General features: G+C 62.3%; 54 protein-coding genes and 1 riboswitch (1 of these 55 cut by a window edge). Of the genes, 25 read left to right on the top strand and 29 right to left on the bottom strand.

Annotated features, from left to right (window positions below; translation table 11 throughout):
* Positions 1-307: 307 nt before the first annotated feature.
* From C816_RS24670 to glmM, 3 genes are read right to left on the bottom strand one after another with little or no spacing between them, the layout of a single operon-like run.
* Entirely contained in the window at positions 308-697 is a 390-nt protein-coding gene (locus C816_RS24670; protein ID WP_016320606.1) for a hypothetical protein, read from the bottom strand.
* The gene (locus tag C816_RS24675; protein WP_016320607.1) at positions 694-969 is read right to left on the bottom strand and encodes an ankyrin repeat domain-containing protein; all 276 of its coding nucleotides are present in this window, start codon (positions 967-969) and stop codon (positions 694-696) included. The genes C816_RS24670 and C816_RS24675 overlap by 4 nt, the downstream gene beginning before the upstream one ends.
* A 51-nt stretch (positions 970-1020) precedes the next feature.
* The gene (gene glmM, locus C816_RS01380; protein WP_016320608.1) at positions 1021-2391 is read right to left on the bottom strand and encodes a phosphoglucosamine mutase; all 1371 of its coding nucleotides are present in this window, start codon (positions 2389-2391) and stop codon (positions 1021-1023) included.
* 292 nt (positions 2392-2683) lie between these two features.
* Positions 2684-2779, top strand: a riboswitch (purine riboswitch).
* A gap of 169 nt (positions 2780-2948) precedes the next feature.
* Between glmM and C816_RS01385 the strand changes: the two genes are divergently transcribed.
* Entirely contained in the window at positions 2949-4304 is a 1356-nt protein-coding gene (locus tag C816_RS01385) for an 8-oxoguanine deaminase (RefSeq protein ID WP_016320609.1), read from the top strand.
* Between the two features lie 59 nt (positions 4305-4363).
* Positions 4364-5737 carry a uracil-xanthine permease family protein gene (locus tag C816_RS01390; RefSeq protein WP_016320610.1) on the top strand — a complete coding sequence of 458 codons (1374 nt, stop codon included), beginning with the start codon at positions 4364-4366 and terminating at the stop codon, positions 5735-5737.
* 223 nt (positions 5738-5960) lie between these two features.
* On the opposite strand, the gene C816_RS01395 is transcribed toward C816_RS01390, so the two are convergent.
* Positions 5961-7382 (bottom strand): NCS2 family permease, encoded by a 1422-nt coding sequence (locus tag C816_RS01395; protein WP_016320611.1) that lies wholly within the window; start codon positions 7380-7382, stop codon positions 5961-5963.
* Positions 7383-8127: 745 nt separating this feature from the next.
* Here C816_RS01395 and C816_RS01400 point away from each other — a divergent pair.
* A complete protein-coding gene (locus C816_RS01400) occupies positions 8128-8409 on the top strand; it encodes a hypothetical protein (RefSeq protein ID WP_207636875.1) in 282 nt (93 codons plus the stop codon).
* A gap of 163 nt (positions 8410-8572) precedes the next feature.
* Here C816_RS01400 and C816_RS01405 read toward each other — a convergent pair whose 3' ends face one another.
* From C816_RS01405 to C816_RS01420, 4 genes are read right to left on the bottom strand one after another with little or no spacing between them, the layout of a single operon-like run.
* On the bottom strand, positions 8573-9679 hold the full coding sequence (locus C816_RS01405) for an AAA family ATPase (protein ID WP_371254342.1): 1107 nt from the start codon (positions 9677-9679) through the stop codon (positions 8573-8575).
* A 5-nt stretch (positions 9680-9684) separates the two neighbouring features.
* Positions 9685-10200, bottom strand: coding sequence for a Gx transporter family protein (locus C816_RS01410; RefSeq protein WP_016320614.1), 516 nt, complete (start codon positions 10198-10200; stop codon positions 9685-9687).
* Between the two features lie 10 nt (positions 10201-10210).
* The gene (locus tag C816_RS01415) at positions 10211-10669 is read right to left on the bottom strand and encodes a NusG domain II-containing protein (RefSeq protein ID WP_016320615.1); all 459 of its coding nucleotides are present in this window, start codon (positions 10667-10669) and stop codon (positions 10211-10213) included.
* Positions 10644-11735, bottom strand: coding sequence for an FAD:protein FMN transferase (locus tag C816_RS01420; RefSeq protein ID WP_016320616.1), 1092 nt, complete (start codon positions 11733-11735; stop codon positions 10644-10646). The genes C816_RS01415 and C816_RS01420 overlap by 26 nt, the downstream gene beginning before the upstream one ends.
* 249 nt (positions 11736-11984) lie before the next feature.
* Here C816_RS01420 and C816_RS01425 point away from each other — a divergent pair, with 249 nt between their 5' ends.
* On the top strand, positions 11985-12752 hold the full coding sequence (locus tag C816_RS01425; protein ID WP_016320617.1) for a hypothetical protein: 768 nt from the start codon (positions 11985-11987) through the stop codon (positions 12750-12752).
* 57 nt (positions 12753-12809) lie between these two features.
* Here the strand turns inward: C816_RS01425 and C816_RS01430 are convergent, their stop codons facing one another.
* Positions 12810-13484 (bottom strand): YczE/YyaS/YitT family protein, encoded by a 675-nt coding sequence (locus C816_RS01430; protein ID WP_016320618.1) that lies wholly within the window; start codon positions 13482-13484, stop codon positions 12810-12812.
* A gap of 69 nt (positions 13485-13553) precedes the next feature.
* Positions 13554-14246 (bottom strand): helix-turn-helix transcriptional regulator, encoded by a 693-nt coding sequence (locus C816_RS01435; RefSeq protein ID WP_040654734.1) that lies wholly within the window; start codon positions 14244-14246, stop codon positions 13554-13556.
* 282 nt (positions 14247-14528) lie between these two features.
* Here C816_RS01435 and C816_RS01440 point away from each other — a divergent pair, with 282 nt between their 5' ends.
* The 3 genes from C816_RS01440 to C816_RS01450 all read left to right on the top strand — a co-directional run bounded on the left by C816_RS01440 (position 14529) and on the right by C816_RS01450 (position 18545).
* Positions 14529-14906, top strand: a complete 378-nt coding sequence (locus tag C816_RS01440; RefSeq protein WP_016320620.1) for a RidA family protein — start codon at positions 14529-14531, stop codon at positions 14904-14906.
* Positions 14907-15263: 357 nt separating this feature from the next.
* A complete protein-coding gene (locus C816_RS01445; RefSeq protein WP_016320621.1) occupies positions 15264-16919 on the top strand; it encodes a tryptophanase in 1656 nt (551 codons plus the stop codon).
* A gap of 225 nt (positions 16920-17144) precedes the next feature.
* A complete protein-coding gene (locus tag C816_RS01450; RefSeq protein WP_016320622.1) occupies positions 17145-18545 on the top strand; it encodes a sodium-dependent transporter in 1401 nt (466 codons plus the stop codon).
* 111 nt (positions 18546-18656) lie between these two features.
* Here C816_RS01450 and C816_RS01455 read toward each other — a convergent pair whose 3' ends face one another.
* From C816_RS01455 to C816_RS01495, 9 genes are all read right to left on the bottom strand, one after another.
* Complete coding sequence (locus C816_RS01455) at positions 18657-21113, bottom strand: cation-translocating P-type ATPase (RefSeq protein WP_016320623.1); 2457 nt, start codon at positions 21111-21113, stop codon at positions 18657-18659.
* 128 nt (positions 21114-21241) lie between these two features.
* Positions 21242-21559 (bottom strand): cupin domain-containing protein, encoded by a 318-nt coding sequence (locus tag C816_RS01460; protein ID WP_016320624.1) that lies wholly within the window; start codon positions 21557-21559, stop codon positions 21242-21244.
* Position 21560: 1 nt separating this feature from the next.
* Complete coding sequence (locus C816_RS01465) at positions 21561-22937, bottom strand: TrpB-like pyridoxal phosphate-dependent enzyme (protein ID WP_016320625.1); 1377 nt, start codon at positions 22935-22937, stop codon at positions 21561-21563.
* Between the two features lie 619 nt (positions 22938-23556).
* A complete protein-coding gene (locus tag C816_RS01470) occupies positions 23557-24258 on the bottom strand; it encodes an ABC transporter ATP-binding protein (RefSeq protein ID WP_040654741.1) in 702 nt (233 codons plus the stop codon).
* 10 nt (positions 24259-24268) lie between these two features.
* Positions 24269-25066, bottom strand: a complete 798-nt coding sequence (locus C816_RS01475) for an ABC transporter ATP-binding protein (RefSeq protein ID WP_242832126.1) — start codon at positions 25064-25066, stop codon at positions 24269-24271.
* 37 nt (positions 25067-25103) lie between these two features.
* A complete protein-coding gene (locus tag C816_RS01480; RefSeq protein ID WP_016320628.1) occupies positions 25104-26177 on the bottom strand; it encodes a branched-chain amino acid ABC transporter permease in 1074 nt (357 codons plus the stop codon).
* Positions 26178-26186: 9 nt separating this feature from the next.
* Positions 26187-27065, bottom strand: coding sequence for a branched-chain amino acid ABC transporter permease (locus C816_RS01485; RefSeq protein ID WP_016320629.1), 879 nt, complete (start codon positions 27063-27065; stop codon positions 26187-26189).
* Positions 27066-27223: 158 nt separating this feature from the next.
* On the bottom strand, positions 27224-28441 hold the full coding sequence (locus C816_RS01490) for an ABC transporter substrate-binding protein (protein ID WP_040654520.1): 1218 nt from the start codon (positions 28439-28441) through the stop codon (positions 27224-27226).
* A 102-nt stretch (positions 28442-28543) separates the two neighbouring features.
* Complete coding sequence (locus C816_RS01495; RefSeq protein WP_207636876.1) at positions 28544-28843, bottom strand: hypothetical protein; 300 nt, start codon at positions 28841-28843, stop codon at positions 28544-28546.
* A 356-nt stretch (positions 28844-29199) separates the two neighbouring features.
* Between C816_RS01495 and C816_RS01500 the strand changes: the two genes are divergently transcribed.
* Positions 29200-30372, top strand: a complete 1173-nt coding sequence (locus tag C816_RS01500) for a DUF2974 domain-containing protein (RefSeq protein WP_016320632.1) — start codon at positions 29200-29202, stop codon at positions 30370-30372.
* 45 nt (positions 30373-30417) lie between these two features.
* Here C816_RS01500 and C816_RS01505 read toward each other — a convergent pair whose 3' ends face one another.
* The 4 genes from C816_RS01505 to C816_RS01520 all read right to left on the bottom strand — a co-directional run bounded on the left by C816_RS01505 (position 30418) and on the right by C816_RS01520 (position 33844).
* On the bottom strand, positions 30418-31554 hold the full coding sequence (locus C816_RS01505; protein ID WP_016320633.1) for a DUF4179 domain-containing protein: 1137 nt from the start codon (positions 31552-31554) through the stop codon (positions 30418-30420).
* Between the two features lie 3 nt (positions 31555-31557).
* Complete coding sequence (locus C816_RS01510) at positions 31558-32028, bottom strand: RNA polymerase sigma factor (RefSeq protein ID WP_242832087.1); 471 nt, start codon at positions 32026-32028, stop codon at positions 31558-31560.
* A gap of 141 nt (positions 32029-32169) precedes the next feature.
* Positions 32170-33288 (bottom strand): DUF362 domain-containing protein, encoded by a 1119-nt coding sequence (locus tag C816_RS01515; protein ID WP_016320635.1) that lies wholly within the window; start codon positions 33286-33288, stop codon positions 32170-32172.
* 142 nt (positions 33289-33430) lie between these two features.
* Positions 33431-33844, bottom strand: a complete 414-nt coding sequence (locus C816_RS01520; protein ID WP_016320636.1) for a hypothetical protein — start codon at positions 33842-33844, stop codon at positions 33431-33433.
* Positions 33845-34050: 206 nt separating this feature from the next.
* On the opposite strand from C816_RS01520, the gene murI reads away from it, so the two are divergent.
* The 8 genes from murI (at position 34051) to C816_RS01560 (ending at position 41574) form a co-directional block, all read left to right on the top strand.
* The gene (gene murI, locus C816_RS01525; RefSeq protein ID WP_016320637.1) at positions 34051-34866 is read left to right on the top strand and encodes a glutamate racemase; all 816 of its coding nucleotides are present in this window, start codon (positions 34051-34053) and stop codon (positions 34864-34866) included.
* Complete coding sequence (locus C816_RS01530) at positions 34853-35293, top strand: YwiB family protein (protein WP_016320638.1); 441 nt, start codon at positions 34853-34855, stop codon at positions 35291-35293. Before murI ends, C816_RS01530 begins: the two co-directional genes overlap by 14 nt.
* Before the next feature lie 1007 nt (positions 35294-36300).
* Complete coding sequence (argS, locus tag C816_RS01535; RefSeq protein WP_016320639.1) at positions 36301-38046, top strand: arginine--tRNA ligase; 1746 nt, start codon at positions 36301-36303, stop codon at positions 38044-38046.
* A 505-nt stretch (positions 38047-38551) separates the two neighbouring features.
* A complete protein-coding gene (locus C816_RS01540; protein ID WP_016320640.1) occupies positions 38552-39247 on the top strand; it encodes an AzlC family ABC transporter permease in 696 nt (231 codons plus the stop codon).
* A complete protein-coding gene (locus C816_RS01545) occupies positions 39238-39570 on the top strand; it encodes a branched-chain amino acid transporter permease (RefSeq protein WP_016320641.1) in 333 nt (110 codons plus the stop codon). The genes C816_RS01540 and C816_RS01545 overlap by 10 nt, the downstream gene beginning before the upstream one ends.
* Positions 39571-39767: 197 nt before the next feature.
* A complete protein-coding gene (locus tag C816_RS01550) occupies positions 39768-40103 on the top strand; it encodes a PadR family transcriptional regulator (protein WP_016320642.1) in 336 nt (111 codons plus the stop codon).
* An 8-nt stretch (positions 40104-40111) separates the two neighbouring features.
* Entirely contained in the window at positions 40112-40846 is a 735-nt protein-coding gene (locus tag C816_RS01555) for a hypothetical protein (RefSeq protein WP_016320643.1), read from the top strand.
* A complete protein-coding gene (locus tag C816_RS01560; protein WP_016320644.1) occupies positions 40843-41574 on the top strand; it encodes a hypothetical protein in 732 nt (243 codons plus the stop codon). Before C816_RS01555 ends, C816_RS01560 begins: the two co-directional genes overlap by 4 nt.
* 139 nt (positions 41575-41713) lie before the next feature.
* Here C816_RS01560 and C816_RS01565 read toward each other — a convergent pair whose 3' ends face one another.
* Genes C816_RS01565 through C816_RS01580 form a run of 4 tightly spaced genes read right to left on the bottom strand, consistent with a single transcriptional unit; the run spans position 41714 to position 45110 of the window.
* On the bottom strand, positions 41714-43177 hold the full coding sequence (locus C816_RS01565; protein WP_016320645.1) for a pyruvate carboxylase subunit B: 1464 nt from the start codon (positions 43175-43177) through the stop codon (positions 41714-41716).
* Positions 43178-43196: 19 nt separating this feature from the next.
* Positions 43197-44459 (bottom strand): sodium ion-translocating decarboxylase subunit beta, encoded by a 1263-nt coding sequence (locus C816_RS01570; RefSeq protein WP_016320646.1) that lies wholly within the window; start codon positions 44457-44459, stop codon positions 43197-43199.
* An 18-nt stretch (positions 44460-44477) separates the two neighbouring features.
* Positions 44478-44822: a biotin/lipoyl-containing protein gene (locus tag C816_RS01575; protein ID WP_016320647.1), complete on the bottom strand. Its 345-nt coding sequence runs from the start codon at positions 44820-44822 to the stop codon at positions 44478-44480.
* Between the two features lie 21 nt (positions 44823-44843).
* The gene (locus tag C816_RS01580) at positions 44844-45110 is read right to left on the bottom strand and encodes an OadG family protein (protein WP_016320648.1); all 267 of its coding nucleotides are present in this window, start codon (positions 45108-45110) and stop codon (positions 44844-44846) included.
* Between the two features lie 214 nt (positions 45111-45324).
* Between C816_RS01580 and sfsA the strand changes: the two genes are divergently transcribed.
* From sfsA to C816_RS01595, 3 genes are all read left to right on the top strand, one after another.
* Positions 45325-46005: a DNA/RNA nuclease SfsA gene (gene sfsA / locus C816_RS01585; protein WP_016320649.1), complete on the top strand. Its 681-nt coding sequence runs from the start codon at positions 45325-45327 to the stop codon at positions 46003-46005.
* Positions 46006-46194: 189 nt separating this feature from the next.
* Complete coding sequence (locus C816_RS01590; RefSeq protein WP_371254343.1) at positions 46195-46773, top strand: manganese efflux pump MntP; 579 nt, start codon at positions 46195-46197, stop codon at positions 46771-46773.
* A 17-nt stretch (positions 46774-46790) separates the two neighbouring features.
* Positions 46791-47012: a hypothetical protein gene (locus C816_RS01595; RefSeq protein WP_016320651.1), complete on the top strand. Its 222-nt coding sequence runs from the start codon at positions 46791-46793 to the stop codon at positions 47010-47012.
* A 16-nt stretch (positions 47013-47028) separates the two neighbouring features.
* On the opposite strand, the gene C816_RS01600 is transcribed toward C816_RS01595, so the two are convergent.
* Positions 47029-47478: a DUF6194 family protein gene (locus C816_RS01600; protein ID WP_016320652.1), complete on the bottom strand. Its 450-nt coding sequence runs from the start codon at positions 47476-47478 to the stop codon at positions 47029-47031.
* Positions 47479-47679: 201 nt separating this feature from the next.
* Between C816_RS01600 and C816_RS01605 the strand changes: the two genes are divergently transcribed.
* Positions 47680-48183, top strand: coding sequence for a GreA/GreB family elongation factor (locus C816_RS01605; protein ID WP_016320653.1), 504 nt, complete (start codon positions 47680-47682; stop codon positions 48181-48183).
* Between the two features lie 17 nt (positions 48184-48200).
* A complete protein-coding gene (locus tag C816_RS01610; RefSeq protein ID WP_016320654.1) occupies positions 48201-49565 on the top strand; it encodes an esterase/lipase family protein in 1365 nt (454 codons plus the stop codon).
* A gap of 400 nt (positions 49566-49965) precedes the next feature.
* Here C816_RS01610 and C816_RS01620 read toward each other — a convergent pair whose 3' ends face one another.
* Entirely contained in the window at positions 49966-50508 is a 543-nt protein-coding gene (locus tag C816_RS01620) for a T6SS immunity protein Tdi1 domain-containing protein (protein WP_016320655.1), read from the bottom strand.
* A 204-nt stretch (positions 50509-50712) separates the two neighbouring features.
* Here C816_RS01620 and C816_RS01625 point away from each other — a divergent pair, with 204 nt between their 5' ends.
* The 4 genes from C816_RS01625 to C816_RS01640 all read left to right on the top strand — a co-directional run.
* Positions 50713-52413, top strand: a complete 1701-nt coding sequence (locus tag C816_RS01625; RefSeq protein WP_016320656.1) for an ABC transporter ATP-binding protein — start codon at positions 50713-50715, stop codon at positions 52411-52413.
* Positions 52410-54182: an ABC transporter ATP-binding protein gene (locus C816_RS01630; protein ID WP_016320657.1), complete on the top strand. Its 1773-nt coding sequence runs from the start codon at positions 52410-52412 to the stop codon at positions 54180-54182. The genes C816_RS01625 and C816_RS01630 overlap by 4 nt, the downstream gene beginning before the upstream one ends.
* Before the next feature lie 380 nt (positions 54183-54562).
* The gene (locus tag C816_RS01635; protein ID WP_016320658.1) at positions 54563-56389 is read left to right on the top strand and encodes an ABC transporter permease; all 1827 of its coding nucleotides are present in this window, start codon (positions 54563-54565) and stop codon (positions 56387-56389) included.
* A 39-nt stretch (positions 56390-56428) separates the two neighbouring features.
* Positions 56429-56568, top strand: the 5' end (the start) of a protein-coding gene (locus tag C816_RS01640; protein WP_016320659.1) for an ABC transporter ATP-binding protein. The gene runs 982 nt beyond the window's last position; 140 of the gene's 1122 nt are visible here — the first part of the coding sequence; the start codon lies at positions 56429-56431; the stop codon falls past the right edge of the window.

A 56568-nucleotide genomic window follows, 5' to 3' on the forward strand; every position in this document is an offset into this window, starting at 1 on the left:
GTTTTCAATCCGAGGCCGGACAGGGTTCCCGCGAATGGCCGAAGGCCGTTCGTGGGATGCCGGGGAGCGAGTTCGAGCCTCGCTGCCCGCTCCAGGAATAAAGAGACACACCGATTGGTGCGTCTCTTTTTCCTGGAACTATCCGATTTTGCCCATGGGGCAAAATCGGCCGCCTGCGGGCGGGTTGATTAAAATTGTGCAGGAAAAACCCGCAGAGGTTTTTCCCGCACACACCCTTTTCCTTGCGAAACCCTTTGCCACGTACTTCTTTTGGCCGGATTTGCTTTGCTCCCTGGGATATGGGCGTTTAGTCAAAAACCAGAAACTGCGCGACGGGCTCGTTTTTGTAGAGGCCGCGCACTGTTACGGATTCTCCGGGCTTTATATAATCGGTCTCCATTCCGCGGTCATAGAGCAAGGTGAATATCCGCGTCAGGTCCTCGCGCAGCTCGGGGGTCAGGATGCGGTCTGTTCCCAATGTGCGGGTGGTGCGATTGTATGCGGGCAGGATCTGTCTCGCCTGCAGGCAGACCCGCCATACACAGGAGTTTCCATAGGAGTCCACCCCGCGGATGTCCGCTCCCAGGTCCAGCATCCGCTTTAAGATGAGATAGGCCCGGTCCGCCTCCTCGCGGGTGTGGAAGACCTTGATCCCGCCGTACATGGCCTGAGAGTTTACGCTCCACCGGCTGTTCATGACGGCGGCGTTGAAGCGTCGTGGAGGACGGGGGCCCGCCAGCCGCTGGCGCAGTCCTCCGCCTCCATGAAATTCACATCCGCCCCCAGGTCCAGCAGATATTCCGCAATCTCCAGGCGATTCGTTTTCAGCGCCACCTGCAGGGGGGACTGTCCGTCGTCCTTTTTGGGCGGCTGCTTTGCGGTGCAGGAGATCAGCTCCGGTTTTTTCTCCAGCAGCTCCCGGACTGCGGCGGTGTTGCCCTGCCGGATCGCCTGAAAGAGTTTTTTCATATCCGTCGTCTCCTCAAAGTGCCTTCGGCGGCGCGTTCAGGCCGTGGAGGATCAGCCCTCCGCCCCGTGGCCCTGGGCCCGGATGACGCTTACCACCCGATCTGCCAGCTCCTGGCACTGGTCATGGGTCTTTGCCTCCACCATCACCCGCACCAGGGGCTCCGTGCCGGACTCCCGCACCAGGATGCGGCCCGTATCGCCCAGCTCCGCCGCCGCGGCCTGAACCGCGGCCTTCACCGCCGGGTCCTCCTGGGCGGCGGTTTTGTCCTTTACCCGGACATTGATGAGCACCTGGGGATAGATGGTCACCGGCTCCGCCAGGCGGCTCAGGGACATCTTCTTGGACAGCATGGCCTCCATCAGCTTCAAAGAGGTGAGAATGCCGTCCCCGGTGCGGGCGTACTTGGAGAAGATAATGTGCCCGGACTGTTCGCCGCCGATGCGGTTGCCGTTCTGGACCATATGCTCGTAGACGTATTTGTCCCCCACGGCGGTTTTGGCGTAGCCGATTCCCGCCTCCTCCAGGGCCTTGTACAGCCCGAAGTTGCTCATGACCGTGGTCACCACTGTGTTAGTCACCAGCTTCCCCCGCTCCTTCATGTAGCGGGCGTAGATATACATGATCTTGTCCCCGTCCACCAGGGCGCCGGTCTCGTCCACGGCGAGACACCGGTCCGCGTCGCCGTCGTAGGCGAAGCCCGCGTCCATACCGTGCTCTGTCACGTACCGCTGCAGCCCCTCAATGTGGGTGGAACCGGCGTCCCGGTTGATGTTCAGCCCGTCGGGGCGGTCGTTGAGGACGTACACGTCCGCACCCAGTGCCCGGAACACGCTGGGGGCAATGGCCCAGGCGCTGCCGTTGGCGCAGTCCAGGGCGATTTTTTTGCCCTTGAAGGAGTACACCGCCAGGGAGATCAGATACCCGATATACCGGTTGCGTCCGGCGCTGTGGTCCACCACGGAGCCAATGCCGTCCCCGGTGGCATGGGGCAGCTCTTTCAGGGGGTGGCCGTCCGCCTCCAGGCAGCCGTCCAAGTATGCCTCCGCCAGGTCCAGGACCGCCTCGTCCATCTTCTCGCCGTCCCGGTTCAGCAGCTTGATGCCGTTGTCGTAGAAGGGATTGTGGCTGGCAGAGATCATCACGCCGCAGTCGAACCCCTCTGTCCGGGCCACATAGGATACGGAGGGCGTGGTGGTGACGTGGAGCAGGTACGCGTCCGCCCCGGAGGCGGTGAGGCCGGCGCTGAGGGCGTACTCCAGCATATAGCTGGAGCGGCGGGTATCCTTGCCCACCACCACCCGGGCGCGGTCCTCCCGGCTGTAGTACCAGCCCAAAAAGCGCCCGATCTCGTAGGCGTGATGGGCGGTGAGCCCTTCTCCCGCCTTGCCGCGGAAACCGTCTGTCCCAAAGTACTTACCCATGAAAATTCTCCTTTAGATCAGTTGTTGTTATCATGATATTACGCCGCCGTGTCCGCTGTTATGGAAATGGCGGTATTTTCCGGCTTTGGGATCAGTTTACCATAAAAACGGGGATATGGGAAGGGAAAACGGCAAAAAGCAGTCCCTTATCGTGTCATTTTGCCGCTGTCCGGCGGCGGCTGAGAGTTTTGAGGCTGAAAATTGTGGATTCTTTACAATTTTAGGGCCTGAAATATGCTGTTTTGTGGAATTTTGACGCGGCGCCTTGACAAGGTCGACCTTTTTGCGTATGCTGTTAGCGTACATACTGGCTTGTATAAGTTCATGATTGGATGAGCGTTTCTACCAACTGCCGTAACAGTTGACTACAAGTTTTTGGGCTTGGCCCTGAAACTTGTGGTCTTTTTGTTTCGGCGGTTTTGTTTTCCACCCTGCCGGCGAAGGAAGACTGCGGCTCTCCAATATCAGCGGACACCCTGTGCGCACAGGGCGGCTGCTCATGCACCTGTACCGCCCGTATGATCTCACGCGGAAACCGCGTCATTGGGAGGTAACGCATGAGCAGCCTTTTGATTCAAAACGCCTGGGCCGTCGTCACCTGCGACGATCGGGACAGCCTGCTGGAAAACGCCAACATCCTGATCCGGGACGGCGTCGTCGCCTATATGGGCCCCGAGCCCCAGGAGGCGGACGAGGTGCTGGATGCCAGCCGGTGCATCGTCTACCCCGGCTTAATCAACACCCACCACCACCTCTACCAGACCTTCAGCCGCAACCTGCCCCAGGTGCAGAACCTGGAGCTTTTCGACTGGCTCACCGCCCTCTACGAGATCTGGAAGAACCTGGACGGCGAGGCCGTCTACCACAGTTCCATTGTGGGCATGGGGGAGCTGCTGAAAACCGGCTGCACCACCGTTTTCGACCACCACTACGTCTTCCCCGGCGGCAGCTCCGGCGCCCTGCTCGACGCCCAGTTCGCCGCCGCCAGGGACCTGGGCGTCCGGATGTACGCCTCCCGGGGGAGCATGGACCTGAGCCGCAAGGATGGCGGCCTGCCGCCGGACAGTGTGGTCCAGACGGTGGACGAGATCCTGCGGGACTGCCGGCGGGCGGTGGAGAAGTACCACGACCCCTCGTTTAACTCCATGGGAATGGTGGCTCTGGCCCCCTGTTCCCCATTCAGCGTCTCGGCGGAGCTGCTGCGGCAGTCCGCCCTGCTGGCCCGGAGCCTGGGCGTGCGGCTCCACACCCATCTCTGCGAGACAAAGGACGAGGAGAACTATGTCCTGGAGAAGTACGGCAAACGCCCCCTGGCCTATATGGAGGACCTGGGCTGGGTGGGCCCGGACGTCTGGTACGCCCACGGAATCCACTTCAACGATGAGGAGCTGAAGCTGCTGGTGGACACCGGAACCGGCGTGGCCCACTGCCCCATCTCCAACATGAAGCTCTCCTCCGGCGTGTGCCGCATCCCGGAGATGCTGTCCCTGGGGGTACCTGTGGGCCTGGCGGTGGACGGCAGCGCCAGCAACGACGGCTCCAATCTCCTGGAGGAGCTGCGGGCGGCTTACCTGCTCCACCGGCTCCGCTCCAGCGAAAGGGCCCCCAGCGGGTACGACCTGCTGAAAATCGCCACCCGAGGCAGCGCCCGGGTGCTGGGCCGGGAGGACATCGGGTGTCTGGAACCCGGCAGGGCCGGAGACCTCTTCCTGATCCGCCGGGACCGGCTGGAGCTGGTGGGGGCGGACCTGGACGTGCGGTCCATGCTGGGCACCGTGGGCTTCAAGGGGCCGGTGGACTATACCGTGGTCAACGGCAGAGTCGTGGTGAGAGAAGGACGTCTCACCGGCATCGACGAGGAGCGGGCAGTCCGGGAGGCCCGGAGCTGCGCCGAGGCATATCTGAACCGCTGAGCGAATCAAAAACTCGCTCCGCGGGGAAGCCTTCCGCGGAGCTACGGGAGGAAAACAGTATGAACACTGATCGGAAAACCACGCGCGAGCAGGACCGGAAAATGGTCTATGAGCTGGACGGCCGTCCCAGCCTCCCCACCGCCGTCCCCCTGGGACTCCAGCATGTTTTGGCTATGTTCACGTCAAACCTGGCTCCCATCCTCATTGTGGCCTCGGTCTGCGGCCTCTCCGGTGCGGATACGGTGACCATGGTCCAGTGCGCCATGTTTGTCTCCGGCCTCACCACCTTCATTCAGCTCTATCCCCTGCGGCTGGGAAGCCGCTATCAGGTGGGGGCCCGGCTTCCCATCGTCATGGGAACCTCCTTCACCTTTGTGCCCACCGCCTCCGCCGTGGGCGCGGCGGGCGGCATTGGGGCCGTGCTGGGCGGATGTCTGGCGGGGAGCCTGGTGGAGGTCTTCATGGGCTTTTTCTACAAGTACATCCGCCGCTTCTTCCCGCCGCTGGTGGTGGGCTGCACCCTGGTGACCATCGGCGTGAACCTGCTGGGCATCGGCGTGGACTACTTCGCCGGCGGATCCGGCGCGGCGGACTACGGCTCCCTGAAAAATCTGGCCGTGGCCTCCTTCGTGCTGGTGATCGTCATTCTGCTCCAGCGCTTCGGGAAGGGCCTTGCCAAAAACGCCGCCATTTTGATCGGTCTGGCGGCGGGCTACATTCTGGCTGCGGTTCTGGGTATGGTGGACACCGCCCCCATGGCGGAGGCCGCCTGGTTCGGACTGCCCCTGCCCCTCCAGTTCCACATGGAGTTCCAGCCTGCCGCTATTATGAGCTTCGCGGCGCTGTTCATCACCTCGGGCCTGGAGACCATCGGCAACACCTCCGGCATCACCATGGCGGGCTTTGACCGGGAGGCCACGGAGCGGGAAACCTCCGGCGCCATCCTGGCGGACGCCCTGGGCTCTACCACCGCCGCGGTTTTCAACGCCCTGCCCAACACGGCCTTCGGCCAGAACGCGGGCATTGTGGCCATGACGAGAGTGGTGAACCGCTGGTGCATCGCCACCGGGGCCTTCATTCTGATGGTCTCCGGCTTCTTCCCCAAGCTGGGAGCCATTTTCTCCGCCATCCCCAACGCCGTCCTGGGCGGCGCCATTATCACCGTCTTCGGCATGATTTTAATCAACGGCATCAAGATGATCGCCAAGGCGGGTTTCAGTGAGCGGAATATCCTGGTGATGGGACTGACCTTCGTCTTCGGCATCGGCGTCCCCGCCCACCCGGAGGCCGTGGCCCAGCTCCCCGGCTTTATCCGCTTTATCTTCAACGACGCCGTCACCGCCACCTGTATTGTGGCCATTATCGCCAATGTCCTGTTCCCCATGCGGGATCAGGAGGACATTGAAAAGGCGAAAGAGGCTATGATGGGCTGAGCAGACAGATGAGGAGGGCCTCCGCAAAGTGGAGGCCCTCACACTGTCAAAAAATGCTGGAGGTTTCGTCAACGGAAAGGAAGGGTGTGTGCGGGAAACCCAAGAGGGGTTTCCTGCGCTATTGAAATCTACAGCAGCTTGTCGAAATTACTTTTTCGACAAGCTGAGGGCCTCCGCTTTGCGGAGGCCCTCCTTTGGTATTCTGATAAAATCCGGTTTTCCGTCAGACGATCAGGAAGAACTTCACCAGGAACAGGGCGGAGATGACATAGGTGAGGGCGGATACGTCCTTGGCCTTGCCGCTGAACACCTTGATGACGGTGAAGGAGATAAGCCCCAGACCGATAGCGTGGCCGATGGAGCCGGAGACGGGCATGCCGATGAGCATCAGCGCCACGGGGACCATCTGGTCCATGTCGTCAAAGTCCACGTTCTTGAGGCCCATGAGCATCAGCACGCCCACGTAGATCAGCGCGGCGGAGGTGGCGGCGGCGGGGATCACGGCGGCGATGGGGGCGATGAACATGCAGGCCAGGAACAGCACGCCGGTGGTGAGGGCGGTGAGGCCCGTGCGGCCGCCAGCCTCTACACCGGAGGCGGACTCCACGAAGGTGGTGACGGTGGAGGTGCCGCAGCAGGCGCCGGCCACGGTGCCCACGGCGTCGGAGAGCAGCGCCTCCTTCATGTTGGGCATATTGCCCTCCCTGTCCACCATGCCGGCCCGGGAGGCGGTGCCCACCAGGGTGCCGATGGTGTCAAACATGTCGATCATGCAGAAGGTGATGACCAACGTGATGGCGGTGAACCAGCCGATGTCCAAAAAGCCCTGGAAGTTGAACTTGAACAGGGTGGTGGAGGCCATGTCGGCAAAGGGGGGCACGAAGGACGCCGTGGACAGTGAGGCGAAGGGATTGGTCCCCAGGAAGACGGCGGAGCCGGCCCAGTAGATGACGGAGGCCGCCAGCATGCCCAGCAGCACTGCCGCCTTGATGCCCTTCTTGGCCAGGATGACGATGACGAAGAGGCCGATGAACATGGTGACCACGGAGAGGATCATGGCGCTGTACCCCGAGCCCATGGAGGTCTGGGCCACGCTGGGGGTCAGGGCGCCGAAGAAGTCCCGCATGACAAAGAAGGGGCCGCCGGTCTCGGAGTAGACGCCGGCGTTGGACCCGAGGCCGATGTTCATCAGCATGATGCCGATGGCGGGGGCGATGCCCAGGCGCACGCCCAGGGGGATGGCCTCCATGATCTTCTCCCGGATGTTCAGGATGGAGAGGACGATGAAGACGATGCCCTCGATGAGGATGATGACCAGGGCGGCCTGGAAGCTCTCCACATAGCTCATGCCGGTGAGGCCGGCGATGTTGGCGGCCACCACGGCGAAGAAGCTGTTGAGGCCCATGCCGGGGGCCAGGGCAAAGGGCTTGTTGGCCAGGAAGGCCATGCAGAACATACCGATGGCGGAGGCGATGCAGGTGGCCAGGAACACGCCGTTCCACAGGGAGGACCCCGCGTCAAAGTTTGTCAGCAGATTGGGGTTCAGTGCGATGATGTACGCCATGGTCATAAAGGTCGTCAATCCGGCCAGGATTTCCGTGCGTACAGTGGTGCCGTTTTCTCTCAGCTTGAAAAAGTTTTCCATAACGCTCCCTCTCTTTCATTTCTCACGGTGCCGGTTGGTATAACTACACAAGTTTTCCTGAAATCATCATACCACACATTGGCAGATAATACAAGAACTTTCTGCGGCGCTGGAAAATCTGCCCTTTTTATGGTTTGCCTTGCGATCTGGACGCCGGCGGCTGTATGAGAATCGCAGCTTGAAGCCGAGAGCCGGCCGTGGTATCATTCAGGGCGGCAAATCGGAAGTTGAAACAGAGCTCTATCAAAGAAGGTCGTTTTACCATGGACTATTTTCAAACAAGGCCTAGGCCCTGTTTGAAAATAGTCAAAACGCCCAAACGGTGGATCTTTATCCGCCGCTCTGCGTTAAATGTTCTTGCCGGGCGTCAGCCCGCCTGCAAAAATCTGCCTTGATTGGCGAAAACATCTCTCGCCGTTGGGCATTCCGCCTTTTTTCAAACAAGGTCTAAGCGTATTCTGCGGCGGAAGGCGGGTGTTCATCCCCACCAGATCATTTTTGAGCAAGAGAACGCCGTAAATACCTGCATCACTTGGGAGGACAAAATGAAGCCCCGCATTGACCTGGATGACGGCATCACCCGGGAGGAGTACCGGGCCTTGGCCTCCTGCTGGGATGAGATGCTGTCTCTGGCTGAGGAGATCATCTGGCGGAACTACCTGAACCCCAAAAGTGACGACCTCATGTCCGAGGTGGATTCTTTCCCCGACATCCGATTTTCACCGGGAATTACTATGTGGGGGACGTGTCCTACGGTTATGCCTATCGGGATAAACAGTACCGGGTATATCACATCAAGGAGGGCCGGCTGCGGCATAAGCACCACAACGGCAGGGAGTGGGTATCGGAATGGCTCCCCCTGGACAGCCCGGAGATCACCCGATATTACCGGATCATCCTCCATCTCCGCCTCACCGGTGACGAGGATGGAGAGGAGCGGGATTATATGGGTCTGGACTTGATAGCGGAATTTATGGAGCTGGGTGATCCCCTGGAATTTGAAATACTTTCCCACGATGTGATTTGACGAATTTCAGTTGATTAGGCTATTCACGATACATCACTGCCTGTTCAGCCGTTTGGGTGAAGGGGACATGCGTCGGCGTTGAAGCACGAACGGTAAAAGGGAGAAAAAGTTCCTGCCGCCGGAAAAAACAGGGCCGTGCGCTTTGCGCACGGCCCTGTTTCGCTCATTCCGCCGGGGATTCGCAGGCGGGGGCGGCGGCCTCCGTTCCCCGGGCCGCCTGCACGTCCGCGGGGGTAATGGACATCAGGTCCTCCCTCGTCACCTGCTCCATGGCCGCCAGGCGGTTGGCCTGGTTCACCAGAATCTGCTCGAAGATATTCCGCACGCCCCGGGCGTTGCCGAAGGAGACGGGGTCGCCGCTCTCCTCCGCGATAAAGTCCCGCACCAGTCCCGCCGCCTCTGCCTCCAGAGTGTAGCAGCCCTTTTTGCACTGCATCTCAAAAATCTTCATCATCTCGTCCGGGGTGTAGTCCGCGAAGTGGAGGAAGCGGTTAAACCGGGACTCCAGGCCGGGGTTGGAGTGGATGAACCGCTCCATCAGGTCATCGTATCCGGCGGCAATGACCACCAAATCGTCCCGGTGGTCCTCCATGGCCTTGAGGATGGTGTCGATGGCCTCCTGCCCGAAGTCGTTCTCCGCCCCGCCGTTGAGGGCGTAGGCCTCGTCGATGAACAGCACGCCGCCCAGGGCGGAGTCGATCACCTTTTTGGCCTTCAGGGCCGTCTGGCCCACGTAGCCCGCCACCAGGCCGCTGCGGTCCACCTCCACCAGCTGACCCTTGGACAGAATGCCCAGGCTGTGGTAGATCCGGGCCATGATCCGGGCGACGGTGGTTTTGCCGGTGCCGGGATTGCCGGAGAACACCATGTGGAGGGACAGCTCCGCCGCGGGCAGGCCCTGTTCCCTCCGCATCTTGTGGACCGTCACCATGTTGATGAGGTTTTTCACCTCTTTTTTCACCGAGGCAAGGCCGATGTAGCCCTCCAGCTCCGCCTGGAGATCCTCGATCTTCTCCGGGGGAGGAGACGTTTCCGCCTCCGGGGGCTTTGCGGCGTCGTTCCCGGTGGAGGATGCTGTGTTCCCGGGCCGGTCCGCTTTGGGCTGGTCCGCCTGGGGCTTCTCCGGGGCCTCTTTGGGCGCGGCGGGAGTACCCCAGAAATCCGTGCCCATGCGGTTGAGGCTGTTTTCCGTCATGGTGCGGATCACCTCCAGCTGCTGGAGGATGATCTCATCCTTTTTGCTCGCCTGTTTCCGGTCCAACGATGTCACTCCTTCTATGAGATTCGTAAATTTGTGTGATCCAGCGCCTGAAAGAGGCACGCGGCCGCCAGTCCTGTCAGCGCCCCCGCCGCCAGGGACACCGCCAAAAGAACGGGCAGATAGTACAGCGGCGCGGTGCTGCCCAGGGTCAGAACCGCCGCGGCGATCTGGCCGCAGTTGTGGGCCGCCGCCCCGCCGATGGACACGCCGTAGACGGAGCACCTTCCCAGCCGGACGAGGCCGATCATTGCCAGCATGGCGGCGGCGCCTCCCAGCAGGGAGAACAGCAGTGCGTTCATATTCCCGGCAAACATGCCCCCCAGCAGGCACCGGGCGAAGAGAATCATCAGCGCCTGGAACGCCCCCAGGGCGTACAGGGCGAACACCGTCACGATGTTGGCAAGGCCCAGCTTTACCCCGGGGATGGGAATGGCCAGAGCCAGGGGGAAGAGGTTCTCCAGATAGCTCAGGGCCAGGGCCAGGGCCGTCAATACGGCGCACAGCGTCAATTGCTTTGTGGTCAGTCTCACGGCCCGCCTCCTATCCCACAACGGCGTCCACGATGCCGCCGTCCGGCGCTCCGCCCTCCAGGCGGATGATGATCCGTCCCGGCAGGCACACGATGCTCTGCCCGCTCCGTGTAATGAGTCCGGTGCGCACGCAGTCCTGGGTAGGGCAGTCCGCCCAGGCCACCCGGACACCGGCCTCGCCGGAGGGCGGCTCATGGTCCAAAGGTGCGCTCTCCGCGCCCCGGAGACCGTACGCCGCCTCCAGAGTATAGCTGCCGTTGGAGTAGGTCCTGGGGCCTTCCAGCAGGTCGGCGGGGGAGAAGCGGTCCGCCTCTTTGCCGTCGATGATGACCACCGCCGTCAGGGCCTCCCCGCTCTCTCCGCCCCCGCCCCAGACCGCCAGGGCGCTGCCCAGGGCCAGGGCGATCACCGCCAGGACCACCAGAGCGTCCCAGCCATTGGGCTTACTTGACCAGGACCGGGTACGCATAGCCGCTCTCCTCGTCAAAGACGAAATCCTCTGCGATGCCGCCGGTGACATAGATTTCGCCGTCCTTCGTCACCAGTACCAGATCGAAGGCGTTCTTCCGGGAGGTCCAGAAGTTCAGCGCCTGCTCCCTGCCCATGACGAACAGGGCCGTGGACAGCGCGTCGCACATGGTTCCGGGGCCGTACAGCTGCTCCGCGTCCGGCGGCAAAACCTCTGCCACCACGGTGACCGAGGTCAGATCGCTGTCCGCCGGATACCCCGTGGCGGGATCGATGATGTGGTGGTAAGTCCTGCCGTCCTCCTCAAAATACCGCTGGTAACCCCCGGAGGTGACGGCGAAGGAATTTTTCAGGTTCAGGATGCCCACAAAGCCGTTTTGTTCATCGGGCCGGGCCGGGTCCTGGACGCCCACCCGCCAGGCCGTGCCGTCGGGCCGGTCTCCCCAGGCCAGCACATTGCCCCCTAGAGTGGCTATGGCCCGGGGAATCTCGTATTCCCGGAAGAGATCCGCCAGTTTGTCTGCGGCGTAGCCCTTGGCGATGCCTCCCAGGTCCGCGGACTGGCCCGGCGCCAGGGCGGCGGTGCAGCCGCCGGCGGTCCGCTCCACCCGGACGGCGGAGCCGTCCACCTTTTCCAGCAGCGTCTCCAGCTCCGCCTGGGCGGGAACGCGGAAGCTGTCCTCCGTAAAGCCCCAGGCGGAGACCACCGGGGCCACGGTGATGTCAAAGGCTCCGCCCGTGTCCGCCCGGTACTCCTCCGCCGCGGTGAGGAGGGCCGCCAGATCCGGACCCACCTCTGTGGGCCGGCCGTCTGCGGCGTTGAGGCGGGAGACCTCGCTGTCCTCCTCCGTCCGGGAGAGCTGGGCCTCCAGATCCCGGATCAGGTCCTCCGAGGCGTAGGCTGCGGCAGTGCTCCGCTTTCCGTAGGTGGAGATGAGCATGGCCGTATCCATGGCGATGACCTGGATGCTCTCCTGGACCGTGTCCGGGTCCACCGGCGGACCGAAGCAGGCCGTCAGGCTTAAAAGCAGGTTCAGGGCCAGTGTGATGCTGATGAAACGTCTCATATCATCCCTCAATTTTTCTTTATCATGATAAGCGAAATAATTGGCATACTATAAAATATTGATCTATTATAGCATGTCCGCCGCCGTTTCTCAACTGCGGATTTCCGGGGGGCGGCAAAAATCTGGCACAGCTTTCACTTTTGCCCTTGCAAATCGCAAAAAAAACTGTTATACTATTCGGGTATGTTGGCGGGAGAGCCCTCCCGCGGGCACGATCAGAAAGAAAAAACTCCCTGGAGGTCCTTATAAATGCCTAAGAATCCCAATCAGCGTTCCAAGCCGGTAAAGCGGGACGAGCCCATGACCGGCGCTATGAAGTTTTTCCTGGCCGGCTGCGTGGCCGAGCTGTATCTCCTGATTATCCGCCGCGTTTACGTCAATGGAAACGCCCAGCAGCAGATCGACTGGTACGATAAATACTTCTGGCTCCTGGCGGGCCTGGGCGCGGTTGTTCTCATTCTCGGCGTTGTTCTCAGCGTGATGTGGAAGGCGGATAAGAAGAAGCGGACTGCCGGCTGGTACGCCGCCGGCGGCGGCGCTTTTCTGGCGGTCTCCGCCCTGCTGATCCGGGCCCTGAACGCCCCGATGGTGACGCTGCTGTCCGTGGTGGTTCCGGTGGCGATGCTGCTGGTGATTCTCTGGGGTCTTTATGACCGGGAGTGCGCCGTGGCCCTGACTGTTCTGGGCGTGTCCTTGATTTTTCTGTGGGTCTGCCGCCGGATGCTCTCCAACATGTACTATGGCACGCTGATCCGTGTGGTGGCCGTGCTCTTTCTGGCGCTGCTGGCCGTGGCGGTCTTCCTGTCCCGCAAGGCCGGCCAGAACGGCGGAAGGCTGGGCAAGCTCCGCCTCCTGCCCGCTGACGCCGACCTGCTGCCCATCTACACCGCCTGCGGCCTCTCCGCTGTGGCTGTGGTTGCGGCGCTGATCAGCGTAAACATCGCCTATTACGCCATGTGGGCGCTGGCTGTGGTGGTCTTTGCCCTGGCGGTGTATTACACCGTAAAGCAGCTGTGATTAAAAGACGAAGCCCCTCCGGAAAGCCGAAAGGCTTTCCGGAGGGGCTTTTTCATCTCAGGAGCGGGGTTCCTCCGGGGCGGTCTCCGCGCCCTGGAAACGGCGCAGGGTCTCCGACAGGTTTTCCTGGTGGACCTCCGCCGCCGGAAAGCGGAGCAGGGCGAAGTTCAGGTTGAACAAAGAGCCCAGACCCAGGGCGGCGATCACGGTGCCCGCGCCCACTTGGCCGCCCATGCGCCAGCCGAAGAGGATGATCGCCAGCTCCACCACGGCCCGGCAGACGCCCACGGAGCGGCCGGTGCGCCGTGCCAGAACCACCATCAGCGCGTCCCGGGGACCGGCGCCCAGGGCGCTTTTCATGTACAGCCAGGTGCCCAGGGCCAGAAGCTCCAGCCCGCCCAGCAGCATCAGCGTGCCGGGCCAGAACCGCTCCATGGCGGGAATCCACCCCAGGTACAGCAGCAGGTCGATCAGGGGGCCGCAGATGAAGATGTTTCCCAGGGTTCCGATGCCGAAGCTCTCCCCGCAGGCCACGGCGATAGCGATGACCACCGCCCCCACGATGACGGCGGCGGTGCCGTAGGTCATGCCGAAGGTCTGAGCCATGCCCTGCTGGAGGACGCTCCAGGGCTCCAGGCCGACGTTGGCCTGGAGCATCATGGTGATGCCCACGGAGCTCACGGCCAGCCCACCCAGAAGCAGCAGCAGGCGGCGGGTGTATTCCCGAATCATAAGAGAGTCCCTCCACTCATGTGTATTCAATGTGGCGGCGCCGGGAGTTCCGGCGCCGCCCGTTTTCCCTTATTTCTTGATCTGCGCCAGGTAGCGGTACACGCTGGCCTGGGAGCAGTGCAGTCCGGCGGCCACGTCCTTTACGGAGCCCTTGAGCAGAAAAATGCCGCTCTCTTCCAGTGCGGTGATGATCTGGAGCCGCTCGTCGGAGGTCAGCCGCTCCGCCGACACGCCCAGCCGCTCCAGCTCGTGGTGGATGGCGTCCAGGGCCACGGCCTCGGTGGAGTTGCGGAAGGTCTCCGGCCGGTGGGGGGGAGACTGGGACGGCGCGCCGCTGTCCTCCTCGGGCCGTATAAGCCGCTGGGCAAAGAGATCCGGGTGGCACAGCTGCAGAATCTGATTGCTGATGGCCAGGTAGCGGCTGTCGTCGAAGTTGATGCAGAGCATACCGATCAGCCGCCCGTTCTGCTTGATGAACATGGTGCAGGAGCGCAGCTTTTTTCCGCCTGCGGAGACGCCGGAGTAGTGCAGGCGGTAGTCCTGGGTCTCGTAGCTCTTGTCCATCAGAATGCTCAGGGCGACGTTGGTCAGCGGTGCGCCGATCTCCCGCCCGCTGATGTGGCCGTTGGCGATGGCGATGATGGAGCGGTTCTTGTCTGTCAGGTCGTGGAGGGCCACCTCGTAGTCCGGCCCCAGGGCCACGCCCAGAAATTCGGTCAGTTTCACATACTGCTGCAGCAGCGCGTTGGGAATGTTGGGCATACGCCTCTCCCTTCCGCCCGCATTCTGGCGGGCAATCCCGCGGGGCATCCCTCTCTCCGGCTGTTTTCCTGGGTAAGTGATACTATTATATTACCCAAGCTCCAGCCTGTCAAAAGAAATTTTTCTCGGGTTGAAAATTTCTCATTTCGCAGATTTTTATATATCATTTCCATAAAAAGTCTGTTTCTAAAATGGTTATTCGTACAAATCTGATAATTCTCGTTGACAAATTTTTTTAATTCTGATAAAATCGTTTCATGCTAAAAGAGGAGGCTCACTTTTATGAAAGCAATTGTCAGCACGGACAAGGCCCCGGCGGCCATCGGCCCCTATGCCCAGGCCGTCAAGACCAGCGGTCTTGTCATCACCTCCGGCCAGCTGCCCATCGACCCCGCCACCGGCGCGTTCCCCGAGGGCATCCAGGCCCAGACCAAGCAGTCCCTGACCAACGTCAAGGCCATTTTGGAGGAGGCCGGCCTCACCATGGACGCCGTCTTGAAGACCACGGTGTTCCTCAGCGACATGAACAACTTCGGCGCCATGAACGAGGTGTATGCCTCCTTCTTCACCGAGGGCAGCTTCCCCGCCCGCTCTGCCGTGGAAGTGGCACGTCTGCCCAAGGACGCTCTGGTTGAGATCGAGGTCATCGCGGCCCTGTAATCCCCGCATCAAGTCCGCCCCCGGGAGGTCCCGGAGGACTTGTACATTCAAAAGCACACTGTCCGCCTGCCGCGGAGCCCTTTCCGGCTCCCGGCGACCGGGGTGTTTTTTTGCGGGGGTTCTATGAGCGATGCGCTCTGCCTGCCCGGGGATCTGACAGAGATCGCGGCCAGCGGGCATCGCCGCTCTGTGACCAAGTGAATCGGCTCCCCTCCCAGGAGCTTTTGCAGATTCCCAGTCCCTTTAACCAGGTACTGTCCGCTAGGCGCGGCCCGGATATGGGAAAACCGGACCGCGACGACCGGGGTACCTCCTGAACAACTGGCGACAAGCCAAAATTTATGGAGGTAATTCAAAATGGACAAGAACATGACCAACTATCCCCTGGACGTCCCCGCTCCCCATCACTTCACTTTCGCGGTGCGCGATCTGCCCAAGGTCACCATCGAGCAGCGTGAGCGCGCTCTGAAAGCCACCCACTACAACGAGTTTGCTTTCCCCTCCGGCATGCTGACCATCGACATGCTGTCCGACTCCGGCACTACCGCCATGACCAACCACCAGTGGGCCAGCCTCTTCCTGGGCGACGAGGCCTACGGCCGCAACACCGGCTACTATGTCCTTCTCGACACCTTCCGCGACATCTTCGAGCGCGGCGGCGAGAAGAACTGGAAGAAGATCATTGACCTGGTCCGCACCGACTGCCGTGACGTGGAGAAGATGATGGACGAGGTGTACCTCTGCGAGTACGAGGGCGGACTGTTCAACGGCGGCGCCGCGCAGATGGAGCGCCCCAATGCCTTTATCATCCAGCAGGGCCGCGCGGCTGAGTCCGTGCTGATGGAGCTGGTCAAGAAGGTTCTGGCCCAGCGCCACCCCGGCAAGGTCTTTACCATCCCCTCCAACGGCCACTTTGACACCACCGAGGGCAACATCAAGCAGATGGGCTCCATCCCCCGCAACCTGTACAACAAGGAGCTCCTCTATGAGGTTCCCGAGGGCGGCAGCTATCCCAAGAACCCCTTCAAGGGCAACATGGACATCGAGAAGCTGGAGCAGCTGATTCAGGGCGTCGGCCCCGAGAACGTGCCCCTGGTCTTCATGTGCATCACCAATAACCCTGTCTGCGGCCAGGCGGTCGCTCTGGCCAACATCAAGGCCACCTCCGAGGTCGCCCACAAGTACGGCATCCCCTTTGTGCTGGACGCCGCCCGCTGGGCCGAGAACGCCTACTTCATCAAGATGAACGAGCCCGGCTATGAAAACAAGTCCATCGCCGAGATCGCCACCGAGATGTTCTCCTACTGCGACGCCTTCACCATGTCTGCCAAGAAGGACGGCCATGCCAACATGGGCGGCATGCTGGCCTTCCGTGACAAGGGCCTGTTCTGGAAGAACTTCTCCGACTTCAACGAGGACGGCACCATCAAGACCGACATCGGCGTTCTGCTGAAGGTCAAGCAGATCTCCTGCTATGGCAACGACTCCTACGGCGGCATGAGCGGCCGCGACATTATGGCGCTGGCCGTGGGTCTCTACGAGAGCTGCGACTTCAACTACATGGACGAGCGCGTGAAGCAGTGCGAGTACCTGGCCCAGGGCTTCTACAAGGCCGGCGTCAAGGGCGTGGTTCTGCCCGCCGGCGGCCATGCGGTGTATATCAACATGACCGAGTTCTTCGACGGCAAGCGCGGCCACGAGACCTTCGCCGGCCAGGGCTTCTCCATCGAGCTCATCCGCCGCTACGGCATCCGCACCTCCGAGCTGGGAGATTACTCCATGGAGTACGACCTGAAAACCCCTGAGCAGCAGGCCGAGGTGGCCAACGTGGTCCGCTTCGCCATTGACCGCAGCCGCCTGACCCAGGAGCACCTGGACTATGTCATCGCCGCCGTCAAGGCCCTGTATGAGGACCGGGAGAACATCCCCAACATCCGCATCGTCTGGGGTCACAACCTGCCCATGCGCCACTTCCACGCCTTCCTGGAGCCCTATCCCAACGAGGAGAAGTAATCCCACCCTATAATTCAGCGTAACTGCGCCGCGTGGAGAGTGCGCAGATCTCCTTTGAACTGACAGGCGGCGTCCGCGAAAACTGAAATGTTCCAGCGGACGCCGCCTGTGGTTTTTTACCGACATCCATTTTCTGGAAGAGAAGCCCATGGGCTTCTCCCTGCCGTATTCCATACGGCAGGGAGATGTGTGTAGAACGCAATTGAGAAAGAGGAGGAACTTGTCATGAGCAATGAGACCTTGCAGAATCGCGACGGGTTTAAGAGCCAGTGGGGCTTTATCCTGGCCTGCATCGGCTCCGCCGTCGGCATGGGCAACATCTGGCGCTTTCCCATCATGGTGGCCCGCTGGGGCGGCCTGACCTTCCTGATCCCCTATTTCATCATCGTCCTTTTGGTGGGCAACTCCGGCGTCATGGAGGAGTTCGCCCTGGGCCGCCGGGCCCAGGCCGGTCCCATCGACGCCTTCGGCCACGCCACTGAGGCCAGAAACGGCAATAAGAAGCTGGGCCAGGTCATCGGCCTCATTCCCATCATCGGCTCCATGATGCTGGCCATCGGCTACACTGTGGTCATGAGCTGGATCTTCAAGTATGCCTTCATGTCCATCACCGGCGGCCTGTATAACCTTGGCACCGACATGGGCGCCATCGGCGGCACCTTCGGCGGCGCAGCCCCGGAGGCCGAGACCCTGGGCGAGGCCCTGAGCATGATGTTCAGCAACGGCATCTTCGGCATCGGCAACGGCGTGTGGCTGATTATCGGCCTGGTGGTGGCCATGATTATCATGGCCATGGGCGTGGCCAACGGCATCGAGGCCGCCAACAAGATCATGATGCCCCTGCTGTTCGGCCTGTTTGTGATCCTGGCCGTGTACATCGGCTTCCAGCCCGGCGCCTCCGAGGGCTATAAGTTCCTGTTCACCCTGGACCCTGCCGGCCTTGTGAATCCCCAGGTGTGGATCTACGCCTTCGGCCAGGCCTTCTTCTCCCTGTCCGTGGCGGGCAACGGCTCCGTGATCTACGGCTCCTACCTGCCCAAGGACGAGAGCATTCCCTCCTCCGCCCGGCGCGTGGCCCTGTTTGACACCGTCGCCGCCCTGCTGGCCGCCTTCGTCATCATCCCCGCCATCGGCGCCTCCGGCTTTGCCATGGGCGACGTCACCCCCGGCCCCGGCCTGATGTTCGTGTATCTGGTCAACATCCTCAACGGGATGCCCGGCGGACGGATCATCGGCGTCATCTTCTACGTGGCCGTTCTCTTCGCCGGCCTGAGCTCCATCGTCAACCTGTATGAGGCCCCCGTGGCCACCATGCAGGAGCAGTTCAAGCTCAAGAGAGGTCCCGCCGTGGCCGTGATCGGCATTGTCGGCGTGGTTGTGGCCCTGCTGATTCAGCCCTGGACCTCCCAGTGGATGGACGTGGTCTCCATCTACATCTGCCCCCTGGGCGCCGGTCTCGCCGCCATTATGTTCTTCCTGGTCCTGCCCCGCAAGGAGGCCCTGGAGGAGGTCAACCGCGGCGCCAAGAAGCCCGTGGGCAAGTGGTTCGAGTACCTGGGGTATCTCTTCATCGCCATGTGCTTCATTGCCCTGGTGGCCGGAGCCTGGCTGGGCGGCATTGGCTGATTCCCTGTTCATTTCACCATCACACTTTCTCCCTATATGGAACGCCCGCCGTCCTTCTGGACGGCGGGCGTTCCCCCTTGTGAGAAGAAGCGCCTTTTGGAAAGCGGCGGCCTATCTCCTGCGGGAAGATGCCCGGCGGGAATCCCGCCGCCTGTTTTTCCGCTCCGCCCGGCGGGAAAGGACCGCGCTGCACTTGTCAAACAGCCGCTCCAGCAGCATCTGGGTGGGCACTACCAGCAGCGCCATGGCCGCCAGCACCAGCCACCCGGCAAAGGACAGCCCGGAGAGGGACAGGGAGAACACGTCCCCGAAGAACACCACTGCGATCAGCATCGCCGCGCTCATGGACACCAGCAGAATTGTCCGCTTCAAATCCAGAGGCCGGGCGGCGTAGTAGATCACCGTCAGGCAGTTGACGGCCATAATCACCACGCAGATGGTAGACAGCTCCTGAAGCTCCAGCCCCAGAGCGTAGACGAAGAGCTCCGCGAACAGCACCACAAAGATGGCCGTCAAACCGCCGGGGAAGGATTTGCGGAACACGTTGTGGAGAAATTTTCCCTGGACCAGGTCGTGGTTGGGCTCCAGGGCCAGAAAGAAGGAGGGGATACCGATGGTGAGGGCGGAGATCAGTGTCAGCTGGATGGGGATGAAGGGATAGGGGAAGTCGGCGAACAGGGTGATGATGGCCAGGAAGAAGGAGAGAATGTTCTTCACCAGATACAGCGCCGAGGCCCGCTGGATGTTGTTGATGACCCGGCGGCCCTCCGCCACCACCTTCGGCATGGCGGAAAAGTCGCTGTCCAGCAGCACCAGCTGGGCCACCTGGCAGGCGGCGTCCGCGCCGGAGGCCATGGCGACGCCGCAGTCCGCGTCTTTCAGCGCCAGCACATCGTTGACGCCGTCGCCGGTCATGGCCACGGTGCGGCCCTGGCTCTGGAGGGCCCGGACGATCTTCCGTTTCTGGTTGGGCACCACCCGGCCGAACACCGTGTACTGCCGCACCGCCTGGGCGATGTCTCCGTCGGTTTTCAGCTCCCGGGCGTCCACCCAGCGGTCCGCGTTTTGGATGCCCGCCTGCGCTGCGATGGCGGAGACTGTCACCGGCTCGTCGCCGGAGATGACCTTCACGTCCACCCCCTGGCCGTGGAAATAGGCGAAGGTTTTGGCCGCCCCGGGCCGCAGGGGATTCTCCAGCACCAGCAGGGCCATGGGCAGCACCAGGCCGTGGAGACGGCCCTCCTCCGCCCCGTCGCACTGGGCCAGCAGCAGCACCCGGCAGCCCTGCTCCGTGTAGGGACGGATCTGCGGCTTCAGCGGCTCCAGCTCGCCGCCCAGCACGTACTCCGGCGCGCCGATCACATAGGCCCCCCGGCCCGCAAAGTTGACGGCGCTCCACTTGGTGGCGGAGGAGAAGGGCACGGTCTCCCGGCTGGGCCAGGCGGGGCCGTAGGAGAACTTCTCCGCGATGGCCCGGGCGGTGTCGTTGTCCGGCTCCATACAGCGGTAGAAGGCCCCCAGGGTGTCGGCGATGTCCGCCTCGCTCCAGGCGTCCGGGTCCAGGAGCGCCACCTCCCGCACCTGCATCTGGGGGCAGGTGACGGTGCCGGTCTTGTCCACACACAGCACGTCCACCCGGGCCAGGGTCTCGATGGCGCTCATCTCGTGGATCAGGGTCCTGTTCTGGGCCAGCCGCACCACGCTGACGGCCAGGGCCACGCTGGTCAGCAGGAAAAGCCCCTCGGGGATCATGCCGATAAGAGCCGCCACGGTGGACACCACCGACTGCCGCAGTCCCAGGTCCTGGGTGATGAACTGGGTGTAGAACAGCGCTCCGCCAATGGGGATCAGCGCCACGCCGATGAAACGGATCAGGCGGTCCAACGAGCGCATCATCTCGCTCTTGCCGGGGCCGGCGTCCTTTTTGGCGGCCAGGGTCAGCTTGGCGGCGTAGGAGTCCGCCCCCACCTGATCCAGCCTCGCCCGGCATTTGCCGGAGAGAATAAAGCTGCCGGAGCGGAGGCTGTCTCCCGGCCCCTTGGGGATGGCGTCCGCCTCGCCGGTAATGAGGGCCTCGTTCACCTGCGCCTGCCCGGTGAGCACCGGCCCGTCGGCGGGAATCTGGCACCCGGCGGTGAGCTCAATCACGTCCCCCCGCACCAGCTGGTCCACCGGAAGCTCCGTGACTTTGCCGTCCCGCACGACCCGGACTTTGGACGCTGACAGCAGCGACAGTTTCTCGATGGTCCGTTTGGATCGGACCTGCTGGACGATGCCGATGACGGCGTTGGCCGCCACGATGAAGAGGAAGGTCATGTCCTTCCAGTCTCCCACCAGCAGCAGGCACACCGCCAGCACAACGAAGATCAGGTTAAAGTAGGTCAGCAGGTTCTCCCGTATGATCTGCTGGTCGGACTTGGTGGGGGACTCCACCGGGCGGTTGTCCCAGCCCGCCTCCGCCAGCTCCCGGGCCTGGGCGGAGGTGAGCCCTCTGTCCGGCGCGGGATCGAGGCGGGGCATCTCCCGGCGGGCAGGCTCTGTCCGCTCCGGGATTGATCTCTTTTTCATGGAACGCCCCCTCTGTCGAATTTCCAGGATTTTGGTCCATTATAACAATTTTGACCCAATTTGTACAGAGTATCCCCCAAAATCCGGATTCAAAAACGGAGAGGGACCTTTGTCCCCCTCTGTCTTTTCTATTCCGCCGCCAGGGTGACGCCCACCACCACGGCGGGACCGTCCCCGGCGTTCCAGACCTCATGGATCTGGCCGCCGGGCACCAGCAGCGCCTCATTCGGCCCGAAACGGCGAACGCCCTCCGGTGTTCGGGCCTCCATAACGCCCTGGGTGACAATGAAGAGGTGATCCCGGCCCGGATGGCTGTGGGCGGGAGCGGGTCCGCCGCCCTGGGGCTCCAGATGGGCGATGGACACATCCAGAACGCGCCCCGCCTCCCCAAAGACCCGCTTTGCCAGAAACCCCGTATGGCAGAGGACTGGTGTGAAGCCGTCCACCTCAGTTCACCTGGGGCAGCTGGTCAAAGCTGGCCTGGAGCTCTTCGTCGGTGGGGATATAATCCGTCATCTCGCCGTTGTGGAACTTTTCATAGGCCACCATGTCGAAGTACCCGGTGCCCGTCAGGCCGAAGACGATGGTTTTGGCCTCGCCGGTCTCTTTGCACTTGAGGGCCTCGTCAATGGCCGCCTGGATGGCGTGGCTGGACTCCGGAGCGGGGAGAATGCCCTCCACCCGGGCGAACTGCTCCGCCGCCTCAAAGACCTTGGTCTGCTCCACAGAGACCGCCTCCATATACCCGTCGTGATACAGCTGGGAGAGGACGGGGCTCATGCCGTGGTACCTGAGACCTCCGGCGTGGTTGGCGGAGGGGATGAAGCCGCTGCCCAGGGTGTACATCTTGGCCAGGGGACAGACCATGCCGGTGTCGCAGAAGTCGTAGGCGAACTTGCCCCGGGTGAAGCTGGGGCAGGAGGCGGGCTCCACGGCGATGATGCGGTAGTCCCGCTCGCCCCGCAGCTTCTCGCCCATGAAGGGGGAGATGAGGCCGCCCAGGTTGCTGCCGCCGCCGGCGCAGCCGATGATGATGTCGGGCACCACACCGTATTTATCCAGGGCCGCTTTGGTCTCCAGACCGATGACGGACTGGTGCAGCAGCACCTGGTTCAGTACGCTTCCCAGCACGTAGCGGTAGCCGGGGGTGGATGTGGCGGCCTCCACGGCCTCGCTGATGGCACAGCCCAGGGAGCCGGTGGTGCCGGGGTGCTGGGCGAGAATCTTCTTGCCGATCTCCGTCTCCATGGAGGGGGAGGGGGTGACGGAGGCGCCGTAGGTCCGCATGACCTCCCGGCGGAAGGGCTTTTGCTCGTAGCTGACCTTCACCATGTAGACCTTGCAGTCAAGCCCCAGATAGGCGCAGGCCATGGAGAGGGCCGTGCCCCACTGGCCGGCGCCGGTCTCGGTGGTGACGCCCTTGAGTCCCTGATTTTTGGCGTAGTAGGCCTGGGCGATGGCGCTGTTGAGCTTGTGGGAGCCGGAGGTGTTGTTGCCCTCGAACTTGTAGTAGATCTTGGCCGGGGTCTGGAGCTTTTCCTCCAGGCAGTAGGCCCGCACCAGGGGGGAGGGACGGTACATCTTGTAGAAGTCCCGGATCTCCTGGGGAATGGGGATCTCCCTTGTGTCGTTGTCCAGCTCCTGGCGAATCAGCTCGTCGCAGAACACGCCGCGCAGGTCCTCATAGCCCATAGGCGCTCCGGTGCCGGGATTCACCAGGGGGGCGGGCTTTACCTTCATATCGGCCCGGACGTTGTACCATGTCCGGGGCATCTCGTCCTCGGTGAGATAGATCTTGTAGGGAATCTTGGTTTCGGTTTTCATAGCGCTTACTCCTTTCGATGATCGGTCCCCCGCGAAAGAATGCGTCAAAAAAAGACCCTCATCCCATCGTAAAGGACCTGTGACAGGTTCCTTTGGGACAAAAGTCTTGAAACTTCTGCGGTGCCACCCAAATTGGCGATAGAAATCGCCCGCTCGGCGGTATGCCAACACATACCTTTCCTTGGTAACGGGGGAAAAGCCCGTCGGAGCTTACTTCGTCGAAAAAAACTCCACCGCTCCATTTTCACCTGACGGCGAAAATTCCACTCGGTTTCGTTCCTTTCTCCTCTCCCCACAGGGGAACGGTTCGGCCCGCCCTCGGCAGTCCATTCACCGGAGTTGTTCCTGCCGCCCTCGCACTGCCGGCGGCTCGCTGGGAGAAACGCGTTCTGGCTACTTGTCTGCGTCATCGGTTTTTGCTGTGAACTTGAGTGCAGTATAAACCCGGGAGAGGCGGTTGTCAATCCCCCTGACGGCAGATTTTCCAGATGTGATAAAATATTTTGAAAATCAGAGTCCGTTTTTATAGATTTTCGCAAAAATATCCGAAAAATGCAAAAAAATGAGAAAAAACGGGCGAAACACACTCCATACGAGAATGTCCCGCCCGTTTTTTCTCTCAGCCGCCCAAGTAAGCCTTCTTGATGGCCGGGGAGGCCAGCAGCTCCGCGCCGGTGCCGGAGGTGACCACCTTGCCGGTTTCCAGCACGTAGCCCCGGTCCGCCACGGACAGCGCCGCCTGAGCATTCTGTTCCACCAGCAGAATAGTAGTGCCCGCGTCGTGGAGATTTTTGATGATCTCAAAGATCTGCTCCACCAGAATGGGAGCCAGGCCCATGGAGGGCTCATCCAGCATCAGCAGCTTCGGGCGGCTCATCAGCGCCCGGCCCATGGCCAGCATCTGCTGCTCGCCGCCGGACAGGGTGCCCGCCACCTGCCTGCGCCGCTCCTTCAGGCGGGGAAACTGGTCGTAGACCTTCTCCAGGTCCGCCGGGTCAGGCTTGCCGCCGCGGGTGTAGGCCCCCATCTCCAGGTTCTCCTGGGTGGTCATCTGCAAAAAGATGCGCCGTCCCTCCGGCACCAGGGCCAGCCCCCGGGAGACCACCTTGTGGGCCGGGACCTTCCCCAGGTCCTCACCCAGGAAGGTGACGGAGCCGGTCTTGCTCCGCAGGAGGCCCGAGATGGTGTTCAGCGTGGTGGACTTGCCCGCGCCGTTGGCGCCAATCAGCGTGACGATCTCCCCCTGGGAGACCTCGAAGGACACGCCCTTGATGGCGTGAATGCTGCCGTAGTAGACGTTGATATTGTCGACTTTCAGAATCGTTTCCATGTCACGCCTCCTTCTGCTTGCCAAGGTACGCCTCGATGACCTTCGGGTTCTTCTGGATGTCCTCCGGGCTGCCCTTGGCGATGACCCGGCCGAAGTTCAGCACGCAGATGCCCTCGCAGATGTTCATCACCAGGTTCATGTCGTGCTCAATCAGCAGTACGGCGATCTGGAAGGTGTCCCGGATCTTGCGGATGTTCTCCATCAGCTCCGCCGTCTCCGAGGGATTCATGCCCGCCGCCGGCTCATCCAGCAGCAGCAGCGAGGGATTGGTGGCCAGGGCCCGGACGATCTCCAGCCGGCGCTGGGCGCCGTAGGGCAGGGAGCCGGCCTTCACGTCCGCCAGATCCTCCATATTGAAAAGGGACAAAAGCTCCAGCGCCCGCTCGTGGGCCACCTTCTCCTCCTTCCAGTAGCCCGGCAGGCGGAAAATGCCGCTCCACATGCTGTAGCGCATCTGGGTGTCCATACCCACCTTCACGTTGTCCTCCACGCTCAGGTCCTGGAAGAGGCGGATGTTCTGGAAGGTCCGGGCGATGCCCGCCCGGTTGACCTTCATGGTGTCCATGCCGTGGGTGTCGGTGCCGTCCAGCAGGATGGTGCCCTTGGTGGGCTGGTAGACCTTGGTTAAAAGGTTAAAGACCGTGGTCTTGCCCGCGCCGTTGGGGCCGATAAGGCCGGCGATCTCCGTGCGGCCGATGGTGAGGTTAAAGTCCTCCACGGCTTTCAGTCCGCCGAAGGTGATCCCTAGGCTGATGCACTCCAGAATGGGGCGCTTGCCGATGTCCCGGTCGGGGATCATGCTGCCGGAGGGGACGGGAACGAGTTTTGAGAGCATGTCAGGCGGCCTCCTTTCTGTGGGATCTGCGGGGCTTGAGCCGGCCCAGGAAATTCTTGAGGGTGGGGTTGTTGGTGGCCAGCATCACCAGGATCAGCACAATGGCGTACACCAGCATCCGGTAGTCGGAGAACTGGCGCAGGGCCTCCGGCAGGATATAAAGGACGGCGGCGGCAATGATGGAGCCCCAGATGCTGCCAAGGCCCCCCAGCACCACGTAGACCAGCACCAGAATGGAGGTGTTGAAGTCAAACTTGCTGGCGGCCAGGCTGCTGTAATTCAGGCCGTACAGCGCGCCGGCCGCGCCCGCCAGGGCGGCGGAGGTGATGAAGGCGATCATCTTGTATTTGGTGACATTGACGCCGATGCTCTCGGCGGCGATGCGGTTGTCCCGGATGGCCATGACCGCCCGGCCGGCGCGGCTGCGCACCAGGTTCAGCACGATCACAAGCGTCAGCATCACCAGAATGAACCCGGCGCCGAAGGAGGCCAGCTTCTCCGTGCCTGTGGCGCCCTGGGCGCCCTTGATGATGGCGGTGCCGGCGGGGGTCATGCCCAGATCGTCGATGGTCAAGGTGCCGCTGATGTTGAAGGCCATGTGGAGGCCGTTTTCATCACAGCCCACCAGAAGGCAGTTGATGAGCTCCTTGATGATCTCGCCGAAGGCTAGGGTGACAATGGCCAGATAGTCTCCCCGGAGCCGCAGCACGGGGACGCCCACCACGAAGCCCGCCAGGGCGGCGAAGGCCGCGCCCACCGCAATGGCAATCACCAGCCGGGCCCAGCCGAAGGGGACGGCGTTCTGCAGGCTCATGGCGGCGATGACGCCGGAGAAGGCGCCCACGCTCATAAAGCCCGCATGGCCCAGGGACAGCTCGCCCAGAATGCCCACCGTCAGGTTCAGGGACACCGCCATGACGATGTAGCAGCAGATGGGCACCAGCATGCCCGTTAGGGAGCGGTTCAAAAAGCCGCCGCTTTTGAGCAGGGAGACGATTATGAAGGCGGCGATGACGCCCAGATAGGTGGCAAAATCCACTTTTGCAGTGGTTTTCAGCGCTTTTAGCTTTTTCATACCGCCACCTCAGACTTTCTCAGGCACATATTTGCCCAAAAGACCCGCCGGGCGTACCAGCAGCACGATAATCAACACGGCAAAGACGATGGAGTTGGCCAGCTGCATGGAGATGTAGGCCTTGGCCATGGCCTCGATGATGCCCAGCAGCAGTCCGCCCAGAAAGGCCCCGGGAATGGACCCGATGCCGCCGAACACCGCCGCGGTAAAGGCCTTGATGCCGGGCATGGAGCCGGTGGTGGGCATGAGGGTGGAGTTGTAGGAACAAAGCAGCACGCCGGCGATGGCCGCCAGGGCGGAGCCGATGGCAAAGGTCATGGAGATGGTGCGGTTGACGTCGATGCCCATCAGCTGGGCCGCGCCCTTGTCCTCGGAGCAGGCCCGCATGGCCTTGCCCATCTTGGTCTTGCTGGTAAAGAGGGTCAGGGCGATCATGATGACGATGCAGGCCGCGACGGTCATCAGGGACACGTAGGGGATGGACAGCTGCCCGTCAAAGAGCTTCCAGGTGTCCGGAGCCACGGAGGGGTAGACCCGGGGATTGGCCCCCCAGATCTGTAGGGCGGCGTTCTGGAGGAAGTAGCTGACGCCGATGGCGGTAATCAGCACCGCCAGGGAGGGGGCGCCCCGCAGGGGCTTGTAGGCAAGGCCCTCAATGAGAATGCCCAGCACGGTGCATACCACCATGGCCAGAAGCGTGGCCACCACGCCGTTGACCCCCAGGGAGGTCATGGCGATCAGGGAGATGTAGCCGCCGATCATGATAACATCGCCGTGGGCGAAGTTCAGCATTTTGGCGATGCCGTAGACCATGGTATAGCCCAGGGCGATGATGGCGTAGATGCTCCCCAGGCTGATCCCGCTGATCAGGTAGGAGAGAAATTCCATAGTATCAACCTTCCTTTTCTCATACTTCACCCATGGCAAAAACAGGGACAGCGGCGACCGCTGCCGCCGTTTTCGCCATGGCTGGCGCTTCGGCGCCCGCCGGGAGACATAGCCTCCCGGCGGACCGCCTGTGGTTAAAGCAGATGAGGCCGCTGGGGTCAGGGAGTGACGTACACGCCGTCCTTGATGACCACGGCCATGGGGGCCTTGGAGACCTCGCCGCTCTCGGCCCAGGTCATGCCCTGGCCGGTGAGGCCGTCCACGGTGATGGTGGGCATCACGGCCACGATGGCCTCGCAGATCTCCTCGGCGGACATGTCGCCGGAGCAGCCCGCGGCCTGGAGGGCCTCGTAGATGATATACACGGCGTCATAGCCGTCGGCGGCAAACTGGTTGGGGGTCTCGCCGTGGAGCTCGTTGTACTTGGCCACGAAGCTCTGGGTGCGCTGGTCGTCGGCGTCGGCGGAGAAGGGGGTCAGCAGCATGACGCCCTCGGCCAGGGAGGTGTCAAAGCCGGGCATTGCCAGGATGCCGTCCATGCCGTCCACGCCGAAGAAGGTGGGGGCGTAGCCCATGCCCTTGGCCTGGTTCAGGATGACGGCGTTGGGCTGGTAGTAGGTGGGCAGGAAGATCAGATCAGCGCCGGAGGACTGGGCGGCGGTCAGCTGCACGGAGAAGTCGCTCTGGGTGTCCTTGGTGAAGGTGCCCTCGCTGACGATCTCCAGGCCCACCTTGCCGGCCTCGGCCACGAAGGTGTCCCGGATGCCCTGGGAGTAGGCGTCGTCGTTGCGGTAGATGATGCCTACCTTGGCGCCGGGCATGTTCTGGGAGATATAGTCGGCGGAGCCCACGCCCTGGTTGGGATCGGTGAAGCAGACCTGGAACATGTTGTCCTTGCCGCTGATGACGTCGGTGGAGGAGGCGGAGGGAGTCAGGGCGAACACGCGGTCATTGTAGACCTCGGCGGACACGGCGATGGCGGCGCCGGTGGTGACGGGGCCCACCAGGACCTGCATGCCCCAGTCCATCAGGGTGTTGTAGGCGTTGACGGAGGTCTCGCCGTCGGCCACGTCGTCCTCGGCCTTGAACTCAATCTGGATGCCGCCCAGGGCGTTGATCTCGTCCACGGCGATCTGGGCGCCGTTCATGGCAGCGTTGCCGTAGATGGCGGCGTCGCCGGTCAGGGGGCCCACGCCGCCCAGCTTGAAGGTGCCGCTGGCGCTGCCGCCGGAGGGGGCGTCGCCGGAGGGCTGGTTGTTGTCGGTGGAGGCGGGGGGAGTGTCATTGGCGGGGGTGCCGCTGCCGCCGTTGCCGCCGCAGGCGGCCAGGCTCAGTACCATGGCCAGGGCCAGCAGAATGCCAAAAAACTTCTTCATCATACTTTCTCCTTTTAATTTACATTGGATGTTTTGATATATAAAAAAGCGGCTCCGCCACAAGAGCGGTGCCGCATTGCTGTCCGTTTTACGGAACGCGACTTACCTCTTGGGCGTAATTCGATGGAAAACCGGCAGAACCAGAACAGCCAGTACCAGGGAATTGGACAGGCCGCCCAGAATTACCAGGGAAATTACAACAAAAATGGACGCCAGAATCATGGCGTCCAGAATGTTGATAATAGCGCGGAAAGCGGCGCGCGCGCAGGTGCAATGCGTATGAGAAGCAGAGGCGTCCATGGAGCCGGCGGACGCCCGAAGAGACATCATATCCATGCTGTACATACCCATAGCGGTCATAGCCCGGCTCCTTTCTGAAAACTTCTGTTTCATTTTTCTCATATTGTACAGAAGCGCAGGGCAGAAGTCAATGGGCGTTTTTGTTAGAACTTTTCCGGAGAGGGCGGACTATTTCTGTATAATTAGTTCATAAACCGGCGGAAAATGAGAAATGATTCCGCAGGATGAGAAAAAGTTCCAATTTTTCCCGGAAGCGGCGGGATCTCAGGGGGATGGCCCGCAGAGGGCTGCGGGCCCCACAGATCTACCAGTAGAGCTCCGGTGGGACCCGGCTCCCTGACCAGGCCAACTCCCCCGCAAATGCGCATGTGCCGGGAAACAGGCGGACGCACCCGCCCTTGTAAGCTGGGAAAAAACAGGTTATAATAGAAAAAATAACCATAGAGAAGGAGCGTACTATGGCGAATCTGATGGACTATCTGGACTGGCGGGGGGACCTGACGTTGGACCAGGCACCCTTCAACGAGGTGGACAACCTGATTTTGGCGGAGCTGTCCTTTGTGGATTTCCAGGGCATCGTCCCCGGCGTCGGAGAGGGGGAGGGCGTGCCCCTGGCGGAGGCGGGGGAGGCCTTCTTTGCCCGCTTCCCGGAGGGGGAGAAGATCGACATGGGCGTGCTGGTGCCCGACGTCATCCCGGAAATGCTGGGGAAGATGGCCGCCTCCCGCCGCTTCGGATCAGTGAAGCTCAACTGCTTTACAGACCACCTGGACGTGGGGAGGGGGGAGCAGTTCGCGGCGCTGACCATCGAGACCGGGGACGGCCTTTTGTACCTCTCCTTCCGGGGCACGGACGACACCCTGGCGGGGTGGAAGGAGGACTTCGAGCTGGCCTGCATGCCGGAGGTGCCCGCCCAGAAGAAGGCCCTCCGCTACGTCCGGGACGTGGCGAAGCAGTACCCCCGCCGGCGCCTGCGGCTGGGGGGCCACTCCAAGGGCGGGAATCTGGCGGTGTACGCCGGGGTGTTCTGCCCGGCGGCGGTCCAGCGGCGGATCGAGGCCGTCTGGTCCAACGACGGCCCCGGTTTCCATGAGGACCTGCTGGACCTGCCGGAGCACCGGCGGGTGGCGGAGCGCATTTACTCCATCGTGCCAAAGTCCTCGGTGGTGGGGATGCTCCTGGAGCACGAGGAGGACTACGCCGTGGTGGACAGTGACCAGCTGGGCTTCATGCAGCACGACGGCTTTTCCTGGCAGGTCATGGGGGACCACTTCGTCACCCTCCGCCAGGTGACCCGCCAGGCCCGCCTCAGCGACATGGCGCTGAGGGAGTGGGTCCGCGCCATGCCGGTGGAGCGGCGGGAGAAATTCGTCGCCGCCCTGTTTGACGTGCTCTCCGCCTCCGGCGCGGTGACGCTGAAGGATTTGAAGGCGGACTCCTTCAAGGCGGCGGGGGCCATGGTGAAGGCCATGAAGGACCTGGACAAGGAGACGAGGGACGGCCTTTTGAATTTCGTAGGACTGCTCTTTAAGAGCAACCTGCTCATGACCCTGGAGGGGATTCAGGAGGAGACGGAGAAGCGGCGGGCCGTGCGGAAAAAGGCGGCGAAGAAGAAAGAGGAAGAGGCGTAGAAAAAACCTTGGATGGGCGCGGCCCATCCAAGGTTTTTTATGGGTTCAGTTCAGCGGAAAGGACTGCCTCTCCTCCTTGTACCGGCGCTCCAGCGACGCGGCCCGCGTGAGATCCACGGGCACAGGCCAGCGGTACTTTGTGGCCCTTTGCCCGCCGGGGAGGTTATCATATACGGCCCCCTGGGGGTCTGCCCGGAGCTCCGAGCCGTCCTCCATGACCAGATACCACAGGCCCGGCGGAGGAAACAGCCGCGTGGTCTGCTCCGGGTCCGACCAGAGGATCGTAAAGCCAGTGGGGGTCACCCGGATGTCCTGAAAGGCCATCGTCTCCCTGGCCGGCGGGTCCATGGCAAGGGATTCCCCATAGGTGACACTGCGGTTGAGGGGGACCACGCCCGGGGCCTGGCCGGGACCGGCGGCCTTGGTCTGGGAGGGCGGCGGCTCCATGGCGGGCAGGGAGAACGCCAGCTCCCAGGGGCCTCCCGGCACAGGGACCGTTGTGTCGCAGGAGGTGATTCCCATCTCCAGGCCGGACAGCTCCATCGTCACCGCCGCGGCCTCCAGCAGCGAACGGTTCCCCTTGAGGGGCTGGTACTCCATGAGGAGCATCATGGCGCCGTCCGCCCGGACGCCGGCCTGCTCCTCGCTGAGGCAATAGCCTGATTTTTCGCCCAATACCGCGGGGTCAAAGGCCAGCTCCACAGTTTCAAAAAGGCATCCTGCCGTGGCGTCTGAAGAGGGGCCGTCCTCCGGAAGCTCCCCGGCCTCTTTGAGCCTCGACTCCAGCTCCTCCCGGGAGGGGAGGTCCCCGCCGATCTCCAGCAGGAACCAGATCACATTCTCCCCCCGGGTCACGGAGTCCACCGTCACGGTGACCCCGCCGGACCGGGCGCTGACCCCCACCGCGTCGCTCAGCTGGTCAATGAGCCCCAGCTGGTCCGTGTGGATGGGCCGCCCGGTCTCCGCCCTCCACTGCTGGCTGAACCACTGCCGGATGCCCGGCGCCGCCGCCGCCAGGGCTGTCCCCGCCAGCACCAGCACCACGATGGCCGCGATCAGCAGCATCCGGGGAATCTGCCGCTTTGCCGCTGCTCGCTCTTGTTTTGTCATGTTCAAAACCTCCTGTCTCAGCGCTTCGGAGGCATGAATTTCGTCAAAGGTCTTCCGATACAGATTATTCATTCCTCATCCCTCCGTCAGCGTCACTTTCAGCTTCCCCCTGGCCCGGGCCAGGCGGGTCTGCACGGTGGAGGCGTTCAGGCGCAGAAGCTCCCCGATCTCCGACACGGAGTACCCCTCATAGTAATAGAGGTACAGGGGCACCCGGTACTTCCCCGGCAGGGCCATGACCTCCCGGTACACCGCCCGGCGCTCCTCATCGGAAAACGACGGCTCCGGGAGCTCCTCCAGGGGCACGGTGTGACGCCGCCAGGGGCTGCGGGCCATGTCCTTGCAGACGTTCAGCGTCACCCGGGCCAGCCAGCGGCGCAGGTGCTCGCTGTCCGCGAACTCCGTGTCCGACTGCCAGAGCTTCAGCATCACCGTCTGGGCGGCGTCCTCCGCGTCGGCGGGATTCCGGAACCAGTTCAGGGCGATGCGGTACACCATGTCCAGGTGCCGCTCCGCGGCAGCGGTAAAGGTATGCTCTGTCATCATCCGCCTCCTTCACGAAAAGCTTTTCACTTATATAACGGCGCCGGACGGCGGATAATCTCATGTCTGTGATAAAATTTGTAAAAAACCGCCGCGGGCCCGTTTGGTCCGCGGCGGTTTCGTTGTTCAGGGGTTCAGACGGGGTCAGATTTTCACCAGCTCGTACTGCCGGACGCCCAGCCCCAGCTTCTCGGCGTGCTCCAGGCAGGTCTCCCAGTCCGTGTCCGGATGGGCGGCCTTGAAGTAGTCCGTGCCGCAGTCACAGTTCACATCCGTCAGTGCGGAGTTGGGAGCCACCGGCTGGGCCAGCACCGCGTCGGCGCAGGCCTGGTCCAGGGCCACGGGGTCAAAGGAGGCGAACATCCCCACATCCGGGGTGATGGGCACGTCGTTCTCGCCGTGGCAGTCGCAGTTGGGGGAGATGTCCAGCACCAGGGAGACGTGGAAGCAGGGGCGGCCGTCCACCACGGCCTTGGTGTACTCGGCGATCTTCTTGTTCAGGATGGCGGGGGCCTCGTCGTAGAGGCACTGGATGGCGTCCTTGGGGCACACCGCCAGGCACCGCCCGCAGCCCACGCACTTGTCCGTGTCGATGCCGGCCTTGCCGTCGGGGCCGAACCGGGGCGCGCCGTGGGCGCAGATTTTGGCGCAGGCCCTGCAGCCGACACAGGCCTTTTCCTTCACAAAGGGCTTGCCGGAGTTGTGCTGCTCCATCTTGCCCGCCCGGGAGCCGCAGCCCATGCCGATGTTTTTCAGCGCTCCGCCCATGCCGGCCTGCTCGTGGCCCTTGAAGTGGGTGAGGCTGACGAACACGTCCGCGTCCATCACCGCCCGGCCGATCTTGGCCTCCTTCACGTACTCGCCGCCCTCCACGGGGACGCAGACCTCGTCGGTGCCCTTGAGCCCGTCGGCAATGATGACGTGACAGCCGGTGGAGTAGGGGGTGAAGCCGTTGACATAGGCGGATTCGATGTGGTCCAGGGCGTTTTTCCGCCCGCCCACGTACAGTGTGTTGCAGTCCGTCAGGAAGGGCCTGCCCCCCTGGCTCTTCACCAGATCCGCCACGGCCTTGGCCCAGTTGGGCCGGAGATACGCCAGGTTCCCCGGCTCGCCGAAGTGCATCTTGACGGCGACGTACTTGTCCTCCATGTCGATCTCGCCGAACCCGGCGGTCATCATCAGCCGGGCCAGCTTCTGGGGAAGGTTCTCCCGCCAGCTGGGGCAGCGGAAGTCCGCGAAATAGACCTTGGATTTCTCAGCCATGTGTCGTTCTCCTTTTACCTGTTGGTTTTCACAAGACATATACCCCTATTTTAGCGCATGGAGTCCGGTCCATGTCAAGTCCTTTTTGCGCTTTCCCGGGATTTCGGACATAAAAAACGGGCGGTGAGCCGCCCGTTTTTCGCTATTGATCCAGATCGACGGAGATGTTGTCCGTGCCGTGCTCGTCAAATTCGTTGAGGTAGACGTCGATGCGCTCCATCAGCTCGGCGTAGTTGTCCCTGGTCAGGGGCTCGCCGTCCATGTCCCGCAGGGCCAGCTCCTCCGCCAGAATCTCGTAAAACACGATGTCCTCGTACCGCTCGATGGCCTCGTGGATGCCGCCGTCGGCGTAGGCCCGGGAGGGGATCAGATCCCCCTGGTACAGCTCCACCAGTCTGGGCATTTTGTGCCGCAGGCAGTGGGAGAACACCAGGCTTTCCACCTCGTCATACTCCCGGATGCGGTCATTCTCCCGGGTGGAGTTGATAACCCAGTTTCCTATGTAAACAAGATCCAGCAGATAGCGGTACTGCTGTTCCGTCAGCTCGATCTTCACAGGCGGACACCTCCCAAAATAGAATCAATCGTGACAGCCGGTATGATTATAACAAATCTCATTGGGAAAAGCTATATAAAAAAGCGGGAAAAAAGACTAAAATCTGTCTTGCGGCAGCCTCCTTATCATAGTATAATATATAATCCTGGCGTGTGTCCGGTGCGGCGGCCGGGAGATCACGGTTTGGTAAGGAGCTTGGGATACTTATGGATATGCGGCCCATCGGCGTGTTTGACTCAGGTCTTGGGGGACTGACGGCGGTGCGCTCCCTGCGGGAGATTTTGCCGGAGGAGAACCTCGTCTACTTTGGAGACACTGCTCGGGTGCCCTACGGCGGGCGGGCCCGGGAGACCCTTTTGAAATACGCCCGGCAGGACGTCCGCTTCCTGCGGACTTTTGATCTCAAGGCTATCCTCATCGCCTGCGGCACGGTGTCCACCACGTCCCTGGAGGCGCTCCAGGCGGAGAACGCCCTGCCCATTGTGGGGGTGGTGGAGCCCACCTGCCGCAGGGCGCTGTTGGTGACAAGGCGGAAGAAGGTGGGCGTCATCGCCACGCTGGCCTCTATCCGCTCCGGCGCCTACGAGGCGGCCCTGCGGCGGCTGGACCCGGCGGTGGAGGTCTTCGGAAAGGCGTGCCCGCTGTTTGTGCCCCTGGTGGAGAACGGCCGGGTGGACCGGGGGGACGTGGTCATCGAGACCGTGGCCCGGGAGTATCTGGAGCCGCTGCTGGACACCGGCATCGACACCCTGATTCTGGGCTGCACCCACTATCCGCTGCTGGAGGAGATCATAGGGGACGTCTGCGGCCCCGGCGTGACGCTGGTGTCCGCCGGGGAGGAGTCCGCCTTTGAGCTCAAGCGGATGCTGAAGGCCCGGGAGCTCCGGGCCCCGGAGGAGCGCCGGGGAGAGGTCTCCTTCTATGTCAGCGAGACGCCGGAAAATTTTGAGGACATTGCGTCGCTGTTTTTGCGGGAGAACCTGCATCACGCGGCCCGGAGGATCAACATTGACGAGTATTGAGGAAAACGGAGTGCCGGTGCTGCTGACCATTCGGGGGGAGCAGTACTTTGAAGGCACGGACCCTGACGCCACGGAACTGATGACCGAGGGGACCATGGCGGTGACGCCGGAGGAGATGGCCTTCTCTTATGAGGAGAGCGCCCTCACCGGCATGGAGGGGACCACCACCACCTTCGCGGTGCGGGGGCCCCAGGTGATCCTGACCCGCAGCGGCGCCGTAAACTCCCAGATGATCTTTGAGGAGGGGCGGCAGCACACCTCGCTGTACGAGACCCCCTTCGGGGGGCTGACGGTGGACATCCAGACCAGCCGCCTGCGGCACAATCTCACGGACCGGGGCGGGCTGATGGAGATCAAATACTCCATCGCCGTGGAGCACACGGTGACGGGGAGGAACTGTTTTAAGATCCGCGTCCGGCGGAGGTAGGGGGTGTCCGCCCTTGCAGGCGGGGGGAAAATTCAGCCATGATGATGGCTGGGCAGATGCACCCCCATGTCGTCGGAAGAAACTCCGCCGCTCCATTTCCGGCTAAAGCCGAAAATTCCGCTCAAGCTCCGTTCCTTCCTCCTCTCCCCACCGGACCCGCTTCGCTGGGCTCCGGCGGGGGCCCCGCTTTTCCGTTGCGCCGAAAAGAGAAAGCCCTCCAGAGGGCCTTCTCGCCGCTTTGCGGCTCACCTTGGCGGGCCGTGCACGCTTCAAAAGAGAAAAGGCGCTGGGGCAGAATTTTACCGCAAGGGTCAAATTCGCCCAAGGTACGGGGGCTGGCCTGAATCGGTGCTTCCGTGAATTGCCGGTCTTCTACCGGCTGCGTCTGACCCCGTACCGCCCAGAACCGCTCCGCCGCAGTCGGGACTTCCTTCGAGGGTGTTTTGCATCTTTGACGCAAGGCCCCCAGCGCCTCTTCCCGCGCTTCGCGCCTGGTTGGTACCGTTTGGGATGGTGCCCTATTCTACCGGTTTTCTTGTAGGGGCCGGGCTCTGACCCGTCCCGTCTCCCAACAACCTTTTGTTTGCCGGTAGAACACCTGTGAGGCCAGAGCCTTCTGCTGGTTATTTCCCCACAACCTCTAGGCCTTGTTTGATAAATGGCAAAATGCGCAGCGACGAGAGATTTTTTGCCGGTCGAGGCGATTTGACGCCGGCATACTTTGTGTATGGCAAGGAAAATCAACGCAAAGCGGCGGAAAAAGATCCGTCGCTTGGGCGTTTTGACATTTTTCAAACATGGCCTGGTACTTTTGGAAGACTTGTGGGGCCCGGTCGCCTGACCAGACTGCTTCCTGCCAAGAGTACTGTGGGGCCTGTACCCTGTGCTGGCTATCCCCAACACTGCCGGCGCCTCCGGCAGCCCCCCATAAAGCCGGCAGTCCCTTTCGCTGCCCGGGGAAATTAAACAATTAAGGAATTTTACTATAGACGAAAGAGGCATTGACTATGATTAACATGATTCAAAAAGCGAAGGATCAGGCCGCGGCGCTGGCCATGGCCGCCTATGAGGCCGCGGCTGCGGACGGCACGCTGCCCCGGGCGGAGGTAAAGACCGCTCCGGTGGAGATCCCCAAGGACACCGCCAACGGCGACTTCACCACTACCTTTGCCCTGGCCGCGGCAAAGGCTCTGGGGAAGCCCCCCCGGGCCATTGCCCAGGCCCTGCTGGACCACATGGACCTGGCGGGCACCTACTTCACCTCTGCCGAGATCGCCGGCCCCGGCTTTTTGAACTTCCGCTTGGGGCAGGACTGGTACGCCGGCGTCTGCGCCGCTGTGGAGAGCGAGGGGGCGGACTACGGCACCAATGACAGCCTGAAAGGTCAGAAGATCATGGTGGAGTTCGTCTCCGCCAACCCCACCGGCCCCATGCATATGGGCAACGCCCGGGGCGGCGTGCTGGGGGACACCCTGGCGGCGGTGCTCTCCGCCTCCGGGGCGGAGGTGAGCAGGGAGTTCTACGTCAACGACGCCGGGCACCAGATCGACAAGTTCGCCCACTCCATTGAGGCCCGGTATCTCCAGATCCTCCGGGGGGAGGATGCGGTGCCCTTCCCGGAGGACGGCTACCAGGGAGACGACATTAAGGAGCTGGCCCAGGCCTATTACGACCAGAACGGGGACAAGCTGGCGGAGGTCCCGGAGGCGGAGCGGCAGGAGACCCTGGCCCAATACGGCCTCAGTGTGAACCTGCCCAAGATGAAGAGCGACCTGCGGCGGTACAAGATCGAGTACGACAACTGGTTCTACGAGTCCTCCCTCCACGACAGCGGCTATGTGGCGCAGACGGTGGAGCTTCTGACAGACCGGGGATATACCTATGAAAAAGAGGGGGCCCTGTGGCTGAGAACCGCGGACATTATCCGGGAGAACCTGCTGAAAGCGGGGAAGAAGGAGAAGGACGTGGAGAAGCTGGATTTGAAGGACGATGTGCTCCGCCGGGCCAACGGGTTCTACACCTACTTCGCCGCCGACATTGCCTACCACCGCAACAAGTTCGCCGTCCGGGGCTTTGACCGGGTTATCAACATCTGGGGCGCGGACCACCATGGCCACGTGGCGCGGCTGAAAGGCGCTCTGGACGCCCTGGGCCTCAACGGCACAGAAAAGCTGGACATTGTGCTGATGCAGCTGGTGAAGCTGCTGCGGGACGGCGACGTGGTGCGCATGAGCAAGCGCACCGGCAAGGCCATCAGCCTCTCGGACCTGCTGGACGAGATCCCTGTGGACGCCGCCCGGTGGTTTTTCAACGCCAAGCCGGACACCCAGATGGAGTTCGACCTGGGACTGGCCGTGCGGGAGGACTCCGAAAACCCCATCTACTATGTGGAGTACGCCCATGCCCGGATCTGCTCGCTGCTGCGGGCGCAGGAGGCGGAGGGCGTGAGCGTCCCGGCCCAGAGGGACGTGGACATGTCTTTGCTGTCCGGGGAGACGGAGAAGGCCCTCATCAAGCAGCTGGCCCAGTTCTGCGAGGAGATCAAGCTCTCCGCCCGGAGCTACGACCCAAGCCACATCAATCGCTGTCTCCAGGAGCTGGCGGGGTGCTTCCACCGGTTCTACACCGCCTGCCGGATCAAGGGGGAGGAGCCCGGGGTCCAGGCGGCCCGGCTGAAGCTGGCGGACGACGCCCGCATTGTGCTGCGGAACGGTCTGAAGCTCATCGGCGTAGAAGCCCCCGAAAAGATGTAACAGAAAAAAGTTTTCGTCCACCTTTTTCAAAAGGTGGCGGGGTGCAGGGGCAGAGCCCCTGCGAAGCCGCCGCAAGCGGCGGCCTAAAAACCAAGAAGCTCTATTCACAGGCGCGGAGAGCCGTCCGGACAGGGCTGTTCGATCCGTGAAAATTTGCCTCGGCCGGCGCGGAAATCCCTCGCCCATCCGGCATTCCCCACCGATGAATACAGCTTCTAAGCAAAAGACGCTTTCCCCCGCCCCGGAGCGGGGAAAGCGTCTTTTACGGGCAGACAGAACAATCAAAACAAAAGAACTGCCTAAATTCTGTTTGAAAACCGTCAAAACGCCGTCTTGAGGCGTCTTTTCCCGCCAGGACTGCGTTGATTTGACTTGAAATCCGCCAGGATTCCTGTGTCAAATCGCCTTGATCGGCAAAAAAATCTCTTGCCTTTGCGCATTTTGCCATCTATCAAACAAGGCCTAAGCGTCAAAAGCAGAACATCTCACATTTTCAGGAGCTGTCATGAAAAGCCTCACATCCCGCCGTGCCGCCCTGCGGGCGGCCTTCCCGGCCACAATCCCCGTAATGACGGGCTATCTGTGCCTGGGGATGGCCTACGGCGTATTGATGCAGTCCAAGGGATACGGCCCCCTGTGGTCCACGCTGATGAGCGCCGTCGCCTTTGGGGGCAGTATGCAGTTTGCAGCCATCACGCTGCTGACCATGGCCTTTGACCCGTTTCAGGCGTTCTTCCTGGCCGTCATGGTCAACGCCCGGCATATGTTTTACGGATTGTCCCTGCTGGACAAGTACAAGGGCCTGGGATGGGCCCGGATTCCCCTGGTCTATCTTCTCAGTGACGAGACCTTCTCTCTGGTCTCCACGCTGACCCCGCCGGAGGACGTGGACCGGCGGCGCTTTTATCTGTACATCTCCCTGCTGGACTACGCCTATTGGGTGGCCGCCACGGCCTTGGGGGGATTGCTGGGGAATGTGATTACGTTTAATACCGAGGGTATGGACTTTGCCCTGACGGCGCTGTTCGTGGTGCTGTTTCTGGAGCAGTGGAAGAAGCGGGAGAGCCGGCCCGCCGGGATCATCGGCGTGGTCTGCGCCGCCGTGAGCCTGGCGGTGTTTGGGGCGGAGAATCTGGTGATCCCCGCCATGGTTCTGGTCCTGATCTCGCTGCTGGGAGGGAGGAAGCGGCTGTGTACCTGACGCCTATGCAGACTCTGGGCATGATCCTGGCGGTGGCCGCCGGGACCCAGCTGACCCGCTGGCTGCCCTTTTTGCTGTTCCCGGAGAACAAGGAGCCCCCGCGGGTGGTGACGGACCTGGGCCGCCTGCTGCCGGCAGCCATGATGGGGCTGCTGGTGGTCTACTGCCTCAAGGGCGTGAGCTGGTCTGCCCCGCCCTGCGGTGCGCCGGAGCTGTCAGCGATTTTGGCGGTGGTTTTGCTCCATCGCTGGCGGGGAAACGTGCTGCTGTCCATCGCCGGGGGGACGGCGCTGTACATGCTGCTGGTGCAGGCTGTGTTCTGACTTTGTCCGCCCAGGACGCCGCAAAATCACAGGGGTGTCTTTCGGCGGCGGAGGGGACGGCCTTTCAGGGGCGGTTTTGGTCTTTCAATTTTGCGGGGGAAGGGCGCCCGGGGTGGGCGTCCTTTCTGCCCTTGACAAGCCTTGATAATCTATGTATAATCAGCATAGATCATCAAGGTATTGAGGGGAGGCCCTGCATGAAGATTGACAAGAGCCTGATGAGCGGCAGCACCACCCTGCTGATTCTCTCCCTGCTGGCGGGGGAGGAGATGTACGGCTACCAGATGATTGTGGAGCTGGCCCGGCGGTCCAACAGGACCTTTGAGCTGAGGGAGGGGACGCTGTACCCCATCCTCCACGGCTTGGAGGCGGACAGGCTGGTGACGGTGCGGGAGAAGGAGGCCGACGGCCGAACGCGAAAGTATTACCGCATCACCCGGAAGGGTCGGCGGGCCCTGGAGGAGAAAAAGGCGGCCTGGAAATACTTTGCGGAGCAGGTGGACGCTGTGGTGAACAGCGCGTCCCTGGCGTGAGGCGGCCCATGCGGGATGAATTTCAGATCTGGGTGGACGCCGTGTGCGAGCAGGTCCGGTTCTGGCCGGACCGGAAGGGCATTGAAAAGGAGCTGCGCATCCATTACGAGGACCATTGCAGGGCGCTGGAGCGGCTGAACTACGAGCCGAAATTGGCGGCGGAGCGGTCCCTTCGGGCCATGGGAAACGCCCAGGAGGTGGGCTGGGCCCTGGACCGGATACATAAGCCCTGGCTTGGCTGGCTGTGGAAGTTCTCGGAGGGCACGCTGCTGATGCTGGTGCTGATTGTCCTGTGGCTGACTGTGTCCGCGGGCGGCGTCGAGCAGTTGATTTTCAGAACGCGGCAGCAGCTGGAGTGGACGGACCCGCCGGCGTGGGCGGACCATGTATCCCTGGAATGCGGGGACGTCTATCTGGCCCCCGGAGAGGTGAGAGAGACCGGCGGAAATGTGGAGGCGGAGCTCCGGTTCTGGGTGAAGGTCCGGGAGCCGGTTCCGGATTTTCAGCCTTGGGAGCTGGAGGTAGCGGACAATCGAGGCGCCGTTTCCTTCCGGGAATGGGGAGACGGAAGGCGGCAGACGTCAGGTTATCTGGAGTGGGAGCGCGTGCCGTACTGGGGTTGGACCCGGCATCAGATGACCCTCCGGCTGATTCTGGACTACCGCCCGGACTGGGTGGAGGTCTCCGCACCCGGCGGAGGCCGGGATTGGGTCCTGCGGGCGGAATGGGAGGAGGAGCCATGACGCTGAACCGAAAGGGAAAGACGGTTCGCAATTTGGCGCTCTGTGTCCTTCTGGGGGTTCTGCTTCACGCCTTGATGGGCTTTCCACCCTGCACCGTGAGGGCGATGTGCCGGCAGTTTCAGGCCAGCCGCCTTTTGGCGGGGGAGATCGAACCCCTGCATGTCCGGCATGAGCGGTACGGATACAGCGGCGACTGGGTCTATCGTGTCCGGACGTTTATTGTGGCCAAAAGCGGGGAGACGTACGCGTCCTTCCTGTACAGCCGAAACCTGCTGCAAAATGAGATCGACTACCATTACACTCCCAAAATTGAGCAGAACGCCCTCTGTGCGGCCTGGAATGGGACCATCTATGCCACGGGTCCCTTTGCGGAGGCGGATTCCGCAATCCTGGAGATCAAGGCCGAGCTGCGGAACCGGGACAAGGTTCTCAAAAGCAAAACCTTTACAATTGCAGGAGAGCGCCTGGAGAACGAGGTGTTTGGATTTCCCTATTCCCTGGACATGCTCGGAGGGGGGCTTTCGGGCTGGGCCCCGGAGGATTTGCCGGATGAGCTGTCCCTATATAATATCGCCAGACTGTGGTACGGGGATTACTGGGATGAAGACGGAGGCCATGGCATACGCCACGCAGATCTTCCCTGCGTCCTCACGCTGTATGACGGGAGCGGGAGGGAGCTGGAGCGTTATGATCTGAGCATCGACAACTATGAGATTTTTTTCAATTAAAGAGGAGGACGGTATCTCTCGATACCGTCCTCTTTTTGATTTCAGCAGTTCCACGTTGCCGTTGCAGAGGGGAAAGTTGAGCACTGACTGCGTGGCGTGTGAAAGCTCTTTTGGTTCCTTTTCTCTCGAGAAAAGGAACTCAGCCCTTGAACTCCACGTACAGCTCCCGCACCGCGTTGGGGTCTGCCGCGGCCTTGGGGGCCGCCGCGGGGGCCGCGGGAGCGGCCTGGGGCTCGTCGTGGGGGCCGTCCCGCCAGGCCAGGAACTTGGGGGCCACCTGAGGGAACAGTGCCAGGGAGAGCACGTCCTCGTCGCTCTTGGCGATGTCCTTGAACTCCTCCCGGTATTTCTCCACCTCCGGCTGGAGCAGGTCCGCCGGGCGGCAGGTGATGACCTCCTCCGGCTTGATGCCCGCCAGCGCCCGGACCTCCTCGTTGACCTCGCCGGGGACCTGGCCGTACTCGCCCTTCAAAAGGCCCTTGGACTCCTTGGGGAAGGTCTTGTACTTGCCCACCACCACGTTCATAACGGCCTGGGTGCCCACAATCTGGCTGGTGGGAGTCACCAGCGGGGGATAGCCGAAGTCCTTGCGGACACGGGGGATCTCCGCCAGCACGTCGTAGTACTTCTCCTCTTTATTGGCCTGCTTGAGCTGGGAGATCAGGTTGGACAGCATGCCGCCGGGCACCTGGTAGAGGAGGGTGTTGGTGTCTACGTTCAGGACCTTGGGGTCCAGACTGCCGGCCTCCTTGAGCCGCTGGGCCACCTTCCGGAAGTGGGCGGCGGCCTCGCTCATCTTGTTCAGGTCCAGGCCGGTGTCCCGCTCCGTGCCCTGGAGCGTGGCCACCAGGGACTCTGTGGCGGGCTGAGACGTGCCGTTGGCCAGGGGGCTCAGGGCCGTGTCCACAATGTCAACGCCCGCGTAGGCGGCCATGAGGTACACCATGTCGCCGGTGCCGGTGGTGTTGTGGGTGTGGAGATGGATGGGAATCTTCACGGTCTCCTTCAGCCGCTTGATGAGGGAGTAGGCGTCCATGGGCAGCAGGAGGTTTGCCATATCCTTGACACAGATGACGTCCGCGCCCATCTGCTCCAGCTCCTGGGCCAGCTTCACGAAGTACTCCTCGCTGTGGATGGGGGAGATGGTGTAGCTCAGAGTGGCCTCCACCATGCCGCCGTACTTCTTGGTGGACTTGATGGCCTGCTCCAGGTTCCGCACGTCGTTCAGGGCGTCGAAGATGCGGATGATGTCGATGCCGTTCTCAATGGACTTGCGGCAGAAGGCGTCCACCACGTCGTCGGCGTAGTGCTTGTAGCCCAGGATGTTCTGGCCCCGGAAGAGCATCTGGAGCTTGGTGTTGGGCAGGGCCTTGCGGAGCTTCCGGAGGCGCTCCCAGGGGTCCTCGTTGAGAAAGCGCATGCAGGAGTCAAATGTCGCGCCGCCCCAGCACTCCAACGACCAGTAGCCGATGGAGTCCAGCACTTCGCAGGCGGGGAGCATATCCTCAATCCGCATCCGGGTGGCCGCCTGGGACTGATGGGCGTCACGGAGGATGGTGTCGGTGATATACAGGGGCTTCTTAGATAAAAATTCCATAGCCATTTCAAATACCTCCTATCTATCAGCCAAACAGGGAGATCATCACGCCCGCCGCGATGGCGGAGCCGATGACGCCGGCCACGTTGGGGCCCATGGCGTGCATCAAGAGGAAGTTGCTGGGATTGGCCTTCTGGCCCTCCACCTGGGAGACCCGGGCGGCCATGGGCACCGCGGACACGCCGGCGGAGCCGATGAGGGGATTGATCTTCTCTTTCAGGAACAGGTTCATGATCTTGGCCAGAATGACGCCGCCGGCGGTGCCGAACCCGAAGGCCACGACGCCCATGACCATAATGGCGATGGTCTGGAGACTGAGGAAGGTCCGCCCGGTGGCGGTGCAGCCCACGGACACGCCCAGGAAGATGGTGACGATGTTGATGAGCTCGTTCTGCACGGTTTTGCTGAGGCGCTCCACCACGCCGCACTCCTTAAACAGGTTGCCCAGCATCAGGCAGGCGATCAGAGGGGCGGCGGAGGGCACCAGCAGGGCCACAAAGATGGCGACCATGATGGGGAAGATGATCTTCTCCTTCTTGGAGACCTGCCGCAGGGGCTTCATAACGATCTTCCGCTCCTCCTCCGTAGTCAGAAGGCGCATGATAGGGGGCTGGATGACGGGGACCAAGGCCATGTAGCTGTACGCCGCCACAGCGATGGGGCCCAGCAGCTCCGGGGCCAGAAGCGTGGAGACGAAGATGGCGGTGGGGCCGTCCGCGCCGCCGATGATGCCGATGGAGCCGGCCTGGGCGGAGGTGAAGAGGCCGGAAAGGCGGCAGCCCACGAAGGTGACGAAGATGCCCAGCTGGGCAGCGGCGCCCAGAAGCAGGCTCTTGGGGTTTGCAATCAGGGGACCGAAGTCGGTCATGGCGCCCACGCCCATAAAGATCAGACAGGGGTAAATGCCCAGCTTCACTCCCAGATACAGAATGTCAACGAGACCCGGCGTGATGGACTGGCCGACGGTTGCCGTGGACAGTACCGCGTCCGAGACCTTTGCCGTGGCCAGCTCATTGATGAACTCCTGAGTTACCGGTGAGCCGCCGATGAGATCCCAGTGGATATGTCCGCCGGCAAAAAATATCTCGTGGAACATATTGGCGCCGGGCAGGTTGGTGATGAGCATGCCGAAGGCGATCGGCACCAGCAGCAGGGGCTCAAACTTCTTCACGATACCCAGGTACAGCAGGAAGCAGGCAATGACGAGCATAACCAGGCACTTCCAGTTGTCTCCCTGGGTAAACAGCGCGAAGCCCGTGCTGTTTACAAAATCCAGAATAGCTTCCATGTGTGTCCCTCCAGCGCCTTACTGGATGACGCACAGCAGCGTGCCGGACTCCACGGCGGCGCCCTTGGAGGTGTTGATGGAGGCCACCTTGCCGTCGCAGGGGCACATGATCTCGTTCTCCATCTTCATGGCCTCCAGGATCATCAGCACGTCGCCCTTCTTCACGGCGGCGCCCTGGGCGACCTTCACGTCCAGAATGGTGCCGGGCATGGGGCTGGTGACCTGCTCGCCACCCGCGGGGGCCGCGGCAGCCGGAGCCGGGGCAGCGGCGGGAGCGGCGGCAGGGGCAGGGGCGGCGCCGGTCAGCTCCTCCAGCTGGATCTCATAGGCCGTGCCATTGACGGTGACTCTGTACTTTTTCATGTTGCTCTCTCCTTTTCCCTCTTACAGTTTTTTCATGGATACGATCCGGATGCCCGTGATGTCCGTGCCGAGCTCCTCCGCGATGGCGGCGGAGACGGCGGCCACCAGTTCCTGACGGTTGGGCTCCGCGGCTGCGGGGGCGGCGGGAATGGCCGCAGGCGCGGCGGCAGGAGCCGCGTGGCCGCCCACGATCTTGCCCATGACCGTTGTCAGGACGATGAGGCAGATGAGACCGAAGAACACGGTGCCCATGCCCATCAGGCAGACGAACAAGTTGGAATATTCCATATACTCCCTCCCATAAAAATGATAGCAATCGTATTGTATCAACTCCCGACGGAAAAAACAATGACTTTCCGAAATTTTATGCAGAAAATTTATTGGGATTTTTCACGGCAAAACGATTTCTTCTTTCATAAATGGTCTCGACTGGAGGGGAAATCTATGGTATGATCATACAATATATGCAGAGGACCCGGCCTCTGGCGGAGGAGGAGATGTCATGCGCTATGGAACCGTGATTCCGGGCCGTTTTGTAGACAGGCCCAACCGTTTTGTGGCCCATGTGGAGACGGCGGAGGGGCTCCAGACTGTCCATGTGAAAAACACGGGGCGGTGCCGGGAGCTGCTTCTCCCCGGTGCGGCTGTCTACCTGGAGCGGGGGACCAGTCCCGCCCGCAAGACCGCCTTCGACCTCATCGCTGTGGAGAAGGGGGAGAGGCTGATCAACATGGACGCCCAGGCCCCCAACAAGGTTTTCGGCGAGTGGGTGAGGGGCGGCGGATTTCTGCCGGGAGTCATGGCGGTGCGGCCGGAGTTCACCTATGGGGAGTCCCGGCTGGACTTCTGCCTGGAGACGCCGGAGGGGCCCTGCCTGGTGGAGGTGAAGGGCGTTACGCTGGAGGAGGGCGGCGCGGCCCGCTTCCCCGACGCCCCCACGGAGCGGGGGGTGAAGCACATCCGGGAGCTGCAGAGGGCGGCGGAGGCCGGACTGGGGGCCGTCCTCTTCTTCGTGGTGCAGATGGAGGGCATCCGTTCCGTGGCCCCCAACGACGAGACCCATCCCGCCTTCGGCGCGGCCCTGCGGGAGGCGGCGGAGCGGGGCGTGCGCGTCTGCGCCTGGGACTGCGCGGTGACGCCGGAGAGCATCGCCATCCGCCGCCCGGTGCCGGTGATTTTGTGAGAAGCTGTACCGACAGGCGGCGGCACGCAGTTTGACGGAACATTTCTCCCCTGGACCGCGTCTGGAAAGCTTGAGATCCGCTGGGGTTTCTGGGTGTTTCTTCCCTGCCGGACGAAAAGTTTCCCCGTCAATCTGTACACGGCCGCCGATTGGGACGGCTTTTGAATTGAACAGAGATGTGGAGGAGTTTTGTCTATGAGTTTTTTGGAACTGCTTTTGATCGGCGTGGGGCTCTCCATGGACGCCTTTGCCGTGGCCATCTGCCAGGGGCTGTCCATGACCCGGCTCAACTGGCGTCACGCCGGGGTGATCGCCCTGTTTTTCGGCGGCTTCCAGGCCGTCATGCCCATGCTGGGGTGGGCGCTGGGGTTCCGGTTCGCCGTGTACATCCAGGAGCTGGACCACTGGGTGGCCTTTGTTCTGCTGTGCCTGATCGGCGGCAATATGGTGCGTGAGGCCCTGGGACCGGAGGAGGAGGCGGAAACCGCCTGCGCCGCCGGGCGGCTGGACCTCCGCCGGCTCTTTTTGATGGCGGTGGCCACCAGCATCGACGCCCTGGCCGTGGGCGTGACCTTCGCCTTTTTGGAGGTGGACATTGTCCCGGCGGCGGCGGTCATCGGCGTCACCACCTTCTGCCTGTCCCTGGCGGGCGTGGCGGTGGGCAACTTCTTCGGGGCCCGGTACAAGCGCCGGGCGGAGTTGTCCGGCGGTGTGATCCTAATCCTTTTGGGGGGCAAGATCCTGCTGGAGCATCTGGGTGTGTTTTGATCCGGACAGGAGGCCGTATGGAATTTACAAAAGAGGAATTGACGGAAGCCCGGCGGCAGATCGCCTCCACTATACACAAGCTGCGGGAGACGGTGAAGACCCTGGAGGGGAAGGAGCGACCGGAGCGGTACAAGGCGCAGATCACCCTGGCGGCGCGGCGGATCAAGGCCTTTGAGATCGCGGTCTCCCTTATTGAGGATGCGCTTGCGGAGCGGGAGATGGGAACAGGGCGCGGCTGAAAAGCCGCGCCCTGCGTTATTTTACCCGTTTGGCGTATTTTTCTTTGGCGTATTCATAGCTCTCCGCAATCAGCGGTTTCAGGGCCTCAAAGGTCCGCGGAGAGGGATTCAGCGCGCAGGCCCAGCCCATCCAGGCATAGACGGGATGGGGGAGCAGGGCATCCGGAGCGGTAAAGTCACAGGACAGCTCCACGACCCCGCCCTTGGGCGGACGCTGGGGCAGGGGACCGAAAAGGCGGCGGAAGGTCTCCCGCCGCAGTCCCAGATTGACCCGGTACACGCCCTCCCGGTCCAGGCGGGAGCCCTTGTCGTTCTCCCCGTCCTTTTCCTTGACGGTCAGCACGTAGACGCCCCGTTTCAGCTTTGCGCCGGGGTTGTAGAAAATGCCCCGCTCCCCCCAGCTGGAGATCAGGACGGTCCCCTCCAGATTTTTCAGGCAGTAGTTGAGAATTTTGTCCGGCGTCATGGCGGCGCGCTCCTTCCGTTTCTCCCGGCAGACTGCGGCGTTTCTGTGGGATCTTCCGGGGCGGCTGACAGATGTCCCCGGCAGGACCGTAGCATATCACACGGCAGGTCCGCTGTCAACAGGTTGAAGAGCGGGGAAAAACGGACTTTTCATCCAGGGAAAAATGTGGTATCCTGTACATATTATAAGGAGGAGACCGGTATGTACGACGAACTGACAGAGGTGGACATTAAGAAAATGCGGGAGGAGCTGGACCACCGCATCCGGGTTCTGCGGCCCCAGCTGATTGAAGAGGTGCAGACCGCCCGGGCCTTCGGCGACCTCAGCGAGAACTTTGAGTACAAGTGCGCCAAGCAGGCGAAGAACCGCAACGACAGCCGCATCCGCTACCTGGAGCGGATGATCCGCACCGCCCGGGTCATCGAGGTGAAGGGCGGAGAGGACACGGTGGGTCTCTTTGACAGCGTGACCATTTACAACGAGCTCATAAAGCGGGAGATGACCATCCGCATTGTAACCACGCTGCGCCAGGACGCGCTGAAGGGCCTCATCAGCAAGGAGTCCCCGGTGGGGAAGGCCCTGCTGGGCCGCCGGGCGGGGGACCGGGTCCAGGTGGAGGTGGACGCTCAGACGAAGTATTTTGTGGAGATCCGGGCCATTGAGAAGGGCGCGGACGACGAGAGCCTGGACATCAGCTCTTACTAAAGGAAAGGTTGGTCGTTATGAGGTATGTCAAACGGACCGTCTACACGCTGCTTCTGTGCCTGCTGGTCAATTACCTGGCGCTGATCTCGCTGCCGCTCTCCCGGTCGGCGGTCGGCGCCGCCGCTGCCTGGCTGTGCTGGCTGCCGCCGCTGGCGGCGTTTGTCTACATCAACTTGCGCCCTGTGCCGAAAACGGCGCCTACCCGGCGGATTCAGCGTCTGGCGGAGGGCTGTGAGCTGCTGCGGCTGTTTGCCGCCGGCTTCGCCCTGACCCTCTGCGTCCAGCTGGCCTGGCTGTGGTGGGTGTTTGCCGGGACCGGGGGCCGGGACGGGGCGCTGTTTGCGGTTTTTCTGGACCTGCTTCTTGTGGTCCTCTCCCTGTGCGCCGTCTTCTGGAACGGCATGATCCGGGTCTACCTCACCTCCGTGCAGCTGGGCATCAAGCACCGCGTCCTGGCGGCGCTGTGCGGCTGGGTCCCGCTGGTGAACCTGTGGTATCTGGCGAAGATCATCCGCATCACCGGGGACGAGGCGGAGTTTGAGACGGAGAAGTGGGAGCTGGACGAGACCAGGGCGGAGAGCGAGATCTGCAAAACGAAATATCCCCTTCTGATGGTTCACGGCGTGTTCTTCCGGGATTTCCGGTATCTCAACTACTGGGGCCGCATCCCGAAAGAGCTGAGGCGCAACGGGGCCACGGTCTACTACGGACAGCAGCAGTCCGCGGCGGCGGTGGAGGACAGCGGGAAGGAGCTGGCGGAGCGCATCCGGCAGATCGTGAAGGAGACTGGGTGCGAAAAGGTGAACATCATCGCCCACTCCAAGGGCGGGCTGGACAGCCGGGCCGCCATCGCCCACTGCTCCATGGCCCCCTATGTGGCCACGCTGACCACCATCAACACGCCCCACCGGGGCTGTATCTTCGCCGAGTACCTGCTGGGCAAGGTGCCGGAGGCTGTCCGGCAGAAGGTCGCGGCGGCCTACAACGCCGCGCTGCGGCAGGTGGGAGATCCCAACCCGGACTTTCTGGCGGCTGTGACGGATTTGACAGAGAGCGCCTGCCTGGCCCGAAACGAGGTGACGCCGGACATCCCCGGCGTGGTGTACGAGAGCGTCATGTCCTACTGCAAGAAGGCCCAGCACGGCAGGTTCCCCCTGAACATGACCTACCCCATCGTCAGGCACTTCGACGGCCTCAACGACGGACTGGTGTCCGTGGAGTCCGCCAAGTGGGGGGAGAAGTTCACCCTTCTGGAGCCGGTGGGGAAGCGGGGCATCTCCCACGGCGACGTGGTGGATTTGAACCGGGAGAATATCAAGGGCTTCGACGTGCGGGAGTTCTATGTGAAGCTGGCGGCGGATTTGAAGCGCCGGGGATTTTGAGGTACATACTGAGAGGACGGCCATGGGCCGTCCTCTGATTTTTATATCGTGCGCGGTGCGCGGACGGAAGCAAGCCGCCGGCGCGGAGATCCCCCGTCCACCCGGCGTTCCCCGCCGATGAATGCAGCTGCTAAAAATGAAATCCCCAAGGCGGTTCCCGCCAAACGATTGCCAGTATGTAAAATGCCGCGGCGGCACAGAGCGCGGCCAAAAGCAGCAGGACGGCTGCCGGGATTTTGAGACGGGGCCTTTTCCGCAGCTCCCATGCCGCAATCAATAAGACGGCGGCCGCCCCTGCCGCGCCCAGTATCATAATGAATAAGAAAAAATAAGCTAATCCCACGGTTTCCACCCATTTTCCCCTTGCTGGAGTGACTGCAATGCCGTCGGCGGGCGATCGTCACGCGCCGACTTTTCCCACCGCCTGCGTAATTAAATCAATATGTTCCTTGATTTTCACTTTTCGCAGATGGTCCGCATTTCTGCTCCCGCCCAACCCAAGAAGCGGCGTATATCCGAAACATTCATCAAATTGAAGCTGTCCCCATTTTTTGACCGCCGCTTCATAGATTGGGATTTCGAAATGCGCCGTGTCAAAAACGCCGTCAGCCAAATCGTTCCAAAAGAAGTCAAAGCCGGCGGCCACTCCCTCAAACACGCCGTCCTTGTACTTGACAATGCGGATATAACGGCCCTTTTCCCAGGTCAGAATATCGGCAAAAGCGGTAACGAAGATTGGGACGGCGGTACTGCTTAAAACGTAGCTTTCCTGGAGCAGCGCTTGATATTCCTCTGGATTTATCATTTTCAGATAGCCGTTCAGGAGACTTCCAAATCCATATGTCTGCCAGGCGTTTAATAGAGCGGGCGGCAGTATGGAGTTATATTGAACACATAATTCCCGGCTTGCCTCTTGATCTTGTTCAAAGCGGTCAAACAGCATAATAACCTCCCACTTGCTGATTTTTGCCAGTATACCATATCTGCGCAGTCACTTCCAGAAAAATTTCAAGCAGCCTGGGCGCCCCCGCCGGTTTCCGTCTGGACAGATTCCGAAAAAAATAGTTGCGCATTACAACAATTTGCGGATTGACTTGACGCCGTGATATGGTATGATTTTCTTAAAAAGGAGAGGGGAGGCGCCGAGATGGGCACTGTGCTGGGATACCTGTGGCCCCACGGCCGCCGCGTGGCCTGCGGGGTGACGGTGAAATTCACCGCCGCCCTGCTGGAGCTGGTGCTGCCGCTGCTGCTGGAGCGCATTGTGGACGTGAGCGTCCCTGCCGGAGACCTGGCCGCCATCTGGCTCTGCGGCGGACTGATGGCGGCGCTGGCTTTTGGGGCGGCCTTCTGCAACATCACCGCCAACCGCATGGCGGCGCGGGTGTCCATGGAGGTGACCCGGACCCTGCGGGGGGACCTGTACAGCCGGACCCAGCGCCTCTCCTGCGCCCAGATGGACCGCTTTTCCACCTCCTCTCTGGTGTCCCGGCTGACCAACGACACCTACAACGTCCACCAGATGTTCGACAAGGTGCAGCGGGGCGGCATCCGGGCCCCCATGCTGGTGCTGGGGGGACTGGTCCTGACCTTTCTGCTGGAGCCGGCCCTGGCGGCGGTGCAGCTGGCGGTGAGCCTTCTGACCTTCCTCACCATCTGGCAGGTGACCCGCCGGGGCATCCCACGCTACGCCGCGGCCCAGGCGGCCGGGGACACGGTGGTGCGGATTATCCGGGAGAACGCCTCCGGCGTCCGGGTGGTCAAGGCCCTGGCCTGCCAGGGCAGGGAGCGGCAGCGGTTCGACGAGGCCAACGAGACCTCCCGCCGGGCGGAGGAGACCGCCGGCTGCGTCATGGCCGCCGCCAACCCTTTGACAGACCTCCTGCTGAACACGGGGCTGGTGCTGGTGGTGCTGGCGGGGGCCCTGCGGGTCAACGCCGGGCAGATGCCGCCGGGCCAGATCGTGGCGTTTTTGTCCTATTTCACCCTGATCCAGACCGCCACTCTGGGTATCGCCAAGGTGTTTATCCGGATCAGCAAGGGGGCGGCCTCCGCCCGGCGGATCGAGGAGATCCTGCTGGAGCCGGAGGACCAGCCCCTCCGGCCCTCGGAGGCAGTTTCGGAGGCGGAGCTGGGGATGGACGGCGTCTCCTTCTCCTATCTGGGGGTGGAGCGGGACCTGGCGGACGTGAGCTTCACCCTGCGGAAGGGGGAGACCCTGGGCATCCTGGGCCCCACCGGCAGCGGGAAGAGCACCCTGGCGGCCCTGCTGATGCGATTGTACGACGCCGGGGAGGGCATTGTCTGGGTGGGAGGCCGGGATGTGAGCAGCGTTCCCGGGGAGGAGCGGCGCTTCGGCGTGGTGTTCCAGAACGAGGCCCTGCTGAACGACAGCGTGTACGAGAATATCTCCTTCCTGCGGAACATCCCCCGGGAGGATGTGATCGCCGCGGCCAAAACCGCCCAGGCATGGGAGTTTATTGAACGGCTTCCGGAGGGGCTGGACAGCCGCCTGGACATCCGGGGGGCCAACCTCTCCGGCGGGCAGCGGCAGCGGCTGCTGGCCGCCCGGGCCCTGGCGGGGAGACCCTCTGTCCTGGTGCTGGACAGCGCCGACAGCGCCCTGGACTACGCAACCGCCGCCGCCCTGCGGGCTGCCATCCGCCGGGACTGCCCCGGCGTGACGCTGGTGGTGATCTCCGAGCGGGTGGCCTCCCTGCGCAGTGCGGACCGCATCCTGGTGCTGGAGGAGGGCCGGGTCACAGCCCAGGGAACCCATGAGGAACTGCTGGAACACTGTGTCCGCTACCGGCGCATCGCGGAGCTTCAAAGGGGGGTGCTGCTGTGAAACCGCATATTCTGCGGCGTCTGGCCCGGTTTCTGAGGCCCTACGCCCTGCCGCTGACCCTGTGCCTGGGGCTGACTGTCCTCTCCAGCCTGCTGGCCCTGGCGGCGCCGCTGCTGTCCGGCCGGGCGGTGGACGCGGTGGGCACCGTCCCCGGGGCGGTGGACTTCCCGGGGGTGTTCCGGGCCTGCGGAGGGATGTTGGCCTGCTACGCCCTCTCCTCCCTGCTGAGTTACGCCGTGTCCGCCCGGCTCATCAGGGTGGGGCAGTCCGTGTCCCGGGACCTGCGGAAGGCGGCCTTTGACCGCATGAGCGAGCTGCCGGTGGAGTACTTCGACACCCACCCGGCAGGCGATCTGGTCAGCCGGGTTTGCTACGACGTGGACACCGTGAACGCCGCCGTCTCCACGGACCTGCTTCACCTCTGCACCAGCGCCCTGACGGTGGGGGGCTCCTTTCTGATGCTGCTGGCCATCTCCCCCCGGCTGACCCTTGTGTTCTTTGTCACCGTGCCCCTGTCCCTCTTTCTCACCCGCTTCCAGATGAGGCGCATCCACCCCTTGTTCCGCCTGCGCTCCAGGGAGCTGGGGGGGCTCAACGGCTTTGCCGAGGAGCGGGTCAGCCGCCAGCGGGCCATTCGGGCCTACGGCGTGGAGGCGGCGGACCTGGAGCAGTTTCAGGCATACAACGCCGCCGCCTCGGAGGCATATTACAAGGCCGACCGGGCCAGCGCGGCCCTGGGGCCGTCGGTGAACTTTATCAACAACCTTTCCCTGGCCGCCGTCAGCATGTTCGGCGCGCTGCTGTACCTGGGGGGCGGGCTGACCCTGGGCAGCCTCTCCTCCTTCGTGCTGTACTCCCGCAAGTTCTCCAGCCCCATCCGGGAGGCCGCCAACCTCCTCAGTGAGCTCCAGTCCAGCGCGGCGGCGGCGGAGCGGGTGCTGGACCTGCTGGACGAGCGTCCGGAGCCGGGGGACGCGTCCGGCGCGCTGGAGCCGGAGACACTGCGGGGGGACATCTCCTTTGACCATGTGGACTTCGGCTACGACCCGGACCGGCCTGTGCTGCGAAATTTCACCGCCCGTATTCCCGCGGGGAGTCTGGCGGCAGTGGTGGGGCCCACCGGGGCGGGGAAGACCACCCTGGTCTCCCTGCTGCTGCGGTTCTACCGCCCCCAGGGCGGCGCCATCTCCATCGACGGCGTGCCCCTGGAGGGCTACGCCCGGGACGGCCTGCGCCGCCGCCTGGCCCTGGTGCTCCAGGACACGTGGCTCTTTGGCGGCACCATCGCGGAGAACATCGCCTACGGCGCGCCGGGGGCCTCCCGGGAACAGATCGTGGAGGCCGCCAAGGCCGCCCGGGTGCACCGCTTCATCACATCTCTGCCCCAGGGGTACGACACCGTCCTCACCGACGAGGGCGCGGGGATCTCCAAGGGCCAGCGGCAGCTGCTGGCCATCGCCCGGTGCTTTTTGACCGACGCGGACATTGTCATCCTGGACGAGGCCACCAGCAGCGTGGACACGGAGACAGAGGGGGAGATCAGTCTGGCCATGGAGCGGCTGCGGCAGGGGAGAACCTGCTTTGTCATCGCCCACCGTCTGGCCACCGTCCGCCGGGCCGACTGCATCCTGGTGCTGGACCGGGGCGGCGTGGCGGAGGCGGGGACCCATGAGGAACTGCTGGCGGCGGGGGGCGTCTACGCCTCGCTGTCCAGGCTGTCGGAGGAGGAGAGCGGAGAAGAGAGGACAAAAGCGCTTTCGCGCCGCTGAGAGCCTGTCCGGCCCGCCGGAGGAACGCTTCCGGCAGGCCGGAACCGGGCCGCGGGGAGAGGCATTCTATCAAGAAGGCACGAAAACGTATCCGAAGATCCGGCAAAAGTCAATCGGCAAATTGTAAAAATTTGAACAAGAAATTTATATAGTGTCCACAACAGTTGTGAAAATGGCCAAAAATCCCGCCGCAAAATAGGGAACATATCAATTGACAAAAGGCGGTAAAACTCTCTATAATGAAAATGCGAAAACGCAAACGTTTGCACAAATTTGCGCCTGATCACCGCGGATTTGTGGAGACAGAGCGAGAGTTGAGGAAAAAGAAGACTGATTCGTGTTCCGGCGCTTCCCCGCAGTAATCAGAAAGAGGTGTTACCGTGGCAAAGAAAGATCTTCCCAGAAAACCCCTGACAAAAACAAGGCTTAAAAACCTGATCCTGAATGTTCTGCGCAACCCCTTCAACATGATCGTGCTGGTCAGCCTCGTGGTGCTGTTCTGCCTGATCGTCATTCCCCTGCTGACCATGATTAAGTCCACCTTCACCCTGGCGGAGGGCGAGCTTCGCCGTGTGGACGGCGAGGTGGGCCAGTTTACCATGTACTACTGGTGGTACATGGCCGTCAGCAACATGTCCAAGGCCGTGCTGTGGAAGCCCCTGATGAACTCCTTCGTCTGCGGTCTTTTCACCACGCTGATCTCCGTGCCTCTGGGCTCGGTGCTGGCCTGGCTGATGATCCGTACCGACATCCCCGGCAAGAAGGTGCTGGGCATCCTGATCACCGTGCCCTACATGATTCCCTCCTGGACCAAGGCCCTGGCGTGGCTGGCCGTGTTCCGCACCCCCACCAGCGGCGCCAACGGCTTCCTCACTGGCCTGGGCATCCCCATTCCCGACTGGCTGGCCTACGGCCCCATTGCCATCGTGCTGTGCATGTCCATGCACTACTATGCCTTCTCCTACATCCAGGTGTCCGGCGCGCTCCGCTCCATCAACTCCGAGCTGGAGGAGATGGGTGAGATCCAGGGCGCCAACAAGGCCCAGATCCTGCGCCACATCACCCTGCCCCTGATCCTGCCCTCCGTGCTCAGCGCCCTGGTCATGACCGTGTCCAAGTCCATCGGTACATACGGCGTTGCGGCCAACCTGGGCAACCGCATCGGCTACTACACCCTGGCCACCCGCATGCGGGTGTTCATCGACCAGGGTCCCCAGGCCGTGGGCTACGCCATGAGCATCGTCCTGGTGGGTCTGGCCGCCCTGATTCTCATGAGCAACCAGAAGGCCATCGGCGTCCGCAAATCCTATGCCACCGTGGGCGGCAAGGGCGGCCGCAGCACCCTGATGCCTCTGGGCGCGGCCAAGAAGCCCATGATGGGTTTCCTGGTGATCTTCCTGTTCCTGGCCATGGTCATGCCCTTCTTCGTGCTGATTATGGAGACCTTCCAGATCACCACCGGTGCGGGCTACGGCATGGACAACCTGACCCTCTACAACTGGATCGGCACCGTGGACGAGGCCCAGAAGTACACCAACTATCCCGGCATCTTCCGCCACGACGAGTTCTGGAGCGCCTTCTGGAATACCATCAGGCTGACGCTGATCGGCTCCATCATCACCGCCATCTGCGGCCAGTTCCTGGGCTACATCAGCTCCCGCGGCCGCGGCAAGTGGTACGGAAACCTCACCGAGCAGCTGGTGTTTGTGCCCTACCTGATGAGCGGCGTGGCCTTCTCCACCATGTACTTCTCCATGTTCAGCGTCCCCCATCTGGGCGGCCTGATCCCCTCTCTGTACGGCACCTTCACCCTGATCGTTCTGACCTCCGTGGTCAAGCACTTCCCCTTCGCCAGCCGCTCCGGCACCGCCAACATGCTCTCCATCAGCGTGGAGCTGGAGGAGGCGGCGGACATCGCCGGCGCCAGCTTCTGGAAGCGGATGAGTTCCATCATCATCCCCCTGGCAAAGAACGGCTTTATCTCCGGCTTCATGCTGACCTTCATCTCCATCGCCAAGGAGCTGGACCTGATCATCATCATGATGACGCCCACCACCCGGACCATGTCCTTCCTGGCATTTACCTACTCTCAGGAGGGCTACAACCAGATGTCCGACGCCATCTCCGTGTGCGTGCTGCTGTTCATTCTGGTCTGCTATATCGTAGCCAACAAGGTCGGCGGCGCCGATATTGGCAAGAGCTGGTAAACCACGGACCCACGACATGACAGAAAGGAAAGAACGATAATGAGTCGTATTGAGTTAAAGAATATTGATAAATTCTATGGCAGCAACCACGTCCTGCGCAACATCAACCTCACCATTGAGGACGGCGACTTCATGACCCTGCTGGGCCCCTCCGGCTGCGGCAAGACCACCACCCTCCG

The organism is Oscillibacter sp. 1-3 (genome assembly GCF_000403435.2).
Lineage (GTDB): Bacteria > Bacillota > Clostridia > Oscillospirales > Oscillospiraceae > Oscillibacter.

What these genes read in the sequence shown, in the direction of transcription:
- C816_RS24670 (WP_016320606.1), bottom strand. Translation starts at nt 697, where the DNA reads ATGAACAGCCGGTGGAGCGTAAACTCTCAGGCCATGTACGGCGGGATC.
- C816_RS24675 (WP_016320607.1), bottom strand. Translation starts at nt 969, where the DNA reads ATGAAAAAACTCTTTCAGGCGATCCGGCAGGGCAACACCGCCGCAGTC.
- glmM (WP_016320608.1), bottom strand. Translation starts at nt 2,391, where the DNA reads ATGGGTAAGTACTTTGGGACAGACGGTTTCCGCGGCAAGGCGGGAGAA.
- C816_RS01385 (WP_016320609.1), top strand. Translation starts at nt 2,949, where the DNA reads ATGAGCAGCCTTTTGATTCAAAACGCCTGGGCCGTCGTCACCTGCGAC.
- C816_RS01390 (WP_016320610.1), top strand. Translation starts at nt 4,364, where the DNA reads ATGAACACTGATCGGAAAACCACGCGCGAGCAGGACCGGAAAATGGTC.
- C816_RS01395 (WP_016320611.1), bottom strand. Translation starts at nt 7,382, where the DNA reads ATGGAAAACTTTTTCAAGCTGAGAGAAAACGGCACCACTGTACGCACG.
- C816_RS01415 (WP_016320615.1), bottom strand. Translation starts at nt 10,669, where the DNA reads ATGCGTACCCGGTCCTGGTCAAGTAAGCCCAATGGCTGGGACGCTCTG.
- C816_RS01420 (WP_016320616.1), bottom strand. Translation starts at nt 11,735, where the DNA reads ATGAGACGTTTCATCAGCATCACACTGGCCCTGAACCTGCTTTTAAGC.
- C816_RS01425 (WP_016320617.1), top strand. Translation starts at nt 11,985, where the DNA reads ATGCCTAAGAATCCCAATCAGCGTTCCAAGCCGGTAAAGCGGGACGAG.
- C816_RS01430 (WP_016320618.1), bottom strand. Translation starts at nt 13,484, where the DNA reads ATGATTCGGGAATACACCCGCCGCCTGCTGCTGCTTCTGGGTGGGCTG.
- C816_RS01435 (WP_040654734.1), bottom strand. Translation starts at nt 14,246, where the DNA reads ATGCCCAACATTCCCAACGCGCTGCTGCAGCAGTATGTGAAACTGACC.
- C816_RS01440 (WP_016320620.1), top strand. Translation starts at nt 14,529, where the DNA reads ATGAAAGCAATTGTCAGCACGGACAAGGCCCCGGCGGCCATCGGCCCC.
- C816_RS01445 (WP_016320621.1), top strand. Translation starts at nt 15,264, where the DNA reads ATGGACAAGAACATGACCAACTATCCCCTGGACGTCCCCGCTCCCCAT.
- C816_RS01450 (WP_016320622.1), top strand. Translation starts at nt 17,145, where the DNA reads ATGAGCAATGAGACCTTGCAGAATCGCGACGGGTTTAAGAGCCAGTGG.
- C816_RS01455 (WP_016320623.1), bottom strand. Translation starts at nt 21,113, where the DNA reads ATGAAAAAGAGATCAATCCCGGAGCGGACAGAGCCTGCCCGCCGGGAG.
- C816_RS01465 (WP_016320625.1), bottom strand. Translation starts at nt 22,937, where the DNA reads ATGAAAACCGAAACCAAGATTCCCTACAAGATCTATCTCACCGAGGAC.
- C816_RS01475 (WP_242832126.1), bottom strand. Translation starts at nt 25,066, where the DNA reads ATGATCCCCGACCGGGACATCGGCAAGCGCCCCATTCTGGAGTGCATC.
- C816_RS01480 (WP_016320628.1), bottom strand. Translation starts at nt 26,177, where the DNA reads ATGAAAAAGCTAAAAGCGCTGAAAACCACTGCAAAAGTGGATTTTGCC.
- C816_RS01485 (WP_016320629.1), bottom strand. Translation starts at nt 27,065, where the DNA reads ATGGAATTTCTCTCCTACCTGATCAGCGGGATCAGCCTGGGGAGCATC.
- C816_RS01490 (WP_040654520.1), bottom strand. Translation starts at nt 28,441, where the DNA reads ATGAAGAAGTTTTTTGGCATTCTGCTGGCCCTGGCCATGGTACTGAGC.
- C816_RS01495 (WP_207636876.1), bottom strand. Translation starts at nt 28,843, where the DNA reads ATGAGAAAAATGAAACAGAAGTTTTCAGAAAGGAGCCGGGCTATGACC.
- C816_RS01500 (WP_016320632.1), top strand. Translation starts at nt 29,200, where the DNA reads ATGGCGAATCTGATGGACTATCTGGACTGGCGGGGGGACCTGACGTTG.
- C816_RS01505 (WP_016320633.1), bottom strand. Translation starts at nt 31,554, where the DNA reads ATGAATAATCTGTATCGGAAGACCTTTGACGAAATTCATGCCTCCGAA.
- C816_RS01510 (WP_242832087.1), bottom strand. Translation starts at nt 32,028, where the DNA reads ATGATGACAGAGCATACCTTTACCGCTGCCGCGGAGCGGCACCTGGAC.
- C816_RS01515 (WP_016320635.1), bottom strand. Translation starts at nt 33,288, where the DNA reads ATGGCTGAGAAATCCAAGGTCTATTTCGCGGACTTCCGCTGCCCCAGC.
- murI (WP_016320637.1), top strand. Translation starts at nt 34,051, where the DNA reads ATGGATATGCGGCCCATCGGCGTGTTTGACTCAGGTCTTGGGGGACTG.
- argS (WP_016320639.1), top strand. Translation starts at nt 36,301, where the DNA reads ATGATTAACATGATTCAAAAAGCGAAGGATCAGGCCGCGGCGCTGGCC.
- C816_RS01540 (WP_016320640.1), top strand. Translation starts at nt 38,552, where the DNA reads ATGAAAAGCCTCACATCCCGCCGTGCCGCCCTGCGGGCGGCCTTCCCG.
- C816_RS01550 (WP_016320642.1), top strand. Translation starts at nt 39,768, where the DNA reads ATGAAGATTGACAAGAGCCTGATGAGCGGCAGCACCACCCTGCTGATT.
- C816_RS01555 (WP_016320643.1), top strand. Translation starts at nt 40,112, where the DNA reads ATGCGGGATGAATTTCAGATCTGGGTGGACGCCGTGTGCGAGCAGGTC.
- C816_RS01560 (WP_016320644.1), top strand. Translation starts at nt 40,843, where the DNA reads ATGACGCTGAACCGAAAGGGAAAGACGGTTCGCAATTTGGCGCTCTGT.
- C816_RS01565 (WP_016320645.1), bottom strand. Translation starts at nt 43,177, where the DNA reads ATGGCTATGGAATTTTTATCTAAGAAGCCCCTGTATATCACCGACACC.
- C816_RS01570 (WP_016320646.1), bottom strand. Translation starts at nt 44,459, where the DNA reads ATGGAAGCTATTCTGGATTTTGTAAACAGCACGGGCTTCGCGCTGTTT.
- C816_RS01575 (WP_016320647.1), bottom strand. Translation starts at nt 44,822, where the DNA reads ATGAAAAAGTACAGAGTCACCGTCAATGGCACGGCCTATGAGATCCAG.
- C816_RS01580 (WP_016320648.1), bottom strand. Translation starts at nt 45,110, where the DNA reads ATGGAATATTCCAACTTGTTCGTCTGCCTGATGGGCATGGGCACCGTG.
- sfsA (WP_016320649.1), top strand. Translation starts at nt 45,325, where the DNA reads ATGCGCTATGGAACCGTGATTCCGGGCCGTTTTGTAGACAGGCCCAAC.
- C816_RS01595 (WP_016320651.1), top strand. Translation starts at nt 46,791, where the DNA reads ATGGAATTTACAAAAGAGGAATTGACGGAAGCCCGGCGGCAGATCGCC.
- C816_RS01600 (WP_016320652.1), bottom strand. Translation starts at nt 47,478, where the DNA reads ATGACGCCGGACAAAATTCTCAACTACTGCCTGAAAAATCTGGAGGGG.
- C816_RS01605 (WP_016320653.1), top strand. Translation starts at nt 47,680, where the DNA reads ATGTACGACGAACTGACAGAGGTGGACATTAAGAAAATGCGGGAGGAG.
- C816_RS01610 (WP_016320654.1), top strand. Translation starts at nt 48,201, where the DNA reads ATGAGGTATGTCAAACGGACCGTCTACACGCTGCTTCTGTGCCTGCTG.
- C816_RS01620 (WP_016320655.1), bottom strand. Translation starts at nt 50,508, where the DNA reads ATGCTGTTTGACCGCTTTGAACAAGATCAAGAGGCAAGCCGGGAATTA.
- C816_RS01625 (WP_016320656.1), top strand. Translation starts at nt 50,713, where the DNA reads ATGGGCACTGTGCTGGGATACCTGTGGCCCCACGGCCGCCGCGTGGCC.